Below are 57,671 nucleotides of genomic sequence, written 5' to 3'. Positions count from 1 at the left end.
CTGGGTGTGGTCGGACTGATCAGCCCGTTCAACTTCCCGGCGATGGTGCCGATGTGGTTCTTCCCCGTGGCGATCGCGGCGGGCAACGCGGTGGTGCTCAAGCCGAGCGAGAAGGACCCGTCGGCGGCGCTCTGGATCGCGCGGCTGTGGCAGGAGGCCGGGCTTCCCGACGGCGTGTTCACGGTGCTGCAGGGCGACAAGCTGGCGGTGGACGGCCTGCTTCAGAGCCCGGTCGTGCAGGCCGTCTCGTTCGTCGGCTCGACGCCGATCGCGCAGTACATCTACGAGACGGCGGCGAAGAACGGCAAGCGGGTGCAGGCGCTGGGCGGCGCGAAGAACCACATGCTGGTGCTTCCGGATGCCGACCTCGACCTGGTCGCGGACCAGGCGGTCAACGCCGGGTACGGCGCGGCGGGTGAGCGCTGCATGGCGGTGTCCGTGGTGCTGGCGGTGGAGCCGGTGGCCGACGAGCTGATCGGCAAGATCGCCGACCGTATTGCGAAGCTGCGGGTCGGCGCCGGCGTGGGCGACGCATCCGGTGAGCCCGATCTGGGGCCGCTGATCTCGCCGGAGCACAAGAAGAAGGTCTCCGGCTATGTCGACATCGCGGAGGCGGATGGTGCGACGATCGTCGTCGACGGCCGCGCGTGCAACGTGGACGGCCACGAGGACGGGTTCTTCTTCGGACCGACGCTCATCGATGCCCTGCCGACCGGGTCTCGCGCCTATCAGGAGGAGATCTTCGGGCCGGTGCTGCAGGTGCTGCGCGTGAAGTCGTTCCAGGAGGGCCTCGACCTCATCAACTCGGGCCAGTTCGGCAACGGCACTGCCATCTTCACGAACGACGGCGGGGCGGCGAGGCGGTTCCAGAGCGAGGTGCAGGTCGGCATGATCGGCATCAACGTGCCGATCCCGGTACCGGTCGCCTATCACTCGTTCGGCGGCTGGAAGAACTCGCTCTTCGGCGACGCGAAGGCGTACGGTGCCCACGGGTTCGACTTCTTCACCCGGGAGAAGGCCGTCACGGCGCGCTGGATCGATCCGGCCACTCGCGGCGGCGACCACGGCGGCATCAACCTCGGATTCCCGCAGAACGACTGAACGCGCTCGCTCAGGGAGCAGGCATCGTAGAAAGGCACCGGGCACATGGCCGAACGCAATGAATGGTTCTTCCCGCGCGGCTCGCTCGCCGACGGCGCGTGGGAGTCGGTGGTCGACGACACGATCGATGGCTGGACACACACCGGAATCCGGGTCGCCGTGCTCGACGGCGGCAGCGTCGAGCTGCCGGCGGCCGACGTGGAGCGCATCGTGGTGCCTCTGTCGGGCGGCTTCCGTGTGGAGCACGATGGCACCACGACGGTGCTCGCCGGCCGGGAGAACGTGTTCGCGGGCCCGACCGACGTGCTGTACGTCGGCGCGGGCTCGCGGCTGCGCATTCACGGGACGGGACGGGTGGCGGTCGCCGAGGCCGTGACATCCGTGCGCAAGCCGAGCGCGTACATCCCGGTGCAGAAGGTTCCCGTCGAGATCCGCGGTGCCGGTCGCGACACACGTCAGGTGCACAACTTCGGCACGCCGGACGTGCTGGATGCCGCGGGCATCATCGCCTGCGAGGTCATCACGCCCGCGGGGAACTGGTCGTCGCATCCCGCCCACAAGCACGACGAAGACGTGCCGGGGCAGGAGTCGCAGCTCGAGGAGATCTACTACTTCGAGGCGGCGGCGCACTCTGGGCTGAAGCCACCGGAGAATGCGGATGCCTTCGGCACGTTCGCGACGTATTCCTCGCCGGCCGGAGACATCGACACCGGCGCCATGGTGCGTACCGGCGACATCGCGCTGGTGCCGTTCGGATACCACGGGCCGGCCGCCGCCGCGCCGGAGTACGACCTCTACTACCTGAACGTGATGGCCGGCCCGGGCGAGCTGCGCCAGTGGCTCATCACCGACGACCCGAGACAGAGCTGGATCCGCGCGCACTGGCAGACCCGGCTCCCCGACCCCCGTCTCACGGGCGGCCACCACGGAGGACGAGCATGAGCGCGAGCACGAACACGAGCACGACGACACGGCGCAGCATGCGGCGGCGCATGACGGTCGGCCAGGCCATCGTCGAATTTCTGGGACACCAGTTCACCGTGGACGGCGACGTGCGCGAGCGGACCGTGCCGGGCATCCTGGGCATCTTCGGTCACGGCAACGTCGCCGGGCTCGGGCAGGCCCTCAAGCAGTACAACGTGCTGCAGCCCGACCTGCTGCCGTACCACCAGGCGCGCAACGAGCAGGCGATGGTGCACCAGGCGGTCGGATTCGCGCGCGTGCACCGCCGGCGCGCGACGCTGGCGGCGGCGGCCTCCGTCGGGCCGGGCGCGGCGAACATGCTCACCGGCGCCGCGCTGGCGACCGCGAACCGGCTGCCCGCGCTGCTGCTGCCCAGCGACACGTTCGCCACCCGGGTGGCGGACCCGGTGCTGCAGCAGCTGGAGCATCCGCACGACATCGGGCTGCAGGTGACGGATGCCTTCCGCCCGCTCTCGAGGTTCTTCGACCGGGTGCAGCGCCCCGAGCAGCTCTACTCGATCGCCCTGGCCGCGATGCGCGTTCTCACCGACCCGGCAGAGACCGGCGCGGTCACGATAGCGCTGCCGGAGGACGTGCAGGCCGAGGCGATCGACGTGCCCGAGGAGTTCCTCGCCGACCGCGAGTGGCACCTGCGCCGGCCGGTCCCCGAACGGTGGGCGCTGGATGCCGCGGTCTCCGCGATCCGCGCCGCGAAGCGACCCTTCCTCATCGCCGGGGGCGGCGTGATCTACTCGGGCGCCGAGAACGTGCTGCGCGCGCTCGTCGAGGCCACGGGCATCCCGGTCGGCACGAGTCAGGCCGGTGGCGGCGCGTTGAACTGGGATCACCCGCAGTACCTGGGGGGTGTGGGCGCGACCGGGACGACCGCCGCCAACCGGCTGGCCGCCGAGGCCGACCTGGTGATCGGCGTCGGCACCCGGTACAGCGACTTCACGACCGGCAGCCGCTCCGCATTCCAGAACCCCGACGTGACGTTCGTGAACGTCAACGTCGCCTCGTTCGATGCGTACAAGCACGGCTCGCAGCTGCCGGTGATCGCGGATGCCCGCGAGACGCTGGCCGCGCTGCTTCCGGCCCTCGACCGGTACCGCGTCGATGGCGAGTACGCCGAGCGCATCGCCAGGGAGAAGGCGGAATGGGATGCCGTCGCCGACGTGGCGCTCGCCGCTCCGGCACCCGATTCCGCACCGGTACTGCCTGCGCAGTCGCAGATCATCGGCGCCGTGCAGTCGGCCACCGCGCCCCAGGATGTCGTCGTGCAAGCCGCGGGATCACTTCCGGGTGACCTGCACAAGCTGTGGCGGGTGCGCGACCCGCTGGGCTACCACGTGGAGTACGCGTTCTCGACCATGGGCTACGAGATCGCCGGCGGCATCGGCGTCAAGCGTGGGCTGGAGGCGCTCGGTTCATCGGAGCACGGCGACGACCGGGATGTCATCGTCATGGTCGGCGACGGTTCCTACCTCATGCTGCACAGCGAGCTCGCGACGGCCGTGGCCGAGGGCATCAAGATCATCGTCGTTCTCATCCAGAACGAGGGCTACGCGTCCATCGGCAACCTCTCCGAATCCGTCGGATCCCAGAGGTTCGGCACCCGGTACCGCTACCTCGACCACGAGCAGCGCAACTTCGAGTCCGGCGGCCTGCTCGACGCGGTCGACCTCGCCGCGAACGCACGCAGCTACGGAGTCGACGTCGTCGAGGTGCAGCCGGGAGCGGATGCCGTCGGCCGCCTTCACGACGCGGTCGTGGCGGCGAAGGCGAGTCAGGCATCCACGCTCATCCACATTCACTCCGACCCGTACGCGCCCGCGCCGGACGGCGAGGGCTGGTGGGATGTGCCGGTCGCGCAGGTCTCCGAGTTGGAGAGCACAAGGCAGGCGTACGACGACTACCTCGAACAACGCACGAAGCAGCGGCCCTTGCTGGGCTGAGGCCCTGCTTCCGCGTCGGCTCCGACCCTCGCTCTCCACAAGCCGACGCCTCGATCACGACACGAAGGACGACGATGACCGACACCGACACCCGCTCCGACGCGGTCGGCCCGCACACACAGGGACTCCGCATCGGCACCGCGCCCGACTCCTGGGGGGTGTGGTTCCCCGACGACCCGCGCCAGACGCCGTGGGACCGCTTCCTCGACGAGGCGCAGACCGCCGGCTACCACTGGATCGAACTCGGCCCATACGGCTACCTGCCCACCGATCCGCACGAGCTCGAGGACGAGCTCGGCAAACGCGACCTCGAACTCTCGGCCGGAACCGTCTTCACCGGTTTCCACAAGGGTGAGGAGCAGTGGCAGCGCGCCTGGGACCAGGCGGTGAAGGTCGCGGGGCTCGCGCACGCGCTGGGCGCCGAGCACATCGTGGTCATCCCTGACCTCTGGCGATCGGATGCCACGGGCGAGACCCTCGAGTCCCGCACTCTCACGGACGAGCAGTGGCGGAAGCTCGCCTCCGGCCATGACCGCCTGGGCAAAGCGCTGCTCGACGAGTACGGCGTGCACCAGCAGTTCCACTCCCACGCCGACAGCCATGTCGGCACGCGGCGCGAGGTGGAGCGGCTGCTCGCGCTCACCGATCCGCGCTACGTCAATCTGTGCCTCGACACCGGTCACTACGCGTACTACGGCGGCGACAGCGTGGCGCTGATCGACTCCCACCCGGAACGTATCGGCTACCTGCACCTCAAGCAGATCGATCCCGACCTGCGCTTCGAGGTGCTGAAGAACGACGTGCCGTTCGGTGACGCGGCGAACGACATCATGGTCGAGCCGCCCGCGGGCATCCCGGACTTCGCGCCGATCATCGAAGCGGTCTCCGCGCTGGACCCGGAGATCTTCGCGATCGTCGAGCAGGACATGCCCGGCGTCGATATCGACCTGCCGCTCGGCATCGCCACCCGCACGCGCGAGCACATCTTCGGCTGCACGCCACTGACCCGCGTGCGTTGACAGCTCGGACAGGGCTCCCTGAGCGAGGCGAAGCCCGCTCGAATCCGGGTCCCTGAGCGAGGCGAATCCGAGTCGAAGGGCACCCATCATCGTGCAAGCACAGAGAGGCACCACACCATGACCACCACCACCGACCTGCGCGTCGGCGTTGTCGGCGCCGGCATCATGGGCGCTGACCACATCGCCCGCATCACCCGCACGATCAGCGGCGCGCACGTGTCAGCAGTGATCGAGCCGGATGCCGGCCGCGCGAAGTCCGCGGCGGCTCTCGCTCCCGGCTCTGCCGTGTTCGCCTCCATCGAGGAGGCGCTCGAGGCGCGCGTCATGGACGCCGTCGTGATCGCGACGCCGGGTCGGTTCCACGAGCCCGTGCTGCTGCCGGCCCTAGAGGCCGGCCTTCCGATTCTGTGCGAGAAGCCGTTGACGCAGGATCCGGAGTCGTCGTGGCGCATCCTGGAGGCCGAGCAGAAGACCGGGCGGCAGCTCATCCAGGTCGGGTTCATGCGCCGTTTCGACACGCAGTACCGGCAACTGAAGCAACTCATCGATTCCGGGAGCGCCGGCGAGCTGCTCATGCTGCGCGGCGTGCACCGCAACCCGTCGGTGCCCGATGGCTACACGCAGCAGATGCTGATCACGGACTCCGTGGTGCACGAGTTCGATGTGGTCCCGTGGTTGGCGGGTTCGGGCATCCGCTCGGTCGAGGTGCGGTACGGCAAGCGCAACGCGATCGCTCCCGAGGGGCTGCGGGAGCCGATCCTGGTGCTGATGGAACTGGAGAACGGCGTGCTCGTCGACGTGGAGATGAACGTCAACGTGCGATTCGGTTACCAGGTGGCGACCGAGGCCGTGTTCCAGACCGGCGTCGCCCGCATCGGGCAGCCCGACGGGCTGCAGCTGTGGCAGGACGGTCGGTTCGGCATCGCCGAGCACCAGAGCTACACGACCCGGTTCGAACAGGCGTACGACACCGAGGTGCAGGCGTGGGTGGATGCCACGCGGCGCGGCGAGATCGCCGGGCCGTCCGCCTGGGACGGCTACAAGGTCGCCGTCGCGTGCAAGGCGGGAGTGCAAGCGCTCGAGGCCACGGGCCCCGTCGAGCTCGACGTGCCCGAGCCCCCGCCGTTCTACGCCTGACGCCGCCGGCCTGCGCCCGGGCGCCGGCCTGCGCCCGGCGCCCGCGCGACCAGCGCTGAGACATACTGATTCGGCCGAGACGTACCGCCACGAGGGCTGTCTCGGCCGAATCAGTATGTCTCGCCGGGGGGACTGCGCCGGGGCGGCGGCGACGCCCGGCGCGGGCGCCGCCTACTTGTCGACGAGGGTGATCTCGAACGAGTAGAGGTCGGGCCGGTAACAGTGCCGGCCGAACTCCACGGCCTTGCCGTTGTTGTTGTACGCCGTGCGCTCCATGGTCAGGACCGGGCCGTGCGCCTTGATGTCGAGCAGGCGGCTCTCTGCCGTGGTCGCCGCACGGGCACCGATGCGCTGGTGCGCGACGCTCATCATCGTGCCGCGCACGCGCAGCAGTTGGTAAAGCCCACGGGCCCGCAGATCGTCGTCGGTGATGTCGGTGAACTCGGCCGGTAGAAAGTTCTCCAGCACCGCGAGCGGCACCCCGTCTGACGACCGCAGCCGCCGCACGTGCAGCACGTCGGAGCCGACCGGAACAGAGAGCACATCGGCGAGTTGATCGTCGGCGGGAATGACCTCGCGACCGAGAAGCTCGGTACTCGGATGCTTCTCCCCGCGCTCCAGGTCGTCGTAGAGGCTGGTCAGCTCCACCTTGCGCGTGAGCGGGCGCTGCACCACCTGAGTTCCGATGCCCCGGCGGCGCACGAGCAGTCCCTTGCCGACCAGCTCCTGGATCGCGCGCCGCACCGTGGGCCGGGAGAGCCCGAGGCGTTCGCCGAGTGCGATCTCGTTCTCGAGCCGAGCACCCGGTGGCAGCGTTCCGTCGCCGATCGCCTGCTCGATCTTCGTGGCGATCTGGAAGTACATCGGGATCGGACTCGACCGGTCGATGTCCATGAACAGCTCCGGCGGCAGTGTCGTCTGTTCGGGAATGCTCTCCGGCATGTGCGCTCCAGGTGGCAGGGTGGTCGGTAGCGGTGCCGACGTGGCCGCCGGCGGCGAATGCTGCTGACGACGTGGCCGGCGACGGTGAAGCCCGTGGTCCGGGCCTTGTCGCGCGGCCCGACGGCGCGGCTGACAAAGCGCGAACTTTGTCATAAGTTTACGTCAATCATAGGTGCGGTCAACGGAAGGACGCCGGTGAGTACGGAAGAGACGCCTCTGGGTTCGATGGGCGACGGTGAGCCGGTGGGCGCCGAGGCGGCCGGCCGAGCCCGCGCCACGCGTCGCTGGCGCCGCAGCACGCCGGAAGGCGAAGGAGTGGATGCCGCGGGCATCCACTCCTTGATCGGCGCGCTGGAAGCGGATCCCGCGCAGGATCCGCACGCGCTCATCGTGGTGCGCCATGGGGCCGTGGTGGCGTCGGTGCAGTGGGAGCCGTACGCGACGCAGCGGCCGCAGCTCGTGTACTCGCTGAGCAAGAGCTTCACGAGCACCGCGGCCGCTTTCGCGGCGGCGGAGGGCCTGCTCGACCTCGACACTCCTGCAGCCGACTACTTCCCCGAGTACGCGGACAGCGTGGCCGACAAGAGCCGCGGCATCCTGGTGCGCCACCTCGCGTCGATGGCGACCGGTCACGTGAACGACATGATCGTCTCGTTCCAGGCCGACCCGCAGCATCCGATCAAGGCGTTCCTCGCCTCGCCGCCGGAGCGCGAGCCAGGCAGCCTGTTCACGTACAACCAGTTGGCGACGTACACGCTGGCCTCCATCATCCAGCGCGGTTCCGGTCAGCGGCTCAGCGAGTACCTGCGGCCGCGGCTGTTCGAGCCGCTCGGCATCGCGCCGGTCGGCTGGCAGCAAGAGCCCGTGGATGTCGAACTCGGCTTCTCGGGCCTCTTCGCCACCCCCGAGGCGGTCGCCAAGCTCGGCCAGCTCTACCTCGATGGCGGCGTGTGGAACGGGCGGCGGCTGCTCGCTGAGGAGTGGGTGCGCGAGGCGACGCGCGAGCACATCGCGACGGTGCGGCCCGACGACCTGGTGCCGCCCAACCCGGACTGGGCGCAGGGCTACGGATTCCAGTTCTGGATGTCACGTCACGGCTTCCGCGGAGACGGCGCGTTCGGCCAGTTCTGTCTGGTGCTGCCCGAGCACGACGCGGTCGTCGCGATCACGTCGCAGACCGACGACCTGCAGGGCACGCTCGACCACGTGTGGACGCACCTGCTGCCGGCGTTCGGGCCCGCTCGGGCGGCAGCGGGAACCACGGCGGAGTCCGCTTCGGCGGCCGCGGCGGATGGCGCAGATGCTGGGGGCGGAGCGGATGCCTCGGGCTCAGCAGACGCCGCGGGTGCGGATGTCTCAGGTGAAGCGAATGCCGCGGGTGCGGACGCCGCGAGCGGAACGGGCCCCATGGGCGCCGAGCTCGCAGTCGAGCGACGCGTGCTCACGTTCCCGACCGACCTCGGCCCGCTGTCGGCGCTCGCCGACTCGGCGGCCGGCGCGTACCCGCGCGCCGACGACGCCCGATCGCAGACGGAGTACCGCCTGCTGGAGAGCGTGACTCTGAGCCGCGACGGCGACGGGTGGACGCTCACCCTCGCCGAGGTGAACGCCGAACGGTCCGCCGAGAGCGCGGACGCGTGGGTCGCGGCCGTCGGTGGCACGCCGCCGACCGGCACCGTGACCGGGCATGTCGGCGACGGCGCATGGGCGGTGACCGAAGGTGAGGACTCGGGAACGCTCGGCGTACCGACCGGGGTGCGGGCGGGCATCCGGGATGACGGTGTGCTGCACGTCGAAGTCGCCTTCATCGACACGCCTCACCGGCTGACGCTGCTGTTCGACACGGCGGCGCGCACCGTGACGCCGCGCTGGATCACGCAGGCTCTCGGCTTCGAGGGCGCGTTCCAGCTGCGGGCGGTGAGGCCGGGGGAGCGGTTCCAGGTGGTGCGCTGAGCGTCGCCGGCTCCGCGACTGCGCTCGGCGATGGCGCCGGCACCCTCACGTGAGGCGAGTGCACCCAAACAACTGTCTACCCGAAGCCGTAGTGGCATTTCCGTGCACTCACCGCGTTGCCCGCGCGGGTCCCCCGCACTTGCCACCGGAGGGGGCGACCGCTCACCCCTCCGTGGGCACGTGCTCCAGGTCGGGCGCCCGCAGGCCGCCGTCGGAAGAGCGACGACGCAGCGCCATCGCGATCAGCGGGAACACGAGCACCGAGAGCATGCCGGCTCCGATGAGCGCCGTCGCCGTGCCCTGGCTGAGCTCGTGTCGTTCCAGGCCGATGTTCGTCACCGCGACGATGATCGGCAGTCCGGTCGCGGTGAGCAGCACCAGGGCGCTGCGGTCTCGCCCGGTCGCCCCGAGCGGCGCCGCGAACAGGCCGGGAAGCCCGCGAACCAGGAGCAGCAGCACCAGGAAGATCGGCAGGAGGATCAGCGCACGCGGATCCGAGAGCAGCCCGCGCAGGTCGAAGCCGACGCCCGTGGCGACGAAGAACACGGGCACGATGACGCCGAACGCCACCGCTTCGAGCTTGCCTTCGATCTGTTCGGCGACGTCATGACGCGCACCGGAGAGCATGACACGGCACAGGATGCCCGCGGTGAACGCCCCGAGCAGCATGTCCAGCCCGAGCAGGATGCTCAGTGCCACGAGCGCGGCGATGATCGCGACGACGAAGCGCACAACGAACTGCCCGCTGGTGTGCAGCGTCGCCTCGACGAGCCGATGGAACCGCTCGTGCGCACCTCTCGACGCCAGCCACACGCCCAGGCCGGCGACGAGCGCGAATCCGATCAGGAGCAGCGTCGCCGTGAACGGGCTCCGCCCGGAGAGGAAGAGAGAGATCGCGATGAGCGGCCCGAACTCGCCGACGGTGCCGATCGCCATGATGGCGAGACCGAACGGTGTCTTCAGCTCTCCTGCATCCCGCAGCAGCGGCAGGAGGGTGCCCAGCGTGGTCGAGCAGAGGGCGATGCCGATGTAGACGCCGGCGATGACGGTCGAGCCGAGGAGTATTCCGATGACGACGGCGCAGACCAGGGAGATGCCCCAGCCGATCGCAGCACGGGTGAGCGGCCGGCCCTTCACCTCGGCGAAGTCGATCTCGTTGCCCGCCATGAAGAAGAGGAACGCGAGGCCGAAGTTCGAGACGGTGGTGAGGGCATCCGATGCCGGGATCCAGCCGAGCACGCTGGGGCCGGCGACGATGCCGAGCACGATCTCGAAGACGACCAGCGGGATGGCGACGAACCGCCCGACCAGCGTCGCCAGGATGGGCGCGACCACGGCGAGGGTCGGAATGAGGACTATCGGCAGGATGGCGTGGCCCATGCGAGCGATGCTAGAGCCGGCCATGCTCCCGCAGCGGGCGCAGCGCCGCGAAGGCCCCGAGGCGGATCGGCGTCGGACGCGGCTCCGGGCAGGGCTCCGGGCAGGGCCAGGCTCGGCACTGGACGCGGCTCTGGGCGGGCCGGGCACTGGACCGGCGGGCTCTAGGCAGGCGGGCTCTGGGCGGGCGGGCCCGGCGCCTGGCTTGGCACCGCGCGGGCTTCTCAGCGGCGCAGGAACTCCCGGATGCGCGCGGCCAGCACCCCCGGGTCGGCGTCGTGGCCCTGCCCGTCGAGCAGGTCGAACTCGCCGTTGCGCGCCGCATCCGCCACCTCGCGCGCACCGAACTGCATCACGTCGGGGCTCGCGCCACCCGCGAGCGCCAGAACCGGAGCGCCGATCGACGCGACGAGGTCCGCGGGAACACGGCTGTCGCCCATGGCGTCGTCGTCATATGCCAGCGTCGGAGCGAGCGCGGTCATGCCGGGCCACGCCGGAGACCGACGGATGCCTTCCAGCGCTTCTGCAGGCATCCCCGCCCGGGAGAGGAACAGGCTCACCGCCTGGTCACGGTCGCCCGCCGCCAGAGCGTCTCCGAGCGACTGAGTGTAGGCGCGCGCTCCTGCGGCGAGCGGCTCGGGCATGTAGGGCGGCTCGTAGACGACCACGGCGCTCACCCGATCGCCGATCCGTGCCGCGGCGTGCAGTGCGAGCGCGGCGCCGGACGAGATCCCGATCAGTGCGGGGGCCGAACACCCCGATCCGGTCGCGTCGACGAGCGTCTCGACCAGTTGATCCAGGTCGTCGAGCTCGCGCTCGACACTTCTGGCGCTGCGCGGTTCGGCGTCGGTATCGGCGCTGCCGCGCTCGACCTCTGTCGCGCCCGCGGTGTTTCCCGTGGAATCGGTGCTCTCACCGCGGCCGCGCCGATCGTAGAGCAGCACGGTGAAGTCGTCGTCGAGCTGGGCGCACAGAGGATGTGCCGGCCCCGACGCACGAAAGCACATCGCGCCGTCCACGATGACCACTCCCGGACCGTCGCCGTGCAGTTCGTAGGCGATTCTCGTGCCGTCCGCTGAGGTCATCGCCGTGATGTTGCCGGTCATGCTCTGTCCCTTCCGATGACGCGAAACTATGTCTGGGCCTCTCCAGCGTCAAGCGCTCCGCGGCCTACGTCGACCCCTCTCGGCACGCTCGCCAGCCTCATCCTGTGCGGGTGACGGCACGCCGCCGGCAAGCTCCTACGCTGAGGGCATCGCACCATGTAGCCGTCGGGTCACGCAACGACTCGAGCTTGTCGCGCCGTGGTCGGGGGGAGCATCGTGGCCGAGGAATTCAAGGGTGTCGTCAATCTGGACGTGCGGGACTCGATCCCCGACTGGACGCCCTACGAGCTGAAGCGGGCGCCGGAGGGCGCGCCGAACATCCTGGTGATCCTGTACGACGACACCGGGCTCGCCGCATGGTCTCCGTACGGAGGTCGCATCAGCATGCCGACGCTCGACCGACTGGCGAGGAACGGCCTCACCTACACGCAGTGGCATACCACGTCGCTGTGCTCGCCGACCCGGTCGATCTTCCTGACCGGCCGCAATCACCACGTCAATCGGTTCGCATCGATCGCGGAAGCGACCTCGGGGTTCCCCGGCGCCGCCGGGCGTCTGCCCGCCGAATGCGCCACCGTCGCCCAGGTGCTGCAGGACAACGGATACTCCACCTTCTGGGTGGGCAAGAACCACAACGTGCCGGAGGGGGATGTCGCAGGCGGCGGCAGCCGCTCCGAGTGGCCGCTGCAGAAGGGATTCGACCGCTTCTACGGCTTCCTCGGCGGCGAGACCAACCAGTGGTACCCCGATCTGGTCGAGGACAACAAGTTCATCGATCAGCCGGCGCTTCCCGAAGAGGGTTATCACCTGTCGAAAGACCTCGCCGACCAGGCGATCCGCATGCTGCGCGATCAGAACTCGTCGAACGCGTCGAAGCCCTGGTACATGTGGTACTGCCCGGGCGCCAACCACGCCCCGCACCACGCTCCTCAGGAGTACATCGACAAGTACAAGGGCAAGTTCGACGACGGGTACGAGGCCTACCGCGACTGGGTGCTGGAGCGGATGGCCGCGCGCGGCATCCTGCCCGAGGACACCGACCTGACACCCATCAACCCGCTGCCGGACGAGGTCGCGAACGCCGCCGATCACGTGCGGCCGTGGGACGAACTGAACGACGACGAGAAGCGTCTGTTCAGCCGTATGGCCGAGGTGTTCGCCGGCTTCAGTGAGTACACGGATGCCCAGGTCGGCCGCGTCGTCGACTACCTGGAGCAGACTGGTCAGCTCGAGAACACGGTCATCTTCTACTGCGCAGACAACGGGGCATCCGGTGAGGGCACGCCGAACGGCTCGGTCAATGAGAACAAGTTCTTCAACGGCTACCCCGACGATCTCGAAGAGAACATGCAGTACCTCGATCAACTGGGCAGCCCCGAGACCTACAATCACCACCCCACGGGCTGGGCGGTCGCGTTCTCGACGCCGTTCCAGATGTTCAAGCGCTACTCCGAGTACGCCGGCGGCACCTGCGACCCGATGATCATCCACTGGCCGGACGGCATCAAGGCACGCGGAGAACTCCGCAGCCAGTATCACCACGCGACCGACATCGTGCCCACCATTCTCGACGTGGCCGGCGTCGAGATGCCTGAGACCTACCGGGGCGTGAAGCAGTACCCGCTGAACGGCGTCTCGATGCGGTACAGCTTCGACGACGGGGAAGCGCCGACCACGAAGCACCGGCAGTACTACACGATGCTCGGCACTCGTGCGCTGTGGCAAGACGGCTGGAAGGTGGCGGCCGTGCACGCTCCGCTCACCGGAAAGGGCCACTTCGACGAGGACCGCTGGGAGCTCTACCACGTCGACGAGGACCGTTCAGAAGCCCACGACCTGGCCGAACGATACCCGGAGAAGGTGAAGGAACTGGTGGATGCCTGGTTCGAGGAGGCGAAGGCGAACTTCGTCCTGCCGCTCGACGATCGAACCGCGCTGGAGTACCTCACCAACGATCGGCCGCAATTCGAGCCACGGCGGACCCGCTACATCTACTTCCCGGATACGGCCCCCGTGCCCGAGGGCGTCGCGGTGAACGTGCGCGGCCGCTCGTACAAGATCCTCGCCGATGTCGAGGTGACGCCGGAGTCGGAGGGCGTGATCTTCGCACACGGCTCCCGATTCGGCGGTCACGCTCTGTTCATCAAAGACCACAAGCTGCACTACGTGTACAACTTCCTCGGCATCAAGCCGGAGCAGATGTTCGTCTCGCCCGAGCTCGAGCCCGGGCAGCTCACGCTCGGTGTGGAGTTCGTCCGTGAGAAGGCGGGGGAGCACCGCGAGTCTCTCGGCACCGCCAGGCTCTACGTCGGCGACACCGTCGTCGACGAGGGACCGATGCGCGCCCAGGTCGGCAAGTTCACGCTCTCCGGTGACGGGCTGTGCGTCGGTTACGACAGTTCCGATCCGGTGAGCAGGGCCTACCCCGCCGGCTTCCCGTTCCGGGGCGGGCGCATCCTCGGCGTCGGTATCGATGTGAGCGAGGAGCAGTACCTCGACCTCGAGCAGGAGGCAGCGGCGGCGTTCGCGCGGGACTGAGGGAGGCGCCGCAGGTTCGCGTGCGCGCGTGCGCGCGTGCGTGCTTGCGTGCTTGCGTGCGCTCGAGGCGTGCCGGCTGCTACGCGCGGTGGAGCGCGTTCAGCCGCGTGCCCGCCGATGCTGCAGCACGGCGAGCGTGTTGTCGACGAGGATGCCCGCCTCGGCCGAAGCGTCCGCGCTCGGCACGCCGAAAGTCGCGCTCACGTACACCGGCGCGATGACGAGGTCGATCAGATCGTAGGGGGTCAGTTCCTTCGTGCCGCTCGCGTCGAGCATCGCCTGGAACGCGGCGAGGCGAGGCCGCACGACGGTCTCGATCTCGACGGCGCTGCCGCCGGGCGCCCGCGCGGCCGCGATGATCGCGCGGAAGAAGCCCAGTCCGCCCGGGCGGCGAACGGCAGTGATGAGATTCGTCGCGTACGCGGTGAGATCGACGCGCAGGTCGCCCGTGACCGGCACGGGTGACGAATCATTGACGTCGTCGACGACGACGTCGAGCAGGAGACCCTCCGGCGTGCGCCACCGCCGGTAGATCGTCGCGGCGTGAACACCGGAACGGGCCGCGACCTCCGGGATGCTCGGGGTCGCCCCGCCGCTCTCGGCGAGCAGTTCGCGCACGGCGGCATGCACGGCGGCGCGAGTGCGTGCGGTACGACCACCCGGCCGCGACGTTCCGACGGACTGCAGCCCGCGCTCGATGCTCGGTGTCTCCATGTTCCCAGCTTAACGCGAGACGAATTGCGTCAGTGAGGCATCCGTTCTATTCTTCTAACGCGAAGATATTCGCGTTGGTGAGACCGAGCCGAAGTGTGGAGCCTCGTGCCGAGACGAAGGGAGAAGCGATGTCATCAGTTCTGATCGTGGGAGCCGGGATCGCCGGTGATGCGCTCGCCGTCATGCTCGACCGTGCGGGGTGGCAGGTCACCGTCGTGGAGCTCGCGTCAGGATTGCGTTCCGGAGGCCAGACGGTCGACCTGCGCGGCGACAGCCGTGAGGTGCTGGAGGGCATGGGCCTCTTGGAAGCGTGCCTGACGCACCTCGTCGATCAGCGTGGACTGAAGTGGATCCGCGAGGATGGACGATCCCGCGCCGAGATGCCTGTCACCGCGTTCGGCGGCAACGGCTTCGTCTCCACCGAGGAGCTGCTGCGCACCGACCTCGCGCGCGTCATCCACGCGGCGACCGGGCCCCGCACCGTGCACCGCTGGGGCGATACCGTGACGGCGATCCGCCAAGACTCCGATGGCGTGTTCGTCACATTCCGCCACCACGAGCCCGAGCGTTTCGATCTCGTCGTCGGCGCGGACGGAGCGCACTCGCGGGTGCGTTCGCTGGTCTTCGGCCCCGAAGAGAACTACCGACGCCCGCTCGGCCTGGCGCACGCCTGGTTCACGCTGCGCGCGGATGCCGGCACTCCCGACCTCGACGGATGGTCCGTCATCTGCAATCTTCCCGGCTCCCGCCTGCTCGCCGCTCGCCCCGGCCACGACGGTGAGCAGGAGGTCGGCCTCACGTTCCCCACCTACGAGCTGCCGGCCCGCGGGGACCGGGAGGCACGGTTCGGGCTGCTCGAGCGCGAGTTCGCGGGTGCAGGCTGGCGTGCGGGCGAGTTCCTCCGCGCTGCCCGCGAAGCCGACGACTTCGCGCTCGACACGTACGACCAGATCGTGATGCCGACCTGGCACGACGGCCGGGTCGTGCTGCTCGGCGACAGTGCGTGGTGCGCGAGTCCGCTGAGTGGCCTCGGCACGGCGCTCGCGCTGCAGGGCGCTCAGGCGCTCGCGGAGAGTCTTGCCGGCGGTGAGTCGAGCGCGAGACCGAAGGGGCGGGCCGCGAACGAAGGCGACCGCGGCATCCACGAGGTGCCTCTCGACGCGGTGTCTCTCGGGACGTCGGCTCCGGAGACGTCGGCTCTGCAAACGTCGGCTCTCGACGCGGTGTCTCTCGAGACGGCGCTGAACGAATTCGAGCGGCGGATGCGTCCCCGCGCCGACGCAGCGCGCCGCATGTTCCCGGGGCGCGTACGCAGCTACGCGCCGCGCACGGCGTGGGGCATTCGCATCATGACCGGCGTGATGCGTCTCGTGCAGACGCGTCCGATCGCCGCGCTGTTGGAGCGCGGCGCCGCGAGCTACGGGACGGCGCCCACCACGGCAGAGCGTGAGCCGCTGGGTTCGTGACGGCGCAGGTCTCGTGAGCTGCTCGGTTTGTCAGCCGCTCGGTTCGTGAGCCGCTGGGTTCGTGAGCCGTTGGGTCCGTGACGGTACGGGACGAAAAGCGGGAACCCTGGCGGCGGAGTGACCCGAACACTCGGCCGCCAGGATCCCCTGACGCACCACCGGGAACGCGCCCATTGCCTCCCCTCGGGGATTCCTCCAGGAGTGCCAGGCGCCACATCCAGCGGATACAGGTCTCAACCTAGCGCAGGTCGGCGGGCAGATCCCAGGGGTTGACTTCGGTGTTACCCGGCACGTCGGATGTGACGAGCGGCACCGCTACGCCGAGGGACACTCCACCGCGTCCCACCACTACGCCGAAGGACGCTCCACGGCGTCACATCACTATCAGGGCCTGTCCGGTGTGTGAGTCGCCTTCGAGCCGACTCAGGCATCCTCGTCACGGCTCAGGCATCCTCATCACGGCTCAGCTCGACGCGCAGGCGGAGCTGGGCGGCGCGCACTTTGCGCAGACGGGACTGCAGCGTGCGCGCCAGCGCCCCCGCCTTGGCCGTGGCCCTCGATGAGCTGGCCGAGCTCATCGTGACACGTGCGACCACCCTGCGTGCGGAGCGGTCGACGTGAACCCACTCCACCTCCTCCGACTCCGTCAGAGACGGAACCAGCTGGCGGCGGAGCATCCGGAACTCGGGACGGGTGAAGTCCGGAGCATGGAACTCGATCTCCCCTGCGTAGTCGGGCATGAGCGCCATGTTCGTGCCGTCGGTTCAGCGCGGCTTTTGGCGCGCCTGTGCACCGCCTCAGAGGGCGGTCGGTGTCTGTGACCGCTCTCAAGGGCGCTTCGGCCTGGGCTGCCGCCCGTGCCGCTTCGAGAGCGAAAGGCGTGAGCGCCTGCCGTTGCGCTTGCGCCTTCCTCGGCGTCGAAGCGCGATGCGCCCCGGCGGCAGCACGGCGATTTCAGCGGGCGTAACGTTCCGCGAACGCGCGCAGGAGCCGGCCCGGCCACGTGACATTCGGGGCCGAGCGGATGGCCTGCTCCGTGGCATCCAGCTCGTCGGGTTCGAAATAGCCCTCGAATCGGTAGGCGCGCACGCGCTCGACGACGTCGTCGGCGGTCAGCTCGGGATGGAACTGCGTCGCGTACAGGTTGCGGCGCACCCGGAATGCCTGCACCGGGCAGTCCGTGCCCGTGGCCAGCAGCACGGCGTCGTCCGGCAACCGGGTCACGGCCTCCTTGTGGCCGACCCAGGCGCGGAATGACGACGGGATGCCCGCGAACAGCGGGTCCTGCTGCCCTGCGTCGGTCAGCGTCACCTCGATCGCCCCGACCCGTTCGCCGTACGTGCCGTCGATGAGTCCGCCCTCGTGCACGCCCAGAGTGCCGACCCCGTAGCAGGCGCCGAAGAAGGGGAAGTCGCGCGCCATGACCTTGTCGAGCAGGGCCGACATCTCCGATTCGACGCGGAGCTGCACCTCGGATTTGGTCGATGCATCGTCGCTCGCGTTGAACGGGCTGCCGCCGACGAGCATGCCGGAGTAGTGGTCGAGATCGATCGCTGGCATGCGTTCCTGCTCGAGGCGCAGCCGCACCAGCTCGTGCTTCTGCAGTCCGGCGAACGCGCGGAACGACTCGTACTCGGCGTCGGCGACGTGGTCGTCGAACCGGGTGGCGATGAGCAGGAACGGGCGCACGTGCTCCAGGTTCGCACGAACCGCCGTTTCCGTGAGCACCGGGCCGGCCGGTCAGCGTGACTAATTCAGGCGGAGGGCGATCAGGCGTCGTATATATCGGTCTGGCCCGATATGGCCTGAGTTAGTGACGGGAAGGTCGCCGCCGGTAGCCCCGGGGCAGCGGGCGGGACGGGCAGCCGGCGGGACGGGACACGCGGCCGGGAGGCCGCCGTCGAAGCCGCGAAGCGGCCGCCCTCAGGCGTAGGCCTCGCGCAGCAGCTGCGTCAGCACGTGCGTGCCGAGTGCGTGCATGCGCGGATCATCGTCGGATGCCGTCGCCAGCGCCGTGCCCATGTTCAGTGCCCAGCCGCGCGCCCGGACCCAGGTGGCGGCATCCGCCGCGCCCGCCTCGGGGTCGGATCCGTCGGCGACCATGGCGCGGAACACCGCGCGTGCCTCCGGTCCGAACGTCAGCCAGGCGGTCGCGAGGTCTGTCGCGGGGTCGCCGGCGGTGAGGTCGCCGAAGTCGAGCACCGCGGCCAGGCCGCCGCGGGCATCGATCAGCAGATTGGCGGGATGCAGGTCGCCGTGCAGCCAGATCGGCGCGCCGGCCCAGCGCGGCGCGTCGAGCGCTTCGTCCCAGAGGCGGCCGAGGGCGGTGATGTCCCACAGCCGGCCGAGCTCGCGGAACCGCTCGCGCACGGCGCGGTCACGGGAGGCCAACGGAACACCGCGCACGGGGTTGAGCGGCACGTCGGGGTGCAGGGCGCCCGTCGGCGTGCGCGGAGCCGGCACGTGCAGCGCGGCGACGAAGCGGGCGAGGGGGACGGCGAGGGACGTACGTTCGGATGCCGTGGCATCCGCGCTGTCCATCCCCTCCAACCAGCGCACCACACTCCACGACCAGCGGAAGCGCCCACTCGGAACGCCGGCGCGCACCGGGGCCGGCACCGCTGCGGGCAGCTCCGGCGCGAGGAACGGCAGCCAGCGCTGCTCGTGCTCCACGAGGCGGGCGGCGACGTCGCGGCGGGGGCGCCGAACGGCGAGGTCGTCGCCCAGCCGGAAGATGCGGTTGTCCCAACCATTGGCGACCAGCCGCACCCGATCCCGGCCCTCGAGCAGGTCGGGGTGCTGGTCGCTCAACAGTGCGCGAACGAGCGCCTCATCGGCGTGGATGTCCGCGGCTGGCGTCTGCATGGCGCTCAACAGGCTAGCCTCACCGGTGAGGCTGCCGTGTGCCACGCGTTCCCGGTGCGTCGACGAAGACGAGCTGAAAGGGACGCAGCGCCCTCGACGGCCCGCGCTCCGCCGAACGACGGAGCGGCCCGAGCAGAGCACAGAAAGAGGCAACCATGACGGCAGACGGCGCCGGCAACACGGACTACGACCCGAGCGGGTTCCGGCGTGTGTTCGAGAACCACTTCACCTGGGCGGCCGCGTTCGAACGCAACACGCATCGCTTCGCTCAGCGCCCCGCCCTGACCGACCCATCATCCGGACGCACGTGGAACTACGCGCAGCTCGGCGAGGTGACGGGCCGGCTCGTCGAGGGCCTGCGCTCGCGAGGCGTCGGCGCGGGCGACGTGATCTCGTACCAACTGATGAACGTTCCGGAGTTCGCGTTTCTCTACATCGCCGCGCAGGGACTTCGCGCCGTGAGCTCGCCGATGAACTTCCGGCTCGCGCCGGGGGAGACCTCGTTCATCCTCGACAGCCAGACCCCGACAGTCTTCGTCTACGACGTCGACGACAGCGACAACGTGCGGCAGGCGCTCGAGCTCGCGACGCACGCGCCGCGCATCCTCGCGGGCGTCGGCGACGGCGAGCTGCTGCCCGGCGCCGTGCGGTTCGAGGAGCTGCTGGCGGATGCCGCACCGACCTTCCACGCGCCGGCCGACGCGAGCACGTGGGACGAGACATCCCGTCTCTACACCTCGGGCACGACGGGCATGCCGAAGGCCGTGCCGCTCACGAGCCTCAACGAGGTGCTCACGGCGCACGACGTGATTATGCACTTCCCGCTGGCGCCGACCGACAAGACGATGAACATGTCGCCCTGGTTCCACCGCGGCGGCAACTACTGCGCAGGCCCGAACACGGCGTTCTACGTGGGCGCCGAGGTTGTGACGCTACCCAAGTTCGACCCGCAGGTCGTTCTCGACAGCGTGCAGGACTACAAGCTCACGTACGTGATCGGCGCTCCGACCAATCTGGAGCGGCTCGCCGACGCGCAGGAGGAGCATCCGCGCGACCTGTCGTCGCTGCACGGCATCGTGACCATGGGCGCGCCTCTCGACCGGGCCGCCGCGCTGCGGTACCAGCGCGTGCTCACGCCGCGCATCGCCAACGGTTACGGCACCACCGAGGCGTTCTGGAACACCTACTTGCGCCCCGACGACCTTCCGGATGCCGCCGGTGCCGCCGGTCGCGCCTGTCTCGACGACGACGTCGCCGTGGTCAAGGTGTTCGGAGACCGCATCGCCTCTCCCGACGAGCACGCGAAGAAGGACGGCCAAGAGATCGGCGAGGTCATCATGCGGTCGGTGAAGAGCGGATACGCCTACCGCGGCAACGAGTCCGAGCAGGCGCAGAAATTCCGCGACGGCTGGGTGTACCCGGGTGACCTCGCCACCTGGGACGAGAACGAGATCGTCACCGTCGTGGGCCGTAAGGACGACATGATCATCTCGGGTGGCGAGAACGTGCATCCGGTGCAGGTCGAAGAGGTGCTGGCGGGGCACGAGGGAGTCGCGGACTCCATCGTGGTCGGGCTCCCCGATGGGCACTGGGGCGAGGTCGTCGTCGCGTACGTGCAGCCTCGCGAAGGCAAGTTGACGGATGCCGCCGAAGCGGCCCGAGAACTGGACGCCTACTTGCGTGCCAGCGTGGCGCTCGCCGACTACAAGCGGCCGCGCCGGTACACGTTCGTCAGCGAACTGCCGTACACCGCCACGGGGAAGAAGCAGCACTTCAAGCTGAAGGAGCAGTCACCCCAGGACGCGGCGGACGGCAAGTTCGTGGCGCCGTAGCATCCGTGCTCTGAGCGAGTGGCGGTAGTGGCAGTAGCAGGAGCTGCACCCGCCAGGGGAGTGCGCGGTTCCGCCCCGCGCCTCGATCAGTCCAGCCAGAGGTCGGCGGAGGGGACGAGCGTCTCGAGCTCGTCCCACAACTCCGCGGGGATCTCGAGCGACGCGTAGTCCAGCGTCTGCGTCACGCGCTCCGGAGCCGAGATGCCGACGACGGTGGAATCGACGAACTCCGTCCGAAGCGAGAACTGCAGCGCCGCAGCGGCGAGCGGCACGCCATGGCGGGCGCACGCATCCTGCATGGCACTCGCCGCCGCGGCGACGCGATCGTCGCGCGTGCCGTAGGCGTAGCCGGGCTGCACCGCGGGCCCCTTGGCGAGCATCCCACCGCCGAAGGGCGCGGCGTTGAGCACTCCGACGCCGTTCCTCCGGGCGCTCTCGAAGAGCGGGTCCGCCGACCTGTCGAGCAGGGTGTGCCGGTTGTGGCTCAGCAGCACGTCGAAGGCGCCGCTCGCCAGGTAGCGTCCGAGCAGCGCGACCGGACCTCCGGCCACGCCGATCTTGTCGACGACACCCTCGTCTCTCAGGCGGATGAGCGCCGCGACGGGACCGTCGTCCGCCATCGCCTGCTCGAACGGGATGCGTTCCGGGTCGTGCAGGTGCAGGAGCGGTACTCGTTCCACCCCCAGTCGGTCGAGGCTCTCGTGGAGGGATGCCGTCACTCGCGCTCCGGAGAAATCTCCGGTCACCGGATCGGGGTCCACCTTCGTCGCCAGAACCACATCGTCGGGGAGCCCTCCGTATTCGCGCAGGGCGATGCCGATGCGCCGCTCGGCCGTGCCGTTCTCGCCGTATCCGTTCGAGGTGTCGATGAAGCGGATCGGACTGTCGAGCACGGCGAGCACCGTGTCGATCGCGCGGCGCTCGTCGACGTCGTAGCCGTACAGGCGGGCCATGCTCGCCAGCGGGCTGCTGCCGAAACACACGTCGGTGACGTCGATGCCCGTGGAGCCGAGTGGGCGCGTGCGCAGTGTCATCGGCCCGCCTCCGCCTGCTCTTCGGCTGCGACGCCCGCGCCGGCGGTCGCCATCGCCGCGGACTCTGCAGCGGCGTCCGGCGCGTGCCGTGCCGCCGCGTCGCGCGCCGCATGGTACGCGGCGACGAACCGGTCGAGGACGGCGTCGGTGTCGTCGTCCCCGCGCGCGAGGTCTGGATGCTCCGAACGCCAGGCGACCATCCGCTTGACCGAACGTTCGAAGGTCAGCCGCGGCGCGAATCCCGGGACGAAGCGCCGCAGCTTCGTCATGTCGAAGACCGCCGAGTGCCCCAGATCGCCCACCATCTCACCCGACCAGAACCATTCGGGTGCGATCACCGGGTAGAACTCGCTGGGAACGTGGATGAGCCGCGGTTGTCGGCCCAGTGCCCGGGCGACGATCGTGTAGATCTGGTCCCACGTGTACACCTCGTCACCCGTGATGTTGAAGACCTCGCCGATCGCACGGGAGTTGCCCAACAGGCCGACGAGGCCCTGCGCGAAGTCCTCGGCATGAGTGAGAGTCCACAGGGAGGTGCCGTCACCGTGCACCGGCACTTCGGCGCCGCGTGCCAGCCGGTCGACGACGCTCCACCCGCCGGGCAGCGGCGGGTTCTGGTCGTCGTAGGTGTGGGACGGCCTGATCACGGTGATGGGGAAGCCGGATGTCCGGTGCGCGTCGAACAGCGCCTGTTCCGCTCTCCATTTCGCGGTCGCGTACGGCAGCGGCGGATTCGGCGACGTCGGCGTCGACTCCGTGATGGGTGTCTGCCGCACGGGCTTCGCATAGATCGACCCGGAGCTGATGTGCACGTATTGGCCAGCTCGCCCGGTGAACAGGTCGACCATGCGCCGCACATCGTCTTCGTCGTACGAGAGGAAGTTGACGACCGCGTCGAAGCGACGGTCGGCGATGGCCGAGGCGACGGCATCCTCGTCGGTGATGTCGGCGGTGAGCTGCTCCACGGATGGCGGGAGGCCGCGACCGACCCGGTTGATCCCCCGATTCACCACGGAGACTCTCATGCCGGTGTCAGCAGCCAGACGAACGCAGGATGCGCTGATGGTGCCGGTACCGCCGATGAAGAGAACGTTCAGCGGGGCGTTGTCGTGTTGGAGCACGGTGGTTCCTCTCTGCTGGTCGTGTGCACGTGACCGGCGCTCAGCGGCCGGCCCACCAGTCCTCGAATCCGTTCTCCGCGAGGCAGATGAGCACGTCCTCCCGGCGGATTCCGAGCGGCTCGAGTTTGTCGGTGACCGTCTCGAAGAACCGTCGTTTCGTCGCCACCGGGTACATGTGCACGGCGGTGACGTGGATGAGCATCAGGTCGCGTCGCTCGACATCGTTGTAGGTCTCGTCGAACTTGAGCTCGCCGGGGCCGTGCGGGCGAAAGACCTGGAAGCGGTCGTTCGACGGGATGCCGAGCGCCTCGGTCTGGGCGTCATGGATGGCGTGGCCGATGGCGTCGTGCGACGCCTCGAAAAGCTCGCGAGACAGGTCTACCTGGATGAGTGGCACGGAAACTCCTTGTTCGTCACTTGATTGCGCCTGCCGACAGACCGCGCTCGAAGAGACCTTGCAAGCACAGGTAGGCGACGACCTCGGGTATGGCGGTGAGCACCGCCGAGGCGAGGATCTTGGTCTGGTCGTTGCTGAACTCCCCGACGAAGAACTGCGGAACCAGCGTGATGGTCTGCATGTCTTGCGACTGCAGGAAGACGAGCGGCATCAGATAGTCGTTCCATGCGCCGATCAGCGTGAAGATCAGCACCGCTGCCGCGATCGGGCGAGTCAGCGGCAGGACGAGGTAGAGGAAGCCCCGCATCGAATTCGCGCCGTCCACCCTGGCCGCCTCGAACATCTCGTCGGGAAGACCGTGGATGAAGTTGCGGGTCAGAAGCACGGCGAACGGCACCTGAAGCGCGGCGAGCGGAAGGATGACCGACCAGTACGTGTCGTAGAGGCCCAGCTGCTGCGTCGTCGAGAAGAGCGGGGTGAGCAGCACCACCTCCGGCAGGGTCAGGCACACCAGCAGCATCCAGAAGTAGACCTCTCGCGCGCGGATGTGCAGCTTCGCGAAGCCGTACGACGCCAGCATCGTCACGACGTAGACGATCGCGATCACGCCGGCGGCGATGATGGCGCTGTTCAGGAAGAACCTGAAGAACCCGGGAACGCCGAGCACCGCCCGGTAATTGCCCCACCCGGCACCGGCGAAGGAGCCCTGCACCATGACGATGAGCGGGAACAGGAACGGCAGTACGAACAGCGTCGCGAGCACCTGAAGGAGCACCTTGCCCCAGCGCGTGCGCACCTCGAACATCAGCGGGCTCCCTTCTTCTCGCGAGTGCGTTCTCGTCCGACGACCTGAAGGATGATCGCGATCGTGAGTGCGACCAGCAGCAGGATGATCGAAAGGGCGGCTCCATAACCGACGTGCGCGAGCTGGATCGTCATCTGGTAGATGTACGTGCCGAGGAATTGGGTGGCGTTGTTGGGACCGGCGATGGTGACCAGCCAGGGCACGTCGAAGGTCTTGAGCGCCCCGATCGCACCGAGGATCGCCAGCGCCACGGTGGTGCCGCGCAGGCTCGGCCAGATGATGCTCACCAGCGTGCGGAAGTTTCCTGCCCCGTCGATGCGCGCGGCCTCGAGCATGGACTGGTCGATCTGGCTCATCGCCGCGAAGTAGAGCACGAACGTGAGCCCGGTCCACTGCCAGATCGTGATCGCCATGATGACGGGGAGCGCCGTGCTCTCCTGGCCGATCCAGGGCTGCACGAGGGCACCGAGGCCGACGTGCTCCAGAAGCCAGTTGAACTGGCCGTTGATGGAGAACATCTGCCGGAACACCGGCGCCATGATCGCCGGCGCGAGCACGACGGGCACGAACACGATGACCTTGTAGAGGATGCCGAGCTTGATTCTCGAGTGCATCATCACGGCGAAGATCACGCCGAGCGCGGTCTGGGCGACGAAGGTGACCACGAAGAACACGACAGTGTGCCACACGGCCTTCCAGAACACCGGGTCGCTCGTGAAGATGCGCACGTAGTTGTTCAGGCCGACGGACTCGGGGTTCGGACTGGCGCCGTCCCAGTTGAGGGTCGACATGTAGCCCGTGTATCCGATGCAGTAGTAGATCAGTCCCACCCCGAGCACGAGGGCCGGGAGGATCCAGGGCAGCCCCGGCGCCTGCAGCCTCTGCCGGCGGGCAGGGCTCGCGTTGCCCTGCCCGCCTCGGAGCGCCGGACGCCCGGACGTTCCGCCGGAGTGCGACATCCTTGCTCCGCGGACGCCTGTCGTCTCGGTCATGCCGCTCCTAGCCGTTGGCCGCTGCCGCCGCCTGAGCGGCCTGTTGCAGGGTCTCGGCCGCCTGCTGCGGGGTCGCGCTGCCGCTGCCCACCGACTGCGCCGCGGCGAGGAAAGCGTTCTCGATGTCGGCGTTCAGAAGAGCGAAGCGCGGCTCGTTCACCGACCCGACCTTCTTGAGCAGATCGGTCACGGGCGTCTCCTGCACGCTCGGGTCCACGAACTTGATGGTCGTGAAGTCCGGCTGAACCCCCTTGAGCGTCGGCAGGGTGTCGAGACGGTTGGCGATGACCTGCTGCCCCTGCTTCGTGGTCGCGATCCACTTGGCGAAGGTCTCGGCCGCCGCTCTGTTCTTCGACTTCGAGGCGACGGCCAGGCCGTAGTCCGCGTCTCCGAACATCTCGCTGGTGTTGCCGTTGCCCGCCACGTCGGGGAAGGCGATCGGCACGATCGGGAACGGCTTCGCGCCGGCGACGCCGGCGGCGGAGATCGCCTCGGTCATGGCCTTTTCGGTCGCGTACTGCGTATACCAGGTGCCCATCATGACCATCGCGTACTTGCCGGTGAGGAACTGGTTGTTCGCGTCGGGATACTGCTGCGCGCCCAGGGCGCCCTTCTGCATGATCCCGCTCGTGAACAGGTCCTTCCAGATGCTCAGCGTCTTGACCATCGTGGGGTCGTTCCACTTGGCCTTGCCCTTCGACGCCTTCGTCCAGTAGCCCGGCTTCACGGAGTTGGCGATCGACTGCAGGGTGTCCTGGTCGAAGCCCTCTTGAGACGCGCCTTGCACGAAGCATCCCTGCCCGTTCTGCTCGAACACCTGGCACACGTGCTTCCACTCATCGAGCGTCTTCGGCGGCTGCAGGTCGTACTTCGTGAACAGATCGTGGTTGATCCACAGCGTTCCGGCATATGTCGAGCCGACGGGGAGCGCGGTGAGCTTGCCCTTGTAGGTCATGCCGCTCACGGCGATCGGTGCGATCTTCGATTTCCAGTCGGAGCCGAGAGCGGACTTGGCGACCGGGGCCATGTCTTCGGCATAGGTGCCGAACTGCTGCACGTACGAGCCGGGTTGCAGATCGAAGACGTCGGGACCGCCGTTGGATGCCAGCGCCGGCCGCATCGTCGCCTGGTAGTCGGAGATGCCGATCAGCTTGAAGTTGACCTTGATGTCCGGATACTTCTTGTTGAACTGGGCGATGAAGTCCTTCGCCTCGTCGGTGTTCGTGGGGGTCCAGCCCCACCAATTGACGGTTCCCTTGGTGGCCGAGCCGCTGGAACCCTGGTTGTCATTGCTGCTGCACGCGGCGAGCCCGACCGCCGTCATGCCCACCATGGCCGCGACGGCGAGCGTTCGCAGCGTCTTCTTCGATCGGAATGGCAAGTGCATTGTGATCCTCTTCGATAGCGGATACGCGTCGTATCCGGGTTGTCGTGCCGGGATCAGGGATCACGGCGCGCGTCGGGAAGTCGCGACGTCCGCGTCGGGATCTCGGTGGAGAGTCCACGTGCAATGACGTCGTTGTTCCTGCTGCGGTCGCGGGGGTCACCCGCGTGTTGCCCACGACGCTAATCACCGCGAAAGTTCGTGTCAAGGTTTCTTATGAATGAGGAAAGTTTCGTTATCAATCCGCCATCTCGTTCCCGTATCGCGTCGGGGCACGCCTGGGTTGGCCGAGCCGCCAGCGCGTCCAGGGGCGCCGACAGAGCATCGACGGGCGGCGACGGGCGCCGGCAGGGCGCACCGACAGGGCTCCAGTCAGGGCTCGCAGACAAGGCTCACCGAATCGTCAGCGGTTTCACGCCCGACGATGTGGCTTGTCCGACAAGCCGCTATCAGGCGGCGATGGGGGGAGCTGTGCTCTCCCGCACGACGAGCGAGGTGGCCAGTTCGACCCGGCTGAACGCAAGTTCGGGTTCGTCGCGCAGGCGGGTCACGAGGTGAGTGGCCTGCTCCGCCATCGTCGTCAGGGGCACGTGCACCGTCGTGAGCGGCGGTCCGGCCCACTTCGCGATCGCGAGGTCGTCGTAGCCGACGACCGAGACATCCTTCGGAATCGTCTTGCCGAGGGAGCGGACGGCCTCGTAGACACCGAGCGCGTGCAGGTCCGATGTCGCGAAGATGGCGGTCGGAGGCGCCGGGAGGCCGAGCAGGTCCAAGCCGCCCTGAACGCCGTCCGCGTGATGGAATCGACCGCTGCGGATGTACTCGGGACGAATGGGCAGATGAGCGCCGTCCAGCGCCGCACGGTACCCGGACAACCTCGCGGTAGAGGCCATCATGCTGTCCGGGCCGGTGATGATGGCGATGTCGGTGTGGCTGAGCTCGATCAGATGCTGTGTGGCGAGGAAGCCGCCGTTCCAGTCGGCAGAGCCGATGGATGGCGCATCCGAGGCCGGCGAGCCGTACGGGTCGATCACCACCAGCGGGATTCGACGGGAGCGCAGGCGCTGGAGGTCTTTGGCGTCGAGCTCGGACGCGACGAGGACGACCCCGAGAGGCTGCCGGCGCAGCACATCGTCCACCCAGCCGGACGGCGGCCGGTGATCGTCATTCGCCGCCGAGACGACCATGCCCATCCGCTGTTCCCGCGACACTCGCTCGATGCTGGCGATCGCCGCGGCACCGAATGGGCTGTCGATCTCGTAGCACAGCACGTCGATCAGGGTCGAGGCCGTCTGCGACGCCGACCGCCTGTTGTAATGGCGCTCGCTGAGGAGCGCCTCCACGCGATCACGGGTGTCGGCGGAGACGCCGCTGCGCCCGTTCAGCACCTTCGACACCGTCGCGACGGACACCTGTGCGAGCTGAGCCACCTCGGCGAGGGTTGCGCGCGATGGATGTGCTGTCATCGCCTCGCCATCAGACATGCCCATCACTGTATGCCCACAGGCCGCCCACGCGAAAGTTTCCGTCATCGTTGTTCTTGTTGACGTACCCCCTGCGACCTCCTACGCTGGCCAGACCGACAGTTTTCGTGAAGTGTGAGAAACATTTATGACGGTGGGGATGCCTGTGTTCGCGACCTATCCGTCGCTCGCCGGACAGCACGCCTTCGTCAGCGGCGGCGCCTCAGGCCTCGGACGGGAGTTCGTCTCGCAGCTGGCCGCGCAGCAGGCGAGGGTGTCGTTCGTCGACATCGACGAGGCATCCGGCCGTGCTCTGGTGGCGGAGATCGCCCGCCGCGGGGACCCGGAGCCGGCGTTCTCGGTTGTCGACGTGCGCGACATCCCGGCCCTCACGGAGGCGATCGAACGCCGGTCGGAGCGCTTCGGTCCCGTGACGGTGCTCGTGAACAATGCGGCGAACGATGCCCGGCACGCTGTCGTCGACGTCGACGTCGACCTGTGGGACGAGCGCATGGCGGTGAACATGCGCCATCACTTCTTCGCCGCGCAGGCCGTCGTTCCCGGCATGCGGGAGGCGGGACACGGCTCGATCATCAATCTCGGCTCGATCAGCGCGCACATCGACCTCACGGATCTGCCCGTCTACATCGCAGCGAAAGCGGGTATCGAGGGCCTCACCCGCACGCTCGCACGAGAGCTGGGCGGCGACGGCATCCGGGTCAACTGTGTGATTCCGGGCTGGGTCATGACGCCGCGACAGCTGACGAAGTGGGTCGGCGAGGCCGAGAAGGAGCATATCTTCCGCATGCAGGCGTTGCCGGAATTGCTCTATCCACCCGACGTAGCGCGTATGGTGCTCTGGTTGGCGGCCGAGGACTCCAGACTCTGCACCGGTCAGACCTGGGTCGTCGACGGCGGCTGGGAGTGACTCTCGGGGCGTACCGCCGGCACGGCGCCATCGATACAGGCACCATCGATACAGGCGCCATCGACACAGGCACCATCGACACAGTCAGCATCGACACAGGCACCATCGACACAGTCAGCATCGACACAGACGAAGGAGTCGACCATGAAGGCGGAACAGCTCACCCCGAGCATCACAGAACACGGGGAAGGGCCGGTGTGGGATTCGCGCGGCGGCCGGCTGCTTCTCGTCGACATGATGGCGGGCGACGTGCTCGACCTGGGCGACCCCGACGCGCCGACGGGGGGAGCGGTCCGAGGCCGCCACGCAGTCGGTTCGTCCGTGGCGGCGGCACTGCGCCCGCGGCAGGCGGGTGGCTTCGTCGTTGCCACCGAGCGCGGGTTCTCTCTGTTCGACGACCACTTCGAACGTGAGCGCTCGGTGCCGGACGTGCTGGGCGACGACGGCACTCGCATGAACGACGGCGGATGCGATCCGCAGGGCAGTTTCTACTGCGGCACGATGGCTTACGACGAGACGCCGGGCGCCGGCGCTCTCTACCGCCTGGATCCGGACGGCCGCACGCAGCGCGTGTTCGGCGGTGTCGGCATCTCGAACGGACTGCAGTGGAGCGCCGACGGAACGAGCGTGTACTACGTCGACACGCTGACGAACCGGATCGACCTCTTCGACTTCGACGGTGCGGATGCGGTCTTCAGCGACCGGCGTGGGTTCGTGTCCATCGATCCCGCGGACGGACACCCGGACGGGCTGGCCGTCGACGCGGAAGGCGGTGTCTGGGTCGCGCTGTGGCAGGGCGGCCAGGTGCGCAGATACGACGGGACCGGCACGCTCACCGAGGTCGTCGAGGTGCCGGGAGTGACGAACACGTCGGCGGCGACCTTCGGCGGCCGCGACCTCGGAACCCTCTACATCACGACTTCGCGACAGGGAATCGCCGATGACGCCGAGCCCGCCGCCGGCGCGGTGTTCGCGGTGAATCCGGGCGTCGCGGGGCGGGCGTTGCCGGTGTTCGGGGGATGACGAGCTCGCGCCGCGATCAGGCTCGGCCGATCATGCAATGGCTCAGAGTTCCGCCGCACTGGGCGCCGACGTCCTGATCAGCGTCCGATTCGGATCACCGGGTTCGTCAGGTCGCCGACGCCGTCGATCGCGATCGTGACCTCGTCGCCCGGAGTCAGGGTGAAGTCCGCTCCGGGCACGATTCCCGTGCCCGTCAGCAGGAATGTCCCGTCGGGGAAGTCGACTGCGCGGAACAGCCATTCGCCGAGGTCGGGCAGCGAGCGGGCCATGGCATCCGTCGAGGTCTCGCCTGAGAACACGGTTTCGCCGTCGCGCACGATGGTCAGCGAGATGCCGAACGGCGGCGCCGCGAGCCACGCCGGCACGATCTCGGGGCCGAGTGCGCACGAGGCCGTGTAGACCTTGGCCTGGGGAAGGTAGAGGAGGTTCTCGCCCTCGATCGACCGACTGCTGGCGTCGTTGCCCGGCACGAATCCGAAGATCTCGCCGTTCGCGTCGAACACCACGCCGAGCTCGGGCTCCGGCACATCCCACGTGGAGTCGGCTCGCACCGCGACCGCGTCGCCTGCCGCGACCGTGCGGCGCCCGGTGGCCTTGAAGAACAGCTCCGGTCGCTCCGCGACGTACACCCGGTCGTACGGCGACCCGTCGGTCGCCTCCTCGATGCGCCCGTCGCGACTGCGCAGGTAGGTGACGCCGGCGGCCCACACCTCCTGCTCGGGGTCGATCGGCGCGAGAACCGTGTCGACTCGGATGCCCGTGCCCGCCGCGTCCACGCGCGCGCGCTCGATCGCGCCCCGCGCCTCGTCCCGCGGCAGCCGCAGCAACGCGGACAGGGTCATTCCCAGCGGCGCATACACGTCGTCGGAGCGGACGGCCCACAGCACGTCGTCGCCGGAGCGTACGCGCGCGAGCGCGACCGGCGCGGGGTTCGTTGTCTGGTTCACTTCGTGGTCCTCTCAGTCATCCGTCTCCGCGAGCAGTCTGTGCTGCTCGCTGGGCGGGCGCGGTGGTCTGTTCTGCTGCGCTCGCTCAGCATGCACGGGGCGGCGGGGCTCCGCTTACCCAGCGTGCTCCCGACGCTCAATGCGACTCCCTCGTCACGACGGAACCGCTGGAGCCGACCAGGAAGTCGAGGTCGGCACCCGTGTCGGCGCCCTGCACATGCTCGATGTAGAGCTGCTGCCAGCCGCGGTCCGCACGTGCGTACGCGCCGGTCTCTCGGTAGGGCGGCTTGCGCTCGGCGAGTTCCTCGTCGCTGAGCTCCACCTCGATACGCCGGTTCGGCACGTCGAGGCTGATCACATCGCCGTCGCGCACGAGGGCGAGCGTACCGCCTGCCGCCGCTTCCGGCGCCACGTGCAGCACGACGGTGCCGTACGCGGTGCCCGACATGCGTCCGTCGCACACGCGCACCATGTCGCGCACGCCCATCGCGAGCAGCTTGGGAGGGAGGGGCAGGTTCGCGACCTCGGGCATCCCCGGGTACCCCTTCGGACCGCACCCGCGCAGCACGAGCACCGAGTCGGCATCGACATCCAGTTCCGGGTCGTTGATACGCGCGTGGAAGTCCTCGATCGAGTCGAAGACCACGGCCTTGCCTCGATGCACGAGCAGCTCGGGAGTTGCCGCGGCCGGCTTGATGATGGCGCCGCGCGTGGCCAGGTTCCCGCGCAGAACGGCGATCCCCGCGTCATCCTGCAGGGGATCCTCGCGCAGTGAGATGACGTCACGATCCCAGACCGCGTGCTCGCCCAGGAAATCCACGAGCGGTGCGCCCATCACGGTCTGCGCCGTGGGGTCGAGCAGATCCTTCACCTGGTCGAACACGGCGAGCACGCCGCCGGCGCGGAACAGGTCCTCCATGAGGTACTCGCCTGCGGGCTGCAGGTTGACCAGCAGCGGCACGTTCGCGCCGATCCTGTCGAAGTCGTCGAGAGTCAGGTCGATGCCGAGGCGACCGGCGATCGCGAGCAGGTGCACGACGGCGTTGGTCGACCCGCCGATCGCGGCCAGGGCCACGATCGCGTTGTGGAACGACTCCTTCGTGATCACCTTCGACACGGTGCGATCGGCGGCCACGAGCTCCACGGCGAGCCTGCCGGTGGCGTGCGAGGCCTCGAGCAGCCGCGCATCCGGCGCCGGTGTACCCGCCAGACCCGGGATGGTCATGCCGAGCGCTTCGGCCATGATGCCCATCGTCGACGCGGTGCCCATCGTGTTGCAGTGCCCCTTGGAGCGGATCATGGCGGTCTCCGACCGCTCGAACGCTTCCTCGCTCAGCGTGCCCGCGCGCACCTCCTCACTGAGCTGCCAGACGCCGGTGCCGCAGCCCATCAGCTTGCCGCGGAAGTGCCCGTTCAGCATCGGCCCGCCGGGCACCACGACCGCCGGGATGTCGACGGATGCCGCACCCATCAGGAGCGCGGGAATGGTCTTGTCGCATCCACCGAGCAGCACGACGGCATCCACGGGGTTGGCCCGCAGCATCTCCTCGATCTGCATCGCGGCGAGATTGCGCCAGAGCATGGCGGTCGGCTTCACGAGCGTCTCGCCGAGGCCCATCACCGGGAGCTCGAGCGGGATGCCGCCCGCCTCGTACACGCCGTTCTTCACGTACTGTGCAACCTCGTTCAGGTGCATGTTGCACGGGACGAGATCGCCGGCCGTGTTCGCGATGGCGATCTGCGGTCGCTTGCCGTCGAAGGCATCTCGCGGAATGCCACGTCGCATCCAGGCACGGTGGATATACGGATCGCGGCCCTCGCCGCCATACCAGTCCTGGCTGCGTAGCGTCATCGACAAGCTCCTTCGCTCTCTTCTCCACGGTGCTCGAGACCTGCTCCACGGGCCTCGAGACCTGCGTCACGGTCCTCGGGATGGGCCTCTGTCGTCCCTGCGTCGGCGGCACCGACTCCAGCGACCTCCAGCGACGCCGACTCCAGTCTGCCCAATTTGTTCGCGCTCTGCGCAATTGACCCGCTTTCGCGGGCGTGATCCGGGCACGCGCAACCCTCAGTGATCATCACGGAACGAGGATCTCGCGTCCCACAGCGCCCGCCAACAGGGCCTCGTAGGCGCGGTTCACGTCGGTCAGCGGCATGCTATCGCCGACCAGTCGATCGAGCGGCAGCCGGCCGTCGAGGTAGAGCGAGAAGATGCGCGGCAGATCGAGCGGCGGATTGGATGAGCCGTAGAGCGACCCGACGATGCGCTTCTGCCGCTGCACCAGTTGATTGAGCGGAACGGTGAAGCGGCTGCCCACGGCGCCGAGACCGATGGCCACCATGGTGCCGCCGTCGGCGACGCAGCCGAACGTCGTCTCGAGGGTCTGCTGTCGTCCGACGGCTTCGACCGCCCAGGCGACGCCTTCTCCGCGGGTGATGCGCATCACCTCGTCCATGAGATCGTCCCGCTGGCTGTTGACGACGTGGGTCGCGCCCAGCTCGCGCGCGAGCTCGAGCTTGGCGTCGTCGATATCGGCGACGATCACCGGAGCAGCACCGATGAGATTCGCCCCCATGACGCTGGAGAGGCCGACGCCGCCGGCACCGACGATCAGAACGCCTCGCCCCGCTGCTCGCTCCACCACGTTCAGAACGGCGCCGATTCCGGTCACGACGGCGCACGCCGAGATGGCCGCCACCTCGGCGGGAACACCGTCGGGCACGGACACGACCGCGTTCTCGTTCACGACCACGCGTTCGGCGAAGCACGAGACGCCCATCAGATGATGCAACTCACCGCCGTCTGGGAACGAGAGCCGGCTGGTGCCGTCGGGCAGACCGCCGGTGGATGCCTGCACCCTGCCGCCGCGGCACAAGGCGGGATTCCCGGCCAGACAGGCCGGACATCGTCCACAACGCGGGCGCCAGAGCAGCGCCACGCGGTCGCCCACGGCGATGCGGCCATCCACCCCGGGACCGAGGCGTTCGACGATGCCGCTGCCCTCGTGTCCGAGAACGAGGGGGAGGGGCGCGACGAGTTCGCCCGACATGTAGTGGTAGTCACTGTGGCAGACGCCCGCCGCCTCGATGCGCACGAGGAGCTCACCGCGACCCGGCGCCGCCAGTTCGACCTCTTCGACCGCAGGCGGCACGCCGGGCTGTCGCAGTACGACGGCGCGCACGGTCAGACCGCCCGTTCGGACGGCGCGGCGGAGTCGGACCGCGCCTTGGCGCGATCCTGCTCGGCGACGTGATCCTGCTCGGCGACGCGATCCTGTCCGGCGACCAGCTGATCGCGCAGCGTCTCGGCGACGTCGCACTGTTCGAACGAGAACGAGTCGGCGAGAGCATCGAACTCGTCGTCACTCAGCCCCGTGAACAACTCGGCGTACTCCTGTGCGAGAGGTTGCGCGAACAGCAGGTTGTTCAGGAGCGTCGCGACCCAGTCGAAACGCCCCCAGGGGTACGGGGCGAAGTCCGGAAACTCGCGGGCCACCAGCTCTTGCACCGCTTCGCTCACTCCGCGCACGCCTTCGCCGCCGAGCCGATCGCTTCCCCATTGGTCGGCCGCCAGGCGATTCTTCTTCGCGATGAACGGGTCGAATCGTCGCCGGTAGGGGGAGCCCGGCGCGACTCGCACCAAGCCCTGGCGGCCGACGTCCTTGTACATCCAGCTCGTCCAGCTCACCTCGTTGTCGCGGTAGATCTCGAGCTGGTCGTCCAGGATCTGGCGGCGCATCGCATCCTTGCGCTCATCGCCCGTGTAGATCGGCGCGAATTCGCCCACCATGATGGGTGTGCCCGTGCGGCGAGCGTATTCGGAGCGCTGCTCGAATTTGCGATACGCGTAGTCGCGATCGATCCAGACGCCGTCGGTGTACCCCGGGTAGTCGCCGCCGCGACCGAGACCTGCCGCGACGTAGTCGTGCAGGGAGTACACGGTGTTCTCCCACGGCTCGGCGTCGAACATGTCGAACTCCGTGGAGTAGGTGTTGCCGTCGAGGAAGATCGTGTGGTGGGGATCGATCGCCCGCACGGCTTCGAAGAGACGCCGGTACAGCGGCCCGACGACCGTGCGGGACTCGTCCGCGGGCTCGTTCATCAGGTTGTACCCGGCGACCCAGGTGTTGTGCTTGTAATGCTCGGCGATGGCCTTCCAGATGTTCTCGGTGCGGTCCTGGAAGTGCGGATGCTGCCACAGGTGCGGCAGGTGCGTGTCGTTGTCGGAGTGCCAGTGGTGGTTCTGGCTGCCCGGCAGAGCGTGCAGGTCGATGATCGAGTACACGCCATGACGGCCGGACGCCTCGATCGCGCGGTCGAGGTGATCGAACGCCGTCGGCAGGATCTCGAACGGCCTCTGATCCGATTCGAAGTGCCGGTAGTTCACGGGAATGCGGATGATCGTCATGCCCAGCTCGCCGAGGAAGCGGGCATCCGCCTCGCCGTAGAACGACGTGAGCAGGCGCTCGAAGAACCGGTCGGCACGTTCCGATCCGATGGCGTTCCGCACTGTCGTGCGCATCATCGTCTCGTTCGCCGCGTAGCCCGAGACGAAGTTCTCCATGTTGAGCCAGCCGCCGACGCAGACGCCGGTGAAGCGGATCGGCTGGCCGTAGCCGTCGAGGAACCTGCTGCCGTCCGTACGGACGTGCCGGGGCGGCTGGGTGTGGGACATGGGCGGACCTCGTCGTCTCTCGATGGTGTGGCGTTCTTCATTTCGCGATCGATGCTGGGTGGCCTTGCCACCGGATCCGCTCCACGAGAGGGAACCGCGGCCCAGTAGCGTCGGAATTCGTCAGATCATCACGAAATGTTTCGTACGCGTGGCTTTCTGTTTTCCAGAGTAGGAAACGTCGTCAGAGGCTGTCAAGAGGACTGCGGGCGGCCGAGCCGTTCGTCCGACGCGCTCGACGCGCCAGCGCCGCGGTCAGCAGGTCGAGCAGTACCAGAGCCGCCGCCGCCAGCGCCAGCGTCACCCACCCGGGCGACCCGAGGCTGAGCAGGCTCGCCGCAGACGGCAGGATGAGCGCCGGAACCAGCAGCGCCACGATGAACGAGAGCGGCCGTCCGAGTCGCACTCCGATGAGGGCGTTCGAGAGGTAGAACGCACCGATGCCGCAGGCCAGGAGGAGGCGCGGGGCGAGGCCGAGCGAGGCATCCGGATCGTGGACCGCGACGCCGATCGCGGCCGCGATGAGCGTGAGACCGGCAATGAGGAGGAACGGCAGGTACATTGCCACGTCCCGCAGCGCGCCGAACGACCCGGTCGCCCGTACCGTGGTCAGGCCCTGTTCGGCGCTCGGTGCTCCCCAGCGGAAGAAGGCGCGCGCCAGCAGCGCGCAGATCACGAGCCCCGCGAGGCCCGCGCCCGCACCGGGGACGGTCGGATGCTCCGCGAGGCCGGTGACCGCGAGGTAGACCGCCTCGCCGACGACGATCACGACGAAGAGTCCGATGCGTTCGAGAAAGTGCGAGATGCTGACCCGGCGGTACACCTCGGAGGCGAATCCCCCGCGCGCGGCGAGAAGAGCCACCTCGGCGCCGACGGCGACGACCCACAGCACGTACCGGAACGGCGGCGGAACGGCGATCGAGACGAGCCATACGGCAGCCGTGCCGAGGTTGTACGCCAGGGGACGCCAGAGTGGAACGGATGTCGCGCCACGCGCCCGGGGCAGGAGCCACATGGCCAGAAGGATGAGGCGAATCCAGGCGGCCCCGACGGCATACAGCCAGCCGAAATCGACGATTCCCGCCGCGACGGCGATCGCCATGGCCGCCGGTCCCGGCATGGCGGCGATGATCAGTGCGCCCATGGCAGGGACGTGCTCGCCGTAGAGGTTGTTCGTGGCCATCAAGTTCACCCAGGCCCACCACAGCGGAAAGAAGAGCAGCAGCGTCGTCGTCACGGTCGGCAGCCCCGGGTCCGCCTCAATGCGCTCAGCAGCCACGGCCACCACGGCCACGAAGACCAGGTCGAAGAGCAGCTCGTACCAGTCGGCGGCACGTCGCGGCTCGTTCGACATTCCCTCAGGTTAGCTCCGGCGCTGGGGGTGACCGGCGATCGAACTCCGCTGGCTCGGGCGGCACGACCTCGGGTGCGAACCCGTCGCTGGCTTCCTCGCGTGCGGCATCAGCGCGCGAACCGCCGCTCGCGCGGGCCGACGGGCGAACTGCGGCCGGAGCGCGCCAAAGCGTCCTCATAGGAAAGGTTCACCATTCATAGGATTCGCATGGAGGAGACAAAGAGGTTTTTCGCGACTGCGCGATGCAATGAGTCATCGGAAACATCCGCATTCCCAACATGCAGTGAGAAATGGACACGATCATGAACACCGATCCTCAGCACCGCAGGGCGGCCGGCTGGATCGCCGCTGCCGCTGCGGTCACCGCCGTGTGCGCGGTAGGTGGTGCCGCGGCGAGCGTCGCCACAGTGGACTCCGTCGTCTCGGCCCTCTCCGCGAAGCAGGCGACCTCAGCAGAACAGAACGGGCAGTCGTTCGGCGATTCCGGCAACTCCGGGGACTCGACGCTGCCCGGGCAGGGCGGATCCGGCTACGGGTTCGGGCAATCCGGCGACGGCTCGTCGAGCGGAGCGGCCGCCACCAGCAGTCAGCAGGAGGGTGTCGTCGTCATCGACACCGTGCTCGGCTACGAGAGCGCCGAGGCGGCCGGCACCGGCATCATCCTCACCCGCGACGGAGAGATTCTCACCAACAACCACGTCGTCGAAGGCTCGACGAAGATCACGGTGACAGTGGCATCGACGGGCAAGAGCTACACCGCGAGCGTGGTGGGCACGGATGCCACGGACGACGTCGCCGTGCTGCAGCTGAACGGTGCCTCGGGGCTCTCCACCGCGGCACTCGACGATGACGGTGACCCGACGCTCGGAGACGACGTCACCGCCGTCGGCAACGCGGGCGGCACGGGATCACTCGTCGCGGCAGAGGGCACCGTGACCGGTCTCGACAAGACGATCACCACCGAGGCCGAGAGCAGCGTCGCGTCCGAGACGCTGAACGGGCTGATCGAGACGAACGCAGACATCGAGGCGGGCGACTCCGGCGGTCCGCTGTTGGACTCCGAAGGCGAGGTCGTCGGAATCGACACCGCGGCATCCTCGGGATCCACGGTCACGGACGGCTACGCCATCCCGATCGATACCGCGCTGACCATCGCCGACCAGATCGAGTCCGGCCAGGCCAGCTCTACCGTGACCATCGGACTGCCCGCGTTCCTGGGGGTCGAGGTCTCTCCTGACACCACCGGATACGGCACGGGCTCCGGCTACAGTTACGGCGACGACCAGGGCTACGGCTATTCGGGCACGGTCGACGGCGCGTCGGTCGCCGGTGTCATCGATGGAACCCCGGCGGCCTCCGCGGGACTCGCGGAAGGCGATACCATCACTGCCGTCAACGGATCCGCGATCGCTTCATCGAGCGACCTCACCACGGCGCTCGCGGAGCACTCGCCCGGCGACTCCGTGACCCTCACCTGGACGGACGCCTCCGGCAGCTCGCATTCGGCGACAGTCACCCTGACCGAGGGCCCTGCGGCCTGAGCCACGGCGCAGGGCAGGCGTTCGCGTGACGCGGCATCCGCCACCTGAGACGGCCGGCGACGCCCGATGTCGCCGGCCGTCTCAGGCGAAAGGAGCCCCACCGGAAGTCCTGACCGGTGGGGCTTCGGCGTGCCTGCACCGCGAAACAGCAGCGTGGGCTCCTGTACGCGGTCAGCGGGGTACGGCGACCCCTCGGGTGTGAAAACAGCAGGGTCCGGCGGGCATCTGGCGTGAAAACAGCAGGATCCGGTGGCCGGGCGTGAAAACAGAAGGATTCGCCGGGCATCTGGCGTGAAAACAGCACGATTCGGCAATCGGGTGTGAAAACAGCAGGATCCGTGCTGTTTCGGGCGACTTCTGCTGTTTTCGCCGCGGCTCCGATTCGTCCCGCGCGCCCGAAATGCCGCAGTCACCCCGGTGCCGCAGTCACCGCGATGCCGCAGTCACCACGGTGCCCGCAGCCATCGGTCTGACGCCTGGTCAGCTCTGACAGGTGGGGCAGTACCAGGTTTCACGCAGCTCGAGGTCGTTGCGGCCGAGGCTCATGCAATGAATCGGCGTGCCGCAGCGGCGGCACGGCATCCCTTCGCGGCGGTGCACGTACGAGGTGCGGCCCCGCCGCGTCTCGCCGGTCGTGGTGCGGATGACCCGGTTCTTGTTCGCGCTGATCATGCGGTGAGCGAGGGCGACCGTCTTCGGAAGGTCGGCATCGCGCACAGGCCGGGTGGGCAGCATCCCTCGCACGAAGCAGAGCTCATTGACGTATTCGTTGCCGAGCCCGGCGAGGTTGCGCTGGTCGAGCAGTGCGACGGCGATCGGGACCTCAGGATGCTCGGACAGCCTGCGCACCGCCTCCTGCTCGTTCCAGTCCGGCCCGAGCAGGTCGGGTCCGAGGTGGCCGACGGCATCCGCTTCACGCGCGGTCGGCAGCACTTCGAGCAGCCCGAGCTCGAAGCCGACGGCCTGGGCGGTCTTCGTGGCGAGCACAGCGCGCGCCTGGTGCGCCGGGCGCCGCCACGGCTCGCCCGGCGCGTAGAGGCGCCACTGGCCCTCCATCTTGAGGTGGCTGAGCACCGTGCTCGACCCGATGCGCATCAGGATGTGCTTGCCTCGGCTGACCACCTCGTGCACCGGTTGTCCGCTGAGATCCACGGTGGCGAAGGCGGGGACGCGCAGGTCGCAGCGGATCAGCGCCCCTCCGGCCAGCGCCGCGTGCAGCATGCGCGCCTGCCGATAGACCGTGTCGCCCTCAGGCATGATGCCTTCCGCGCGCGCCGCCGACATGACAAGAAGCGCTTTCCGGCCGGAAACACGCCGATTCGGCATGTTTCCAGGCGCACGTCCTGTCGACGCCGCGCCGGACCATGTCGGCGCCCCACCGGGCCATGTTGACGCCCCGCCGGCCCATTTCGACGCCCCACCCGGTCGCGTCGACGCCGCGCCGGATTGTGTCGCTGCACCCGCCGATGAGGCCCACGCCGTTCACGACCGTAACCTCAGGCCGCGGGGCGTCGGCGCGAAACCGGCGCCGATCAGCGCCTCGCCGAACGGGGTGCCTAACACGAAGGCGCCGCCGACCGACTCGATGGTGAGGGTCGAGATGCGGCCGCGATGGATGGCATCCGCCAGCGCTCGCGCCGCCGGCCAGACCACCTCCTCCGTGCGATCGAACAGCAGCGTGGTCTTGCCGCCGCGCTCCACGTAGAGCACGAAGTCGCCGTCGACGAGTACGACGATGGCCCCGGCCTTGCGTCCGGGCCGGTGCCCCGTGGCCGAGACCTCGGTGCCGTCGGCGGATGCCTGTGGCCACGGCAGCGCCGCCCCGTACGGGTTCGCGGGATCGGTCGCCGCCAGCGCGACGGCGGAGCGCGGCGGTTCGAGGGTGGAGTCGAGCGTGAACGTGCGCAGCCGGTCGACGGTGGCGCTGGTGGCGAACTGTGCGGCGCCGAGCGTCTCGACGAAGTAGCCGCGGCGCGCGCGGCCGGAGTCCTCGAATCCGCTGAGCACACGGTACGCGAGCGCGAAGCCGCCCGGCTGGTTCTCGGCCATCACGCTGCCGCGCGTGACGACACCGTACCGGTCGAGCAGGGTCTCGGCGAACGCTTTCGCGCGCACCGTCGCATCCGATTCCGATCCGCCCAGCGGCAGCGGCAGGATCGACCAGCGACCTGCGGTCGTCGGCGGCCCGGAGCGCACGGGAGCCGGGCGGAACGACGCGCCGGGCCTGCCGTATGCACGGGGCGCGTGTACGCGGCCGCGCGGCGTCGCGCGTTGCGGCTTGTGGGCGCCGCGACCGCCGGTGAGCGCGCGCAGCGGTGCGAACGTGTCGTTCGTGATGAGGCCGGCCCACACCAGGTCCCAGAGCGCGGTGGTGAGAGCGGTGTCATCGAGCGAGCCGACCGCATCCGAGAGCTGGCGGAAGAAGAACGCGCCGCCGGCCCCGAGCGCCGCAAGCACTTCGCGCTGCAGCTCGTCGGTGGCGTGTTCGGGCGGCGGCGCCATGGTGAGCGGCGCGCTGTCCGCCAAGTGCAGGCTCACCCAGCCGTCGTTGCCCGGCAGCGACCCACTGCCGCTCCAGAGCACTTCGCCGCTCGCGGTGAGCTCGTCGAGCATGGCCGGCTGGTAGTCGGCGACGCGTGAGGGGAGGATGAGGCTCTCCCATGCCGAGGCGGGAATCCGTGCTCCGGCGAGCTGCTCGATGACGGATGCCACGGCATCCACTCCGCGAAGCGTTCCGCCCACGTGCTGCCAGTCGGGCAGGAACCGGGCGAACGCCGCAGGATCGACCGGCTCCACCTCGTGCCGGAGCGCGGCCAGCGACAGGCGGCGCAGCCGCCTCAGCACCTCGGAGTCGCACCATTCGGTGCCGGTGGCGCTCGGGCGGAACTCGCCCTCGGTGATGTGCCGGTCCTGGGCGAGACGACGCAGCGTGTCATGCGCGACGGCCGTGCCGAGTCCGAATCGGGATGCCGCATCCGCCGCAGTGAAGGGACCGTGCGTACGCGCGTACCGGCCGAGCAGGTCTCCGAGTGGGTCGTCGACGGGTTCGACGAAGGCCGTCGGCACGCCGATCGGCAGCGGAACGCCGAGGGCGTCGCGAAGGCGCGCGGCATCTTCGATGGCGGCGTAGCACTCGGCGCCGGCGAACGTCACGCGCAGGGCACGCTTGGCGGCGACGAGTTGGTCGAGGGTGTTGCGGGCGTCGGCGGTGTCGCCGCCATCCCCTGCGCCAGCGACACCTCCTACGGTCTCCTCGTGAGACATACCAATTCGTGCGAGACCATCGTCGTCGAGGGATGTCTCGTCCGAATCGGTATGTCTCACGAGCGCCCAGCGCTCCGCCACCTCCTCGGCGCTCAGCGGGCCGAGCATGCGCAGCAGGTCCGCGGCGCCCTCGAGCCCGTACAGGCGGCGCTCGGGGGCGAGCCGCTGCAGCTCGCGTTCGACGCGTTCGATCACGGCGGGGTCGAGAAGCTCCCGCAGCTCGGCGCGACCGAGCAGCTCGGACAGCAGTGAGGCATCCACCGAAAGCGCGGCTGCCCGGCGCTCCGCCAGCGGTGAGTCGCCCTCGTACATGAACGCGGCGACGTAGCCGAACAGCAGCGACCGCGCGAACGGCGACGCCTCCTCGGTGCCGACCTCGACGATGCGGATGTCGCGCGCGGCGATGCGCGACGCGATACCACGCAGAGCGGGCAGGTCGTAGACATCCTGCAGGCACTCCCGCATCGCCTCGAGGATGATCGGGAACTGCGGATGCTTGCGCGCGACCTCCAGAAGCTGTGCGGCCTTCTGCCGCTGCTGCCAGAGCGGCGACCGCTTGCCCGGGTTGTATTTGGGCAGCAGGAGGGCGCGGGCGGCGCACTCCCGGAACCGGGACGCGAACAGTGCGGACCCTCCGACCTCGGCGGTGACCAGCTGCTCCAGCTCGTCGGGCTCGAAGACGAACAGGTCGGCGCCGGGCGGGTCGGATTCCGCATCGGGAATGCGCACGACAATTCCGTCGTCGCTGGCGACGCACGAGCCGTCGACGTCGAGACGCTCCCGCACCCGGGCGGCGACGGCCAGCGCCCATGGCGCATGGACTTGCATGCCGTACGGGGAATGCAATACGAGCCGCCAGTCTCCGAGCTCATCTCGGAACCGCTCGGCGACGAGCGTGCGGTCGGTGGGGAGGTGGCCGGTGGCTTTCTTCTGATCGTCGAGGTAGGTGAGGAGATTGCCGGTGGCGAAGTCGTCGAGGCCGGCATCGGCGGCGCGGGCACGGGCATGCTGCTCGGACGCCGACGCGATCTCGCGCACGAACCCGCCGACCGCTTCGCCCAGTTCTGCGGGCCGGCCGATTCCGTCGCCCTTCCAGAACGGAAGGCGTCCCGGTTCACCGAACGCAGGAGTCACGAGCACCCGGTCGTGCGTGATCTCCTGGATGCGCCAGCTCGTCGCCCCGAGCGCGAACACGTCGCCGACGCGCGACTCGTAGACCATCTCTTCGTCGAGCTCGCCGACGCGGCGTCCGCCCTTCGCCGGGTTCAGGTCGTCGGTGCCGACCATGTAGACCCCGAAGAGCCCTCGGTCGGGGATGGTGCCGCCGCTGGTGACGGCGAGTCGTTGCGCGCCGGGCCGGCCGGTGAGCACATCGTGGTCGCGATCCCAGACGACGCGCGGGCGAAGCTCGGCGAACTCGTCGCTCGGGTAACGGCCGGCGAGAAGGTCGAGCGTGGCCTCGTACGCGGTGCGGGGCAGGGTGGCGAAGGGTGCGCTGCGGCGTACCGTGTCGAACCAGCCGTCGACATCCACGGGCTCGAGCGCCGTCGCGGCGATTGTCTGTTGCGCGAGGATGTCCAGAGGATTCGCCGGCACCCGGAGCTCCTCGATGAGGCCGGCCACCATGCGCTCGCTCGCGACGGCCGTGTTGATGAGATCGGAGCGGTGCTTCGGGAACATCACGCCCTTCGACACCTCGCCCACCTGGTGCCCGGCGCGGCCGACGCGCTGCAGGCCGCTGGCCACCGACGGTGGCGCCTCCACCTGCACGACGAGGTCGACCTCGCCCATGTCGATGCCGAGCTCGAGGCTGCTGGTGGCGACGACGCAGCGCAGGCGCCCGCTCTTCAGGTCGTCCTCGATGACGGCGCGCTGCTCCTTGCTGACCGAGCCGTGGTGTGCGCGGGCCAATATTCCGGTATCGGAATCCGTCGACTGCTCCGGATGCCCGTGGCCGCGCGCCGCGGACCACTCGCGCGGCTGCCGCCGCAACTCCGCCGTGGCCGGGACATCCCAGGGGTTCTGCTGCCCCGCCGGAAGGAACGGGTCGACGGATGCCCCGGCCCGGCTGCCCCGCGTCTGTCCCGACGCGCCGATCAACTCCGCGGGAACCCGGCGAGGTCGTCGGTCGGATGCCGCATTGCCGGATTCCGCGCCGCCCGATCCTGCGTCGCCCGGTCCCGCGTCACCGGGAGTCTCTGCACCAGGACGCCCGTCCGTGTCGCGCAGGAAGCCGACCGCCTCGAGCGCTTGTCCCAGCGACACGGGTTCGACCGGGCCCGAGCCGTGCGCGATCGCACCGGACGACCGCTGCATCGCGGCATCGTCCAGCCGTTCCTCATAGATCTCGTTCATGCGCGCGGTGAGTCGCTCGGCCAGCCGTCGGGAATTGACGAACACGATCGACGAACGGTGCTCGAGCACCCGATCGACGATGCTCTCTTCGACATGTGGCCAGATGGACCCGCCCTGCGGGCTCTGGTCATCGTCGTGTGCGCTGGGGCTCACGTCGCGCATGTCTTCGACCGGCACGATCACTCTCAGGTCGAATCGCTTCTGCGAGGGCGGGGCGACGATCGTGACAGGGCTGCGGCCGCCGAGGAACCGGCCCACCTCCTCGGGAGGGCGCACCGTGGCCGAGAGGCCGATGCGTTGTGCGGGCTTCGGCAGCATGGCATCCAGCCGCTCCAGCGACACCGCAAGGTGCGCCCCGCGCTTCGTGGCGGCGACCGCGTGCACCTCATCGAGGATGACCGTCTGCACGCTCTTCAGCGTCTCGCGCGCCTGCGAGGTGAGCATGAGGAAGAGCGATTCGGGCGTGGTGATCAGGATGTCGGGCGGATGCGCCAGCAGGCTGCGCCGCTCGTGAGCGGGCGTGTCACCGCTGCGCACGCCCACCGTGATGCGCGGAGGCTCGGCGCCCAACCGCTTCGCGGTCTGCGTGATGCCGACCAGCGGTGACCGCAGGTTGCGCTCCACGTCGACGCCGAGCGCCTTCAGGGGCGAGATGTAGAGGATGCGCGTGCCCACGGGCCGCGCACTCGGATCGTCCATGCCGGGCAGCGCGTTCGACCCGGCGTTCTCGTGCATCAGTCGGTCGATCGACCAGAGGAACGACGCCAACGTCTTGCCCGACCCGGTCGGGGCGATGACGAGGGTGTGGTCACCGTGAGAGATGGCATCCCACGCCCCGAGCTGCGCCGCCGTGGGCGCGTCGAACGCCCCCTGGAACCACGCTCGCGTGGCGGGGGAGAAGCGTTCGAGAACGTCGGTCACCTGTTCCATCAGAACACGGACGGCCGACAGCGGCGCGGGCGAAGCCTGCTGCGTCCGCCGGGCGCGACCGGGTGGCGCCGTGGCACCTGCTCAGATCTTGTCGGAGTCGAACACCGGTGCGGAGGAGTACTTGTGGGTACTCCCGTCGCGCGGATACGACGCGAGTACCGGATGTCACCGGCGCCGGTTACCCTCGCCGCATGCAGACTTTCCTGATCCCCGGGCTCTGGCTCGACGCATCCTCGTGGGATGCTGTCACTCGCGCCGTCGACGCCGCCGGCTACCACGCGCATCCGCTCACCATGCCCGGCCTCGAAGCGGACGAGATCGATCGCAGCAGCATCACGCTGCAGACGCACATCGACGACGTCGTGCGCCACATCGATGAGACGCCGGCCGATGAGAAGGTCGCCCTCGTCGCACACAGCGGCGGCGCGCTCGTCGCGTACGGCGCGATAGACCAGCGTCCCGACCGCGTGGATCGCGTCGTCTACGTCGACAGCTGGCCCGGAGGCGAAGGCTCCATCGTGAATGACGAGGTGCCGCACGACGACGCCGACATGCCCTTCCCCGGGTGGGACGTGTTCGACGAGGCCGACGTGCGCGACATCACACCGGAGCTCGGCGCGGAGATCGCGGCGCACACGCATCCCTCTCCTTCGCACGCGGCCATCGACCCGCTGCACCTGCACGACGAGCGCCGCCTCGACGTGCCGGCGACCATCATCGTCTCGACCATGACGGCCGAGCAGCTGAATGACTTCCTCGACAATGGCGCGGCGTGGCTCGGCGACACCGCCCGGCTGACATCGCTGCACATCGCCGAACTGCCGACCGGGCACTGGCCGCAGTACACGAAGCCGGCCGAGCTCAGCGAGCTGATCGTGGAGGCTCTGGGCGAGTAGACGCATTCAGTGGCGCCGGCGCCTTCGACCTGGCTAGAATAAAACGGACTTCGATGCTTTAAAACTCGATGCCTTTCATTCTCCCAGTTCGTCGAAGACGGAGGAATCGCGTGACGGAAACAGTGGCTGCCCGGCGCAGCATCACCATCGCGGATGGCGCCGGTGCGCTGATCGATCTGCTCCCGGTGCGAGACGACGCGGTGGCGACCAAGCGCATCCTGAAGGCTCCTGGCTTCGGGCTCGTGCGGTTCTCGTTCGGCGAGGGCCAGGGCCTGGCCGAGCACGAGGCGGCGGTGCCGATCCTCGTGCAGGTGCTCTCCGGCACCGTCGACATCGAGGTCGACGGGACGACCTCGCGGTTCGAGACCGGTGGCATCCTCTACATCGCTGCACACGTGCGGCACGCCCTGAACGCGGTGGGCCGTGCCGACGTGCTTCTGACTCTCGCCGACGCCGCAACGCGGGTGCCCTCGGATGGGGCAGGCGTCGGCGAGACTCGCGTTCCGGCCGCGACACCGGCGGGGACCGCCGCCGAGCCGCACGTGCACGTCCACGGCGGCCCGGCGGGCGCTGCACCCGTGGGCGGCGTCGCTGCGCCGGCCGATTCCTCACCTCTGGTGGATGCCGCTGCTCTCGTAGATGCCCATGGCGGTCCTGATCCCGAGCACCGCTCCCTTCTGCAGACGACCGGCGCCGCCGGCTCCGACCCCACCGCCTGCACGTGTGGTGAGGTGGACGGCCTCGACTACCCGGAGCTCGACGTGCGCGAGGTGCCGCACGCCATCAGACACGCGACCGTGTTCGGGGCGCTCAACTCGCTGGACCCGAACCAGGGACTCGTACTCATCGCTGGACATGACCCGCTGCCGCTGCTCGCGCAGATCCGTCAGCTCACGGGCGACCGATACGAGGTGACGTACCTGGAGCGCGGCCCCGAGGCGTGGAGCCTGCAGTTCGTGAACACGGGCGACGTCGTCGCGTGACCGAGTAGCGTCCCGGCGGTGACCAACCAGAGGTATTCGCTCACCTTCTTCCTCATCGGCTCGGCGTTCGTCGTGCTCGGCGGGTTGACGGCCGCGGCCGTGGAACCGCTGAAGTTCCCGGATGGGTCGTGGCTTGCCGCCTACCTCGTGCTCGTGGCCGGTGTCGCGCAGTGCTTGTTCGGCATCGTGCGCCGCTACGTCGCGCCGGCGCCCGCGACCGCGCTCGGCTTCACGGTGGAGCTGGTGTGCTGGAACGTCGGTAACGCGGCGGTCGTTGTCGGCGATCTGGCGGGCATCCCGGCGCTGGTCGGAGTGGGCGGCGCGCTCCTGGTGGTCGTGCTCGTGCTGCAGCTGGTGCACCTGCGGCACGTCGTTCCCGGCGCGCGCTGGGCTGCGTGGCTGTACGGCATCGTGGTCGCGATTCTGCTGGTGAGCATCCCGGTGGGGATCGTGCTCGCCGCGATCGGGGCGTGACCGAAGCCAGGGAGCCGCGCACGGCGATAGCGTGAGTGGATGCCCCTCGCTGCGGATGCCCTTCTGGCCGGTCCCCGGGGCCGCCGCGTCTGCCTCGAGGCGGTGCTCGCGTGCTCCGGAGACACCTCGGATCTGCGTACTGCACTGTTCTGGGCCGGGTACTGGGCCGCAGATGGCAGCGCCGTTCTGTACTCCGCATCGGCGGGCGCCTCCGAAGCCGCGCGCGCCGGCTCCCGCGAGCAGATCAGCCGAGCCGAACGCGAGACGATGCCACACCCGGCACCTCGTGAGGTGGCCGAGCTGATCGATGAGGTCGATCTGCACCGACTCGATGACCGTACTGTCGATGCCGCAGTCACCGCCTCGGTGACGAGCGCCAGGTACTGGCAAGAGCCGGACGGCGAGGATGGCCTGGCCGCGACAAACGAGGTGCGCAACGCACTCGTGCGTGTCGCGCGACGGATTTGCGAGCTACCCGGCGTGCAGTGGTGGTCGTCGCCGATGGATCCGGCCAGGCAGGCTGCCGTCGCGTTCGATGGTGTTCCGCATCCGGCAGACGACGTACCGCGGCACGATGTCCTCGACGGATGGCGCCAGAGGGTCGAGCAGGACGAGGTGTGCGCAGCTCGCGAGCGTCCTGCCGACCCGACGGCGAATTGGAGCGGGACCTGGTGGACCCGGCCGTCGCTGGAGCTGAGGGTCACCACGCGCGACCACGGAGCGACGGGTCCGGCGCGGCTCGACTGGGTCGAAGACGGCTTGGGGTGGACGCGTGCCGTGGCGACAGCGGTCGATGTGCCTGCGAATGCCGACGTGTACGAGATCGACGGCCCGGATGCCTGGATCGAGCTCTGCAGACGGCATCCGCTCGAGGTCACCGCGTCGCGCCGCCACGACTGGTACCGCACCACGGGAAGGGTCGGCCGGTGGGTCATCCCGGACTGGTCATCGATCGGACGGGAGCACGACGGCGTGCACCTGAGCGTGGCCGGCTACCTCGCGTCTGCAGGCCGCGCGCTGCCGGTGGACGGCGACACGGCGACAGTGCTCGCGGGCTGGGATCCGGACGCGACCTACTGGTTCACGCCGGTGAGACTCGACGCCTCTACGACGAAGGAATGGACTCAGGACGACGACGGAGCGTGGCGTTCGTGATCCCTCCGTCCACAGCTGCCTACTGGGGCCGCTGCGTACCGAACCGAGGTAGGGCCGAGGATGCCCGCCCACGGCATCCGTAAGATCAACTCATGACGGTGCGTACTCCTGATCCAGACCCCGACGACTCGCGTCCGGGCGGCGGGCGTCCGGGCGATGGGCGGCCGGGTGGGCAGTCCGGAGAACCGGGTGACGGGGTGCTGCCCGGCGTGGGTCCGGGCTGGCTGAGCGACATCGAGCTCGAGCAGCTGCGGCACCGCATGCCGATCCTCTACGTGGAGGCGGTGCCGGTGCGTGTCGACGGGCTGGGGCAGGTCACCCAGGTCGGGCTGCTGTTACGGGCCAACGTGCTCGGGGAGATCACGCGCACGCTCGTCTCCGGCCGGGTGATGTACGGCGAGACGGTGCGCGACGCACTGTTCCGGCATCTCGAGAAGGACCTCGGTCCGATGGCGTTCCCTCAACTCCCGGCCAGCCCCGTTCCGTTCACGGTGGCCGAGTACTTTCCGATCCCCGGTGTCTCGGCGTACCACGACGATCGCCAGCATGCGGTCTCGCTCGCGTTCGTCGTGCCGGTCACCGGCACGACCGAGCCCCGGCAGGATGCGCTGGAGCTCACGTGGCTCTCGCCCGCCGAGGCGGCCAGCCCTCAGGTCGCGGCCGAGCTGGAGGGTGGACGTGGTGCCCTGGTGCGGGCGGCGTTGGCATCGGTGGGGGTGCTGCCGTAGCGGGAGCGCCTCCGCGTCAGCGCAGTTATCCTGTTGCGATCGCCAGACCGTGAGGGGAGCCGCGTGAAGCCGCTGACCGAACAGGAGATCCGAGCGTCGTTCGTGAATGCGACCCCGGAGCAGCTCGACCGGCTGCCCATTCCGGGCATCCACGAGACGCTGTGGGACGAACGCGAGTTCCTCGGCTGGCGTGACCCGCAGGCATCCCACCTCGGCTACATCGTGCACTGGATGCACGACCGACCGACCGGCATCGTGTTGCGCGCCGCGAGTGGCGGCCTGCGTCCCGGGATCGCCGCGATGTGCTCGTTCTGCCATTCGTCGCAGCCGGCGACCCAGGTGCGCATGTTCAGCGCGCCGCGTGCCGGGGCGGCCGGGCGCAACGGCAACACCATCGGCTCGTACATCTGCGACGACCTGGCGTGCTCGCTGCTCATCCGCATCGCGCCGCCCCACGCGCAATCCGCCGAGCACATCTCCGAGCGAGCCGATGCCCTCCTGGGCCGGGTGCACAACTTCACCGCCACGGTGATGAAGACGGCCTGAGTCGGCCGCGGCGGGTCCTCTCGTGGAGCATGGTCGCGGCGTTTCCCATGCCGCCGCCCCGGCCCGGGTTCCCGGTTCGTAATTCAGGCTGCGACGCCCAACAGGTGCGGTGGCGGTCGGTGTTCACCGGGCAATTTGCACCCCGGTGCCGCCGCGAGCCTGAATTGTGCGCAGCTGTCTGAACCGCGCACTGCTCTCCGTCGCGATCCCGACTAGCGTGGATGGCGTGAACTCACCGATCGACGCCACCACCACTTCTGCCTGGGCCGAGCTGGAGGCCCACCGCGACTCGTTCACCCCGGATCTGCGTGGCTGGTTCGCCGCCGACTCCGGCCGCGTGGACCGCCTCAGCTTGCCACTGGCCGACCTGCACGTCGATCTCTCGAAGAATCTCGTGACCGACGACATCCTCGCCTCGCTCGTTCGCCTGGCCGAGCAGGTCGGGGTAGCGGAGCGCTTCGCGCAGATGCTCTCGGGCGTGCACATCAACACGACCGAGGATCGCGCCGTGCTGCACACCGCGCTGCGCCGGCCGGCCGGCGAGAGTCCGGAGCTCGTCGTCGACGGCCAGCACGTGGACGGTGGCGTGCAGGAGGTGCTCGATCGGCTCTCCGCGTTCGCCGAGCGGGTGCGCTCGGGCGAGTGGAAGGGCGTCACGGGCAAGAAGGTCGCCACGGTCGTGAACATCGGCATCGGTGGATCCGACCTCGGCCCCGTCATGGTCTACGAGGCGCTGAAGCCTTACGCCGATGACATCGAGGCGCGGTTCATCTCCAACATCGACCCGACCGACCTTGCGCAGAAGACCGCTGGGCTCGACCCCGAGACCACGCTCTTCATCGTGGCGTCGAAGACGTTCACCACGCTCGAGACCCTGACGAACGCACGCCTCGCTCGCGACTGGCTCTGGGAGGGCCTGGCAGCGGCGGGGGCCATCGGCGACGACGAGAACAGCCGCACGGATGCCGTCGCCCACCATTTCGTCGCCGTCTCGACCGCGCTCGACAAGGTCGCCGACTTCGGCATCGACCCGACGAACGCGTTCGGGTTCTGGGACTGGGTGGGCGGCCGCTACTCCGTCGACTCCGCGATCGGTCTGTCGCTGGCGATCGCGTTCGGGCCGGAGAACTTCCGCGAGCTGCTCGCGGGGTTCCACGCGGTCGACGAGCACGTGGCATCCACTCCGCTGGCGCAGAACGTTCCGGTGCTGATGGGCCTGCTCAACGTCTGGTACTCGAACCTGCTCGGGGCGCAGTCGCACGTCGTGCTGCCGTACGCGCAGCAGTTGCACCGCTTCCCGGCCTACCTGCAGCAACTCACCATGGAATCCAACGGCAAGTCGGTGCGCTGGGACGGATCCCCGGTCACGACGACGACCGGCGAGATCTTCTGGGGCGAGCCCGGCACGAACGGCCAGCACGCGTTCTACCAGCTGATCCACCAGGGCACGCGGCTCATCCCGGCCGACTTCATCGCGTTCGCGAACCCGGCCTATCCGCTGAAGGACGGCGACCGCGACGTGCACGGCCTGTTCATCGCGAACTTCCTGGCGCAGACGAAGGCGCTCGCCTTCGGCAAGACCGCCGAGGAGGTCGAGGCGGAGGGCACGACCGGGGCGCTCGTGGCCGCGCGCACGTTCCCGGGGAACCGGCCGACGACATCCATCTTCGCGAAGGCGCTCACGCCGCGCGTGCTCGGCGAACTGATCGCGCTGTACGAGCACATCACGTTCACGCAGGGCGTCGTGTGGGGCATCAACTCGTTCGACCAGTGGGGTGTCGAGCTCGGCAAGCAGCTGGCACTGCAGATCGCGCCAGCGATCGAGGGCGACGCGGATGCCGCGGCCGCCCAGGATGCCTCCACTCGCGCCCTCCTGGACTACTACCGCTCGCACCGCGGCTGAGTTCGGCCCGTACCACCCTGAGACAGCCCGTTCCGGCTGAGACAGACCTCCAGAGCGCATGTCTCGGCCGGAACGGGCTGTCTCAATTGCGCACGTCGTGATAACTTTTGAACGTGTTCGAAAATGAGGGAGCGGAGACTTCCGGGGACCGGTCCGTGAAGGTCCCGCCGTCGGAGAGTCGATCGTCGAAAGCGGAGCGCACGCGGGCGGCCATTCGCGACGCGGCGCTGCGCTCGTTCCGCGAGAACGGGTTCGATGCCACTACGATGCGCAGCCTCGCGCAGGACGCCGGCGTCTCGCTCGGCAACGCCTACTACTACTTCCCGACGAAGAACCACCTGGTGCAGGAGTTGTACATCGAGGTGCAACAAGCGCACCGCGCCGCCGTCGAGCCGCGGCTGAAGGCATCCGCGGGCCTCATCGAGCGCGTCGGCATCGTCTACCGGGAAGGGCTGGCGCAACTCGCGCCGTTCCATTCGTTCGCACCGGGTTTCCTGAACGCGATGGTCGCTCCCGACTCGCCGTTGAACCCGTTGTCGCCCGAATCCTCGGCCGCGCGAGAGATCACGGTCGGGCTGTTCCGCGAGGCGATCACCGGAGCCAGGAACCGGCTCCCGCCCGAGTTCGAGGAACGGATGCCCGACCTGCTCTGGCTCGGCCACCTCCAGCTCAGCTTGTACTGGTCCTACGATCGGTCGGACGAGCAGCGGCGCACCGCCCGGCTGCTGGATCAGGGGCTGCGGCTGCTGAAGGCCGCGCTCCCCGCGATCCGGACGCCGTTCCTCCGCGCTCCGCTGCGGTCCCTGCTCGACCTCGTCGCGGAGGCGGGAATGTGAGCGCTGTGCTCCGAGGCATCGTGTCGCCTCGCACATCCGGGGAGCCGAAAGCGTTCACGCTCGCGGAATTCACGCGCGGTGCGCTCCTTGCATTTCTCGTCTTCCAGCCGATGGGAATCGTTATCGCCTTCGTCAGCGGGGCCATCGTGTCCATGGGCCTTCCTGCCGGTTCAGTGAGCAATATCGCGCAGGCGTCACTGAACTTCGGACTGATCGCCGTGATCTTCGGCGCCGTCATCGGGCTTCCCTGCAGCATCGCGGCACTGGTCGTCGGTGCTCCAGGCGCCTATGTGCTTGGGCACCTTGTGCGCCGGGTGCGCGCCGACGGGATTCACCTGCTGCTGTTCGGGCTGTTCGGGCTGGTGCTCGGCGCCATCACGATGAGCGCCAGCGACGCTGTCCTGGCGATGATCGTCGGATCGGGGCCGCAAGTCCCCGGTCTGAACGACGTCCCGCGCGACGTTCCGTTCTCCTGCGCGTCAGGAGCCGCGGTGGCGATCGGCAGGCTGTTGGCGCTACGCAGGGCGCGGAAGTCGGACGCTCTTCTGGCAGGTATCCGCTCCGTGGTGCAGAGGCTTGAATGACGCAGACGAGCCGAAACACCCTCGCCAGCCGTTACGGGAATTCGTCGCCGCGCACGGCCGAGCACCCTCGCGCGTTCACCACGTTCGAGTTCATCACCGGTGTGTTCTGGGCGGTGTTGTGGTTCCAACCGATGGCCGCCGTCGTGGCGATCGTGGTCGGACTCATCAGCTCGCCGATGTTCGCCTTCGCCTTCGTGATCGGGGGCGGGTTCGTCGGCCTGCCCGTGAGCGTCGCTGCGGCGCTTGTGGGAGCACCGTTCGCGGGGCTCCTCGGCCGCGCGCTCAAGGCGCATTCCCGTGATCGTGTGCACGTGGTGGCCTTCACGGCCTTCGGCGTGGCGATCGGGCTCGCGACCGCGGCAGTCGTCGGGCTGGTCCTGGGAGGAAGCCTGCTCGCCGGACTGATGCTCGCGCCGTTCGCCCTCCCGTGCGGCGTCGCGGTACCACTCGGCTGGTGGAAGACGTCGCGGAGCGCGCTCGCGGCGGACGCGCACCGGGCGGGCGGCGCAGCGGAATCCGAGTGAGGTCGTTGTTCACGACTCAGGTGCGTCGACAGCTCGCTTGTACCGCGACTGAGTTCGGCCCCCACCACCCCTGAGACAGCCCGTTTCGGCTGAGACAGCGCTCCAGTCCGCATGTCTCAGCCGAAACGGGCTGTCTCAGTTGCGCACGTCGGTGGTCGGTCGCCGGGGCGTCAGCCCTGCGCGCGGCGCGAGCCGCGGCCGCGCGACGTGCCGGAGTTCGGCCGCACGATGTCGCCCACTCGGATGCCCGTGCTTCGGCCGCCGGAACGCCCGCCGTTGCTGCGGTTGCCGGCGTGCCCGCTGCCGGTCGTCCCGCCGTGAGCGTGGTCGCCGTTCGCGCGGGTCGACGACGTCGAGCCGGCGACGGCGCTGTTTCCGTTGCGTGCGGCGCCGGAGCGACCGCCGGATCGACGGCCGCTGCCGCCGCGCGCCTGACCGTTCGCCTGGCCCGCGTCGTTCGACCGGCCGGACCGGTCGCCGCGCGGGGACGCGCCGCTGTCGGAGCCTGCGCTCCGACCCGCGCCGTTCCCGCGACCCGATCCGGGTCCTCTGCCGCGGCCGGAGGCGCCGGCAGAGTCCCGGCCACGTCCTACGCCGCTGCCTCCGCGCGAGCCCGAGCCGCCGTTGCCAGCCCCACCGCTACGGCCGCCGCCCTGCTGCGCCTTCGGTGCGGGCTTCACGTACGGTGCGACTTCGCCGACGAGCGTCGCGACCTCGCGCGACGTGGCAGTCACCGCGATCGGGGTGACCGTGATGTCGGCCTTGCGCAGGAGCATCCTCAGGTCGCTGCGCTGCGCCGGCAGCGAGATGGTGACCACGTCGCCGGTGGCCCCGGCGCGGGCCGTACGGCCGGAGCGGTGCAGGTACGCCTTGTGCTCCGCCGGGGGATCCACGTGCACCACGAGCTCGACGTCGTCGACGTGCACGCCGCGAGCGGCGACATCCGTGGCGACAAGCACGCGCACGCCGCCTTCGCCGAATGCGGCCAGGTTGCGGTCGCGCTGGGGCTGCGAGAGGTTGCCGTGCAGGTCGACGGCCGGAATGCCCGACTCCGTCAGCTTCTTGGCCAGCCTCTTCGCGTGGTGCTTGGTGCGCATGAACAGGATGCTGCGCCCGGTTCCCGAGGCGAGAGTGCGCACCAGGTCGTTCTTGGCGTCGGCGTCCGCAACCTCGAACACGTGGTGCGTCATGCGGTCCACGTGGCTGGTCTCGTCGTCGACGGAGTGCATCACGGGGGAGTGCAGGAAGCGCTTGACGATCTTGTCCACACCGTTGTCGAGCGTGGCGGAGAACAGCAGACGTTGACCGTCCTTCGGCGTCTTGTCGAGGATGCGCGTGACGACGGGCAGAAAGCCCAGGTCGGCCATGTGGTCGGCCTCATCGAGCACCGTGATCTCCACGGCGTCGAGGGAGACGAATCCCTGACCCATCAGGTCTTCGAGGCGACCGGGGCAGGCGACGAGGATGTCCACGCCGGCGCGCAGGGCATCCACCTGGCGCTTCTGGTTCACTCCGCCGAACACCGTCGTGGTGGTCAGTCCGTAGGCGGCCGCGAGGGGCTCCAGCGTGGTGGCTATCTGCGTCGCGAGCTCGCGGGTCGGGGCGAGGATCAGCGCCAGCGGGTGCCCCGCGCGGCGCTTGCCGCCGGCGAGCGTCGTGCCGAGGCGGGCCGCGATGGGCAGTGCGAACGCGATGGTCTTGCCGGATCCGGTCTTGCCCCGACCGAGCACGTCGCGGCCGGCGAGCGTGTCGGGAAGGGTGTCGGCCTGAATCGGGAACGCCTCGAGCTTGCCGTCGGCGCGCAGCACGTCGACGAGCGGCGTGGGCACGCCGAGATCGGAGAAGGAAGTCATAGTGGTGTCTTTCGAACAGAGCGCCGCGGGGCTTCGTGACGACCGGCATGGTCGTGGCCGAGCCGCTGAGCGGCGGATCAATGGCGAAGGCGCCGGTGGGCGCATCCGTTCGCCGTGAGAAGGAATCGCGGGCGCTGTGCTCTGCACTGCCCGGGGTGATGCGTTCTGACGACGCAGGCGGATCCCGTCGGGCGGGACCGCAAGAAGTATCAAGTTTAGCAGGCGTCGGGGCACCCGCTTCATTCAGGTCGCGGATAGCGGGTTCCCGTCGGTGCTCGGGGTCCGCCGTTCCCGACTCGAACTGATCTCTCGTCGCGACAGGATGCCTGCCACCAGCAGCCGCGCCAACTCGCCGGGGTCGTACTCGGCCGCGGCGCCCCCGATGCAGAGGTTCCCCACGCCACGGAGCAAGGTGTAAGCAGCGATCGGCGCCCCGCCGGGGGCGGCGGCGTCGAGGAGTTCGGCGCAGACCGGGACGAGCCGGTCGAGAAAGTACCGGTGCAGCACAGCGAAGCTCTCCGCGTCGCCGTTGAGCGCGTCGGCCAGGCCGTGTTTCGTGACGAGAAAGTCGACGAACAAGGCGATCCAGGATTGAAGCGCCTCGGCCGGATCGGAGCCGTCGCGCAGGAGGCGTGGTCCGGCCTCGGCGGCGGCATCGACCTGGTGTCGGTAGACAGCGACGACGAGATCCGCGCGGGTGGGGAAGTGCCGATAGAGGGTCCCCATCCCGACTCCCGCACGTTCGGCGACCTGCCGTACCGGGGCGTTCACCCCGGAGTCGAGGAACACTGCGGCCGCTGCGTCGAGGAGCTGCTGCCGATTGCGCACGGCGTCGGTGCGTTTGCTACGGGAGCGGGCATCCGGCATCGTTCTGGCCTCCTTGTTCGTTCCACGTGAACGGTTCGAGTCGAGCGCTTCGCATCGGTACTCGAGCGCCTCGTATCGATGGGGTCGCGAGTGGGTGGACTTGCGAAACGGAGCGTTGCTCCGTATTGTTTCGGAACGCCGCTCCGCTTCAGTATCGCAGGAGCATCGATTGCATGAAAGTTGGTCATCATGTCCTCTCCTCTCGCCGCCGTCACCGATTCGGCGATCCTCCCGTCACTGGACGCCGTTCTCGGCAAGCCGGCTCCGGTCGTCTCCGTCGCGCCGGTTGCGCTTGCGGCACCGGGGCGAGCACTCCCGCTGGAGGTGCGCGTCTCCGCTCCCGTGCGGGGCCGGAACCTCCCGGTGCTGCTCTTCTCCCACGGCAACGGCTGGTCGCTCGACGGCTATGCGCCGCTCACGTCGTACTGGGCATCCCAAGGTTTCGTCGTGGTGCAGCCCACGCACCTGGACTCGCGTCGTCTCGGCATCGGCCTGGACGACGAGAGGTTCGGCCGCATCTGGTTGCAGCGCCGCGACGACCTGGTGCGCATCCTCGACCAGCTCGAGACCGTCGAGGATGCCCTTCCCGGGCTCGCCGGCCGCGTGAACCCGAGTGTCGCCGTGGCGGTCGGGCACTCCTGGGGCGCCCAAACCGTGCAGATGCTCCTGGGCGCCCGCATCGTGCAGCCCGACGGCACGCTCGGGGCGAACCACCGCGACGAACGGGTGCGTGCGGGGGCGCTGCTGGCCGCCACGGGCGTCGGTGGCGAGGAGCTGCATCCGTTCGCGAGGCAGAACTTTCCTTTCATGAATCCGTCGTTCGCGCAGCTCAGCGCGCCGACCCTGGTCGTGGCCGGGGACCATGACCAGTCGCCGTTGTCGAGCCGAGGGCCGGATTGGTTCACGGATGCCTACTACCGCAGCCCCGGCGCGACCGATCTGCTCACGTTGTTCGGTGCGGAGCACTCGCTCGGAGGCATCCCGAACTATGAGGCCGCCGAAACCACTGACGAGAACCCCGAGCGCGTCGCCGTGCTCGCCCGGCTGAGCGCCGCTTATCTCCGTGCTGCGGCGACGGGCGAGCGCGCCGTCTGGAACCGGGCCCGCGAGGCCTTCGCGCGTGACGGCGGCGGAGTAGGACGCA

The 57,671-nt window shown here is 69.0% G+C and carries 46 protein-coding genes (2 of these 46 only partly in view); 23 read left to right on the top strand and 23 right to left on the bottom strand.

Annotation, left to right across the window (positions count from 1 at the left end):
- The 5 genes from H623_RS0111305 to H623_RS0111285 form a co-directional block, all read left to right on the top strand.
- Nucleotides 1–1,101, top strand: partial view of a CoA-acylating methylmalonate-semialdehyde dehydrogenase gene (locus H623_RS0111305; RefSeq protein WP_022901050.1) — the 3' portion only. Its footprint begins 480 nt before the window's first position; 1,101 of the gene's 1,581 nt are visible here — the last part of the coding sequence; its start codon lies off the left edge, out of view; its stop codon occupies nucleotides 1,099–1,101.
- Nucleotides 1,102–1,146: 45 nt separating this feature from the next.
- Complete coding sequence (gene iolB / locus H623_RS0111300) at nucleotides 1,147–2,043, top strand: 5-deoxy-glucuronate isomerase (protein WP_022901049.1); 897 nt, start codon at nucleotides 1,147–1,149, stop codon at nucleotides 2,041–2,043.
- Nucleotides 2,040–4,019 carry a 3D-(3,5/4)-trihydroxycyclohexane-1,2-dione acylhydrolase (decyclizing) gene (iolD, locus tag H623_RS0111295; RefSeq protein WP_022901048.1) on the top strand — a complete coding sequence of 660 codons (1,980 nt, stop codon included), beginning with the start codon at nucleotides 2,040–2,042 and terminating at the stop codon, nucleotides 4,017–4,019. Before iolB ends, iolD begins: the two co-directional genes overlap by 4 nt.
- Before the next feature lie 74 nt (nucleotides 4,020–4,093).
- Nucleotides 4,094–5,038 (top strand): sugar phosphate isomerase/epimerase family protein, encoded by a 945-nt coding sequence (locus H623_RS0111290; RefSeq protein ID WP_022901047.1) that lies wholly within the window; start codon nucleotides 4,094–4,096, stop codon nucleotides 5,036–5,038.
- A gap of 117 nt (nucleotides 5,039–5,155) precedes the next feature.
- Nucleotides 5,156–6,175 carry a Gfo/Idh/MocA family protein gene (locus H623_RS0111285; protein ID WP_022901046.1) on the top strand — a complete coding sequence of 340 codons (1,020 nt, stop codon included), beginning with the start codon at nucleotides 5,156–5,158 and terminating at the stop codon, nucleotides 6,173–6,175.
- A gap of 171 nt (nucleotides 6,176–6,346) precedes the next feature.
- Here the strand turns inward: H623_RS0111285 and H623_RS0111280 are convergent, their stop codons facing one another.
- Nucleotides 6,347–7,117 (bottom strand): GntR family transcriptional regulator, encoded by a 771-nt coding sequence (locus H623_RS0111280; protein WP_022901045.1) that lies wholly within the window; start codon nucleotides 7,115–7,117, stop codon nucleotides 6,347–6,349.
- 195 nt (nucleotides 7,118–7,312) lie between these two features.
- Here H623_RS0111280 and H623_RS19390 point away from each other — a divergent pair, with 195 nt between their 5' ends.
- Complete coding sequence (locus H623_RS19390) at nucleotides 7,313–9,070, top strand: serine hydrolase domain-containing protein (protein WP_211218000.1); 1,758 nt, start codon at nucleotides 7,313–7,315, stop codon at nucleotides 9,068–9,070.
- A gap of 162 nt (nucleotides 9,071–9,232) precedes the next feature.
- Here H623_RS19390 and H623_RS0111270 read toward each other — a convergent pair whose 3' ends face one another.
- Both H623_RS0111270 and H623_RS0111265 read right to left on the bottom strand, forming a co-directional pair.
- Nucleotides 9,233–10,450, bottom strand: coding sequence for a cation:proton antiporter (locus H623_RS0111270; RefSeq protein ID WP_022901043.1), 1,218 nt, complete (start codon nucleotides 10,448–10,450; stop codon nucleotides 9,233–9,235).
- 221 nt (nucleotides 10,451–10,671) lie between these two features.
- Nucleotides 10,672–11,553, bottom strand: coding sequence for an alpha/beta fold hydrolase (locus H623_RS0111265; RefSeq protein WP_022901042.1), 882 nt, complete (start codon nucleotides 11,551–11,553; stop codon nucleotides 10,672–10,674).
- Nucleotides 11,554–11,769: 216 nt separating this feature from the next.
- On the opposite strand from H623_RS0111265, the gene H623_RS0111260 reads away from it, so the two are divergent.
- Nucleotides 11,770–14,091, top strand: a complete 2,322-nt coding sequence (locus H623_RS0111260; RefSeq protein WP_026940243.1) for an arylsulfatase — start codon at nucleotides 11,770–11,772, stop codon at nucleotides 14,089–14,091.
- Between the two features lie 99 nt (nucleotides 14,092–14,190).
- On the opposite strand, the gene H623_RS19385 is transcribed toward H623_RS0111260, so the two are convergent.
- A complete protein-coding gene (locus H623_RS19385; protein WP_022901040.1) occupies nucleotides 14,191–14,805 on the bottom strand; it encodes a TetR/AcrR family transcriptional regulator in 615 nt (204 codons plus the stop codon).
- A gap of 128 nt (nucleotides 14,806–14,933) precedes the next feature.
- Here H623_RS19385 and H623_RS19380 point away from each other — a divergent pair, with 128 nt between their 5' ends.
- On the top strand, nucleotides 14,934–16,271 hold the full coding sequence (locus H623_RS19380; protein WP_157560953.1) for an FAD-dependent monooxygenase: 1,338 nt from the start codon (nucleotides 14,934–14,936) through the stop codon (nucleotides 16,269–16,271).
- 443 nt (nucleotides 16,272–16,714) lie between these two features.
- Here the strand turns inward: H623_RS19380 and H623_RS0111240 are convergent, their stop codons facing one another.
- The 3 genes from H623_RS0111240 to H623_RS0111230 form a co-directional block, all read right to left on the bottom strand.
- Nucleotides 16,715–17,011: a hypothetical protein gene (locus H623_RS0111240; protein WP_033371802.1), complete on the bottom strand. Its 297-nt coding sequence runs from the start codon at nucleotides 17,009–17,011 to the stop codon at nucleotides 16,715–16,717.
- A gap of 214 nt (nucleotides 17,012–17,225) precedes the next feature.
- Complete coding sequence (locus H623_RS0111235; RefSeq protein ID WP_026940242.1) at nucleotides 17,226–17,960, bottom strand: glutamine amidotransferase; 735 nt, start codon at nucleotides 17,958–17,960, stop codon at nucleotides 17,226–17,228.
- 234 nt (nucleotides 17,961–18,194) lie between these two features.
- Nucleotides 18,195–19,136, bottom strand: a complete 942-nt coding sequence (locus H623_RS0111230; protein ID WP_026940241.1) for an aminoglycoside phosphotransferase family protein — start codon at nucleotides 19,134–19,136, stop codon at nucleotides 18,195–18,197.
- Nucleotides 19,137–19,291: 155 nt separating this feature from the next.
- Between H623_RS0111230 and H623_RS0111225 the strand changes: the two genes are divergently transcribed.
- The gene (locus H623_RS0111225; RefSeq protein ID WP_022901034.1) at nucleotides 19,292–20,968 is read left to right on the top strand and encodes a class I adenylate-forming enzyme family protein; all 1,677 of its coding nucleotides are present in this window, start codon (nucleotides 19,292–19,294) and stop codon (nucleotides 20,966–20,968) included.
- An 86-nt stretch (nucleotides 20,969–21,054) separates the two neighbouring features.
- Here the strand turns inward: H623_RS0111225 and H623_RS0111220 are convergent, their stop codons facing one another.
- The 7 genes from H623_RS0111220 to H623_RS0111190 all read right to left on the bottom strand — a co-directional run bounded on the left by H623_RS0111220 (nucleotide 21,055) and on the right by H623_RS0111190 (nucleotide 28,185).
- Complete coding sequence (locus tag H623_RS0111220; protein WP_022901033.1) at nucleotides 21,055–22,002, bottom strand: aldo/keto reductase; 948 nt, start codon at nucleotides 22,000–22,002, stop codon at nucleotides 21,055–21,057.
- A complete protein-coding gene (locus tag H623_RS19375; RefSeq protein WP_022901032.1) occupies nucleotides 21,999–23,123 on the bottom strand; it encodes an NAD-dependent epimerase/dehydratase family protein in 1,125 nt (374 codons plus the stop codon). Before H623_RS19375 ends, H623_RS0111220 begins: the two co-directional genes overlap by 4 nt.
- Before the next feature lie 40 nt (nucleotides 23,124–23,163).
- The gene (locus H623_RS0111210) at nucleotides 23,164–23,520 is read right to left on the bottom strand and encodes a tautomerase family protein (RefSeq protein WP_022901031.1); all 357 of its coding nucleotides are present in this window, start codon (nucleotides 23,518–23,520) and stop codon (nucleotides 23,164–23,166) included.
- A 16-nt stretch (nucleotides 23,521–23,536) separates the two neighbouring features.
- Nucleotides 23,537–24,325: a carbohydrate ABC transporter permease gene (locus tag H623_RS0111205; protein WP_022901030.1), complete on the bottom strand. Its 789-nt coding sequence runs from the start codon at nucleotides 24,323–24,325 to the stop codon at nucleotides 23,537–23,539.
- Complete coding sequence (locus H623_RS19370) at nucleotides 24,325–25,317, bottom strand: carbohydrate ABC transporter permease (RefSeq protein WP_211217999.1); 993 nt, start codon at nucleotides 25,315–25,317, stop codon at nucleotides 24,325–24,327. Before H623_RS19370 ends, H623_RS0111205 begins: the two co-directional genes overlap by 1 nt.
- A gap of 7 nt (nucleotides 25,318–25,324) precedes the next feature.
- On the bottom strand, nucleotides 25,325–26,704 hold the full coding sequence (locus tag H623_RS19365; RefSeq protein ID WP_022901028.1) for an ABC transporter substrate-binding protein: 1,380 nt from the start codon (nucleotides 26,702–26,704) through the stop codon (nucleotides 25,325–25,327).
- Nucleotides 26,705–27,150: 446 nt separating this feature from the next.
- Nucleotides 27,151–28,185: a LacI family DNA-binding transcriptional regulator gene (locus H623_RS0111190; RefSeq protein ID WP_026940239.1), complete on the bottom strand. Its 1,035-nt coding sequence runs from the start codon at nucleotides 28,183–28,185 to the stop codon at nucleotides 27,151–27,153.
- A gap of 139 nt (nucleotides 28,186–28,324) precedes the next feature.
- Between H623_RS0111190 and H623_RS0111185 the strand changes: the two genes are divergently transcribed.
- A complete protein-coding gene (locus H623_RS0111185) occupies nucleotides 28,325–29,092 on the top strand; it encodes an SDR family NAD(P)-dependent oxidoreductase (protein ID WP_211217998.1) in 768 nt (255 codons plus the stop codon).
- A 144-nt stretch (nucleotides 29,093–29,236) separates the two neighbouring features.
- Nucleotides 29,237–30,115: an SMP-30/gluconolactonase/LRE family protein gene (locus tag H623_RS0111180; protein WP_022901025.1), complete on the top strand. Its 879-nt coding sequence runs from the start codon at nucleotides 29,237–29,239 to the stop codon at nucleotides 30,113–30,115.
- Nucleotides 30,116–30,192: 77 nt separating this feature from the next.
- Here H623_RS0111180 and H623_RS0111175 read toward each other — a convergent pair whose 3' ends face one another.
- The 5 genes from H623_RS0111175 to H623_RS0111155 form a co-directional block, all read right to left on the bottom strand.
- Nucleotides 30,193–31,062, bottom strand: coding sequence for a fumarylacetoacetate hydrolase family protein (locus tag H623_RS0111175; protein ID WP_022901024.1), 870 nt, complete (start codon nucleotides 31,060–31,062; stop codon nucleotides 30,193–30,195).
- A gap of 136 nt (nucleotides 31,063–31,198) precedes the next feature.
- Nucleotides 31,199–32,914 carry an IlvD/Edd family dehydratase gene (locus tag H623_RS0111170; RefSeq protein ID WP_022901023.1) on the bottom strand — a complete coding sequence of 572 codons (1,716 nt, stop codon included), beginning with the start codon at nucleotides 32,912–32,914 and terminating at the stop codon, nucleotides 31,199–31,201.
- 226 nt (nucleotides 32,915–33,140) lie between these two features.
- Entirely contained in the window at nucleotides 33,141–34,244 is a 1,104-nt protein-coding gene (locus H623_RS0111165; protein ID WP_026940238.1) for a zinc-binding dehydrogenase, read from the bottom strand.
- A gap of 2 nt (nucleotides 34,245–34,246) precedes the next feature.
- On the bottom strand, nucleotides 34,247–35,737 hold the full coding sequence (locus tag H623_RS19360) for a glycoside hydrolase family 5 protein (RefSeq protein ID WP_022901021.1): 1,491 nt from the start codon (nucleotides 35,735–35,737) through the stop codon (nucleotides 34,247–34,249).
- A gap of 181 nt (nucleotides 35,738–35,918) precedes the next feature.
- Nucleotides 35,919–37,088, bottom strand: coding sequence for a low temperature requirement protein A (locus H623_RS0111155; RefSeq protein WP_022901020.1), 1,170 nt, complete (start codon nucleotides 37,086–37,088; stop codon nucleotides 35,919–35,921).
- A 302-nt stretch (nucleotides 37,089–37,390) separates the two neighbouring features.
- On the opposite strand from H623_RS0111155, the gene H623_RS19355 reads away from it, so the two are divergent.
- Nucleotides 37,391–38,629, top strand: a complete 1,239-nt coding sequence (locus H623_RS19355) for a S1C family serine protease (RefSeq protein WP_084485949.1) — start codon at nucleotides 37,391–37,393, stop codon at nucleotides 38,627–38,629.
- 480 nt (nucleotides 38,630–39,109) lie between these two features.
- Here the strand turns inward: H623_RS19355 and H623_RS0111145 are convergent, their stop codons facing one another.
- Together H623_RS0111145 and H623_RS0111140 are read right to left on the bottom strand one after the other, a co-directional pair.
- Nucleotides 39,110–39,886, bottom strand: coding sequence for a DNA-formamidopyrimidine glycosylase family protein (locus H623_RS0111145; RefSeq protein WP_026940237.1), 777 nt, complete (start codon nucleotides 39,884–39,886; stop codon nucleotides 39,110–39,112).
- A 225-nt stretch (nucleotides 39,887–40,111) separates the two neighbouring features.
- Nucleotides 40,112–45,169: an Lhr family ATP-dependent helicase gene (locus tag H623_RS0111140; RefSeq protein ID WP_022901017.1), complete on the bottom strand. Its 5,058-nt coding sequence runs from the start codon at nucleotides 45,167–45,169 to the stop codon at nucleotides 40,112–40,114.
- A gap of 200 nt (nucleotides 45,170–45,369) precedes the next feature.
- On the opposite strand from H623_RS0111140, the gene H623_RS0111135 reads away from it, so the two are divergent.
- From H623_RS0111135 to H623_RS0111090, 10 genes are all read left to right on the top strand, one after another.
- Entirely contained in the window at nucleotides 45,370–46,074 is a 705-nt protein-coding gene (locus H623_RS0111135; protein ID WP_022901016.1) for an alpha/beta fold hydrolase, read from the top strand.
- A 110-nt stretch (nucleotides 46,075–46,184) separates the two neighbouring features.
- Nucleotides 46,185–47,057 (top strand): DUF2249 domain-containing protein, encoded by an 873-nt coding sequence (locus H623_RS21465; RefSeq protein ID WP_245558979.1) that lies wholly within the window; start codon nucleotides 46,185–46,187, stop codon nucleotides 47,055–47,057.
- An 18-nt stretch (nucleotides 47,058–47,075) separates the two neighbouring features.
- Nucleotides 47,076–47,531 carry a hypothetical protein gene (locus H623_RS19350; protein WP_022901014.1) on the top strand — a complete coding sequence of 152 codons (456 nt, stop codon included), beginning with the start codon at nucleotides 47,076–47,078 and terminating at the stop codon, nucleotides 47,529–47,531.
- Nucleotides 47,532–47,570: 39 nt separating this feature from the next.
- On the top strand, nucleotides 47,571–48,686 hold the full coding sequence (locus tag H623_RS0111120) for a hypothetical protein (protein WP_022901013.1): 1,116 nt from the start codon (nucleotides 47,571–47,573) through the stop codon (nucleotides 48,684–48,686).
- A gap of 92 nt (nucleotides 48,687–48,778) precedes the next feature.
- A complete protein-coding gene (locus H623_RS0111115) occupies nucleotides 48,779–49,414 on the top strand; it encodes an NUDIX hydrolase family protein (RefSeq protein ID WP_026940235.1) in 636 nt (211 codons plus the stop codon).
- A gap of 63 nt (nucleotides 49,415–49,477) precedes the next feature.
- On the top strand, nucleotides 49,478–49,960 hold the full coding sequence (locus H623_RS0111110) for an FBP domain-containing protein (RefSeq protein ID WP_022901011.1): 483 nt from the start codon (nucleotides 49,478–49,480) through the stop codon (nucleotides 49,958–49,960).
- Nucleotides 49,961–50,186: 226 nt separating this feature from the next.
- Nucleotides 50,187–51,863, top strand: coding sequence for a glucose-6-phosphate isomerase (pgi, locus tag H623_RS0111105; RefSeq protein WP_026940234.1), 1,677 nt, complete (start codon nucleotides 50,187–50,189; stop codon nucleotides 51,861–51,863).
- Nucleotides 51,864–51,976: 113 nt separating this feature from the next.
- The gene (locus H623_RS0111100; RefSeq protein WP_245558978.1) at nucleotides 51,977–52,699 is read left to right on the top strand and encodes a TetR/AcrR family transcriptional regulator; all 723 of its coding nucleotides are present in this window, start codon (nucleotides 51,977–51,979) and stop codon (nucleotides 52,697–52,699) included.
- Nucleotides 52,696–53,283: a hypothetical protein gene (locus H623_RS0111095; RefSeq protein ID WP_022901008.1), complete on the top strand. Its 588-nt coding sequence runs from the start codon at nucleotides 52,696–52,698 to the stop codon at nucleotides 53,281–53,283. Before H623_RS0111100 ends, H623_RS0111095 begins: the two co-directional genes overlap by 4 nt.
- Entirely contained in the window at nucleotides 53,280–53,807 is a 528-nt protein-coding gene (locus tag H623_RS0111090) for a hypothetical protein (protein ID WP_022901007.1), read from the top strand. The genes H623_RS0111095 and H623_RS0111090 overlap by 4 nt, the downstream gene beginning before the upstream one ends.
- Before the next feature lie 170 nt (nucleotides 53,808–53,977).
- On the opposite strand, the gene H623_RS0111085 is transcribed toward H623_RS0111090, so the two are convergent.
- Together H623_RS0111085 and H623_RS19345 are read right to left on the bottom strand one after the other, a co-directional pair.
- Nucleotides 53,978–55,660: a DEAD/DEAH box helicase gene (locus tag H623_RS0111085; RefSeq protein WP_022901006.1), complete on the bottom strand. Its 1,683-nt coding sequence runs from the start codon at nucleotides 55,658–55,660 to the stop codon at nucleotides 53,978–53,980.
- A 243-nt stretch (nucleotides 55,661–55,903) separates the two neighbouring features.
- Entirely contained in the window at nucleotides 55,904–56,527 is a 624-nt protein-coding gene (locus H623_RS19345; protein WP_022901005.1) for a TetR/AcrR family transcriptional regulator, read from the bottom strand.
- A gap of 189 nt (nucleotides 56,528–56,716) precedes the next feature.
- On the opposite strand from H623_RS19345, the gene H623_RS0111075 reads away from it, so the two are divergent.
- A protein-coding gene (locus H623_RS0111075; RefSeq protein WP_022901004.1) for an alpha/beta hydrolase family protein crosses the window boundary here: on the top strand, nucleotides 56,717–57,671 show its 5' portion. Its footprint extends 14 nt past the window's final position; 955 of the gene's 969 nt are visible here — the first part of the coding sequence; the start codon lies at nucleotides 56,717–56,719; the stop codon falls past the right edge of the window.

This window comes from Humibacter albus DSM 18994 (assembly GCF_000421825.1).
Taxonomy (GTDB): domain Bacteria; phylum Actinomycetota; class Actinomycetes; order Actinomycetales; family Microbacteriaceae; genus Humibacter; species Humibacter albus.
The sequence above is the reverse complement of the archived record's forward strand: the minus strand, read 5'-3'. Positions and strand labels throughout refer to the sequence as shown.

Excerpts from the sequence above, each read along its gene's own strand:
- H623_RS19360 (WP_022901021.1), bottom strand. The coding sequence starts at position 35,737 with ATGTCCCACACCCAGCCGCCCCGGCACGTCCGTACGGACGGCAGCAGG.
- H623_RS0111285 (WP_022901046.1), top strand. The coding sequence starts at position 5,156 with ATGACCACCACCACCGACCTGCGCGTCGGCGTTGTCGGCGCCGGCATC.
- H623_RS19355 (WP_084485949.1), top strand. The coding sequence starts at position 37,391 with ATGAACACCGATCCTCAGCACCGCAGGGCGGCCGGCTGGATCGCCGCT.
- H623_RS19385 (WP_022901040.1), bottom strand. The coding sequence starts at position 14,805 with ATGGAGACACCGAGCATCGAGCGCGGGCTGCAGTCCGTCGGAACGTCG.
- H623_RS0111230 (WP_026940241.1), bottom strand. The coding sequence starts at position 19,136 with ATGCAGACGCCAGCCGCGGACATCCACGCCGATGAGGCGCTCGTTCGC.
- H623_RS0111145 (WP_026940237.1), bottom strand. The coding sequence starts at position 39,886 with ATGCCTGAGGGCGACACGGTCTATCGGCAGGCGCGCATGCTGCACGCG.
- H623_RS0111240 (WP_033371802.1), bottom strand. The coding sequence starts at position 17,011 with ATGCCCGACTACGCAGGGGAGATCGAGTTCCATGCTCCGGACTTCACC.
- H623_RS0111120 (WP_022901013.1), top strand. The coding sequence starts at position 47,571 with ATGCCCCTCGCTGCGGATGCCCTTCTGGCCGGTCCCCGGGGCCGCCGC.
- H623_RS19345 (WP_022901005.1), bottom strand. The coding sequence starts at position 56,527 with ATGCCGGATGCCCGCTCCCGTAGCAAACGCACCGACGCCGTGCGCAAT.
- iolD (WP_022901048.1), top strand. The coding sequence starts at position 2,040 with ATGAGCGCGAGCACGAACACGAGCACGACGACACGGCGCAGCATGCGG.
- H623_RS0111185 (WP_211217998.1), top strand. The coding sequence starts at position 28,325 with ATGCCTGTGTTCGCGACCTATCCGTCGCTCGCCGGACAGCACGCCTTC.
- H623_RS0111155 (WP_022901020.1), bottom strand. The coding sequence starts at position 37,088 with ATGTCGAACGAGCCGCGACGTGCCGCCGACTGGTACGAGCTGCTCTTC.
- H623_RS0111170 (WP_022901023.1), bottom strand. The coding sequence starts at position 32,914 with ATGACGCTACGCAGCCAGGACTGGTATGGCGGCGAGGGCCGCGATCCG.
- H623_RS19365 (WP_022901028.1), bottom strand. The coding sequence starts at position 26,704 with ATGCACTTGCCATTCCGATCGAAGAAGACGCTGCGAACGCTCGCCGTC.
- H623_RS19370 (WP_211217999.1), bottom strand. The coding sequence starts at position 25,317 with ATGACCGAGACGACAGGCGTCCGCGGAGCAAGGATGTCGCACTCCGGC.
- H623_RS0111280 (WP_022901045.1), bottom strand. The coding sequence starts at position 7,117 with ATGCCGGAGAGCATTCCCGAACAGACGACACTGCCGCCGGAGCTGTTC.
- H623_RS0111270 (WP_022901043.1), bottom strand. The coding sequence starts at position 10,450 with ATGGGCCACGCCATCCTGCCGATAGTCCTCATTCCGACCCTCGCCGTG.
- H623_RS0111135 (WP_022901016.1), top strand. The coding sequence starts at position 45,370 with ATGCAGACTTTCCTGATCCCCGGGCTCTGGCTCGACGCATCCTCGTGG.
- H623_RS19380 (WP_157560953.1), top strand. The coding sequence starts at position 14,934 with ATGTCATCAGTTCTGATCGTGGGAGCCGGGATCGCCGGTGATGCGCTC.
- iolB (WP_022901049.1), top strand. The coding sequence starts at position 1,147 with ATGGCCGAACGCAATGAATGGTTCTTCCCGCGCGGCTCGCTCGCCGAC.
- H623_RS0111290 (WP_022901047.1), top strand. The coding sequence starts at position 4,094 with ATGACCGACACCGACACCCGCTCCGACGCGGTCGGCCCGCACACACAG.
- H623_RS0111115 (WP_026940235.1), top strand. The coding sequence starts at position 48,779 with ATGACGGTGCGTACTCCTGATCCAGACCCCGACGACTCGCGTCCGGGC.
- H623_RS0111220 (WP_022901033.1), bottom strand. The coding sequence starts at position 22,002 with ATGACACTGCGCACGCGCCCACTCGGCTCCACGGGCATCGACGTCACC.
- H623_RS0111085 (WP_022901006.1), bottom strand. The coding sequence starts at position 55,660 with ATGACTTCCTTCTCCGATCTCGGCGTGCCCACGCCGCTCGTCGACGTG.
- H623_RS0111225 (WP_022901034.1), top strand. The coding sequence starts at position 19,292 with ATGACGGCAGACGGCGCCGGCAACACGGACTACGACCCGAGCGGGTTC.
- H623_RS0111190 (WP_026940239.1), bottom strand. The coding sequence starts at position 28,185 with ATGTCTGATGGCGAGGCGATGACAGCACATCCATCGCGCGCAACCCTC.
- H623_RS0111265 (WP_022901042.1), bottom strand. The coding sequence starts at position 11,553 with ATGACCGGCAACATCACGGCGATGACCTCAGCGGACGGCACGAGAATC.
- H623_RS0111090 (WP_022901007.1), top strand. The coding sequence starts at position 53,280 with ATGACGCAGACGAGCCGAAACACCCTCGCCAGCCGTTACGGGAATTCG.
- H623_RS0111205 (WP_022901030.1), bottom strand. The coding sequence starts at position 24,325 with ATGTTCGAGGTGCGCACGCGCTGGGGCAAGGTGCTCCTTCAGGTGCTC.
- H623_RS0111180 (WP_022901025.1), top strand. The coding sequence starts at position 29,237 with ATGAAGGCGGAACAGCTCACCCCGAGCATCACAGAACACGGGGAAGGG.